Consider the following 57,671-nt stretch of genomic DNA (forward strand, 5'->3'; position numbering starts at 1 on the left):
GGCACTTTGAACACTCACGCCCGACCCCCCTTGACCCGAGGATCCACGACCCGCTGAACGACATCCGCGAGCAGTGTCCCCACCACCGTGGCGACGGAAATGACGAGCACGCACCCGAGGAGCACCGGGTAGTCCGAGGACTGAGCCGCACTCCAGAACAACAGCCCCATCCCGGGGTAGTTGAAGAGCTGCTCGACAACCAGCGCGCCCCCGAACAGCACCGGCACGTAGTACCCCAACATCGCGATCACCGGCGTAAGCGAGTTCCGGAACACGTGTTTGAAGAGAATCGCCCGTTGCCGTGAACCCCCCGCCCGAGCAGTCCGCACGTAGTCCTCGGAGAGGTTCTCCAATGTCGAGGCCCGCATGTACCGACTGAACACGGCAACCATGGAAGCCGCCCCTGTCACCACAGGCAGCACCAACGCCACGGGATCCGCGAAGACCTGAGCCACCGTGTCCCCCTGCGGCGCCTGCGAGGGGAACCACCGCAGCATCTGCGTGAAGACCAGCACCAGCACAAGTCCCAGGAAATACACGGGAGTCGAATACGCGACGAAGCTCAACGTGGTGATCACATAGTCGGCCGGCTTGTTCCGCCGCACCGCCTGCCACATGCCCAGCGGAAGGGCGAGCACCAGCCCGAGAACCGCGGACAACACGGTCAACACCAGGGTCTTCGGCAGGCGTTGCTCGATGAGCCGGGACACCGCCTCGTTGAGGGTGTACGACGTGCCGAGGTCACCGTGGAGCAACTGCCGCAGGTAGTACAGGTATTGGACGGGCAGCGGCCGGTCGAGACCCTGGTCGTGGTTGAACAGCGTGATCTGCTGCGGTGTGGCCTGCGGGCCGAGGATCCCGCGTGCGGGACCCCCGGGCAGCGCGTGCAGCAGGCCGAACACCACGACCGTCACGATGAGGATCACGACCAGCGCCTGCGCGATCCGCCGGGTCAGATACAGGAGGGTGTCCATGCCTCAGCTGGTCCACTTCCACTGTGCCGGGTGGAAGTTGGCGAGCGGGTCCTGGGTGAAGCCGCCGAGGCCGTTCTTGACGACGGAGATCTGGTAGTCCGGCTCGGGCAGCCAGATCACCGGCAGGTCCTTGGCGAGGGCCGTGCTGTAGTCCTGGATCTCCTGGGTCGAACTCGACGTCGTGGACGCGGAGATGAGCTTGTCGACAGCGGCGTTGGAGTAGTTGCCGAAGTTCGCGCCGCCCTTGGACTGGAACAGGGAGTCGCCGGTCGGGAAGGCCGGGAAGTACCAGCTGCCGGCCGTACCGAAGAAGGACAGCTGCCACTTGCAGATCGACTGTGAGGCCGTGCACTGCGGGGTCTGCGACAGCACGGAGTTGACGGGCGCGGTCTTGATGGAGAACTTGATGCCGGTCTTCGCGAGCGAGGACTGGATCGCGCTCATCATGTTGTCGGTCACCGTCGAACCGGACTGCGACAGCACCTGCATCTGGAACTTCGTCCCCTTGGCGACCCCATCACCGCACTGCGCGGCACCGGTGCCGGGGCTGGTGCAGGTCATGACCCCGCCCTGCTCGCTCCAGCCATGGCCGCTGAGCAGTGACTTGGCGGCCGAGGTCGAGAACGGGTACGGGTCGCTCTTCTGCGTGGCCGAGAGGAACGACGAACTCTGCGCCTGCGGGATGGGCCCGTACCCGGGCACCGCCGTGCCGTTGAAGATGACCTTCGCCAGCGCGCTCTGGTCGATGGACTTCTGCACGGCCTGCCGGGCGTAGAGCTGCTTGAACACGGCACCCATGGAAGGGTTGTTGAAGTTGTACGGCATGTAGGTGATCGCCCAGCCCGACCACGGCTTCACCGTGTAGCCCTGTGCGGTGAAGCTCGCCTTCTGGTCGAGGTCGGTCGCCTCGATGTAGCCGTAGTCGACGCTCCCGGACCGCAGCGCGTTCTTCTCGGCGTCCGCCGTCGTGAACGGGAGGAGGTTCACGGTGGGGATGCCGGGCTTCTCGCCGCCGTCGTACTTCGAGTTGGCGGCCAGGACGACCTTGCCGGCCGTGGAGAAGGACTTCACGGCGTAGGGGCCGCTGGTCGTCTTCCACAGGGCGTTCGTCGCGTAACCGCTGATGTTCTTGGCCGCGTTGTTGAGGTACGTCCAGTCCTTCTTGGCGTCCCCGGCCTTGTCCCACACGTGCTGGGGGAGCGGGTTGATCTGGCTCAACTCGTTGGCCAGCATCCACTGCGGGTTGTAGGCCTTGTCGAACGTGATCGTGAAGTGACTGGCGTCCACGGTCTTGAAGGACGTCCAGTTGTCCGGCGCCTTGCCCGGGTTGTAGCCCGCCCACTGCGCCTTGTTCGCCTTGATGAGGTCGAACCAGAACTTCACGTCGGCGGAGGTGATCGGCTTCCCGTCGCTCCAGTGCCGGTCGCCGAGGGTGATCGTGACGCTCTTGTTGTCGGCCGCGAAGGCGGCGGCGGTCGCCACCGAGCCCTTCTTGTTCCAGCCCATGGTCCCGGTCGAGCCGTCGTAGGCGATGAGCGGCTCCCACAGCGAGTTCGCTATGGAGATGTTGTTGGTGTTGAGGTGGGCCGCCGTGCCGATCGGCAGGATCCAGTTCGGGGTGAAGTTCGCGGGCAGCGCGTAGTTGATCGAGTCGTGCGACCCGGACGACGACGTGCCGCTCGACCCGGAACAGCCCGTGAGCAGCAGCGAGGCCGTGGTCAGGGAGGCACCGGTGAGGAGTCTCAGGCGAACAGGGGACATGGTTCTCCTCGGAAAAAGAGGGGCGGAGGCGGGAGTGAGGACAGTCAACGACCCCTGGTGTCGAAGAAACAGGCGTCCCGCTGTAAAAAGTCTGTTTCTGCTGTTCTGAAAAAAGCCGGGAGCCCGTTCGAGTGCCTTACGCTCATCGCCTCGATCACCCGATCCGGAAGTAACTTCCTTCATGCCTGAAAAAAGTGCGCACCGCCGGAAGAGCACCTCGGGCGTCTCCTCACTGGCCGAGCACGTCCTCGAACTCCTCGCCTCCGGGCAGGCCGCCACCCGCACCGAACTCGCCGAACTGCTCGGCGCCGCGCCCTCGACGATCTCCCTCGCGGTGGGCCAGCTGGTGTCCCTGGGCCTGGTCGCCGAGCACGGCACGCGCTCCTCCACCGGCGGCCGCCCGCGCAAGGTGCTCCGGCTGGGCGGTAGCGACGGCTTCGCGGTCGCGGCCGAGCTCGGTGGCAAGCACGCGCACGTGGGGGTCGTACTGCCCGGCGGCGGTCTCACCGACGTGTCGACCGTGCCGTTCCCCACGGCGGACGGCCCCGAGGCCGCGCTGCCCGGCCTCGCCGAGACGCTCACCGCGCTCGCCGAACGGCACGGACGGGACCGGCTGCGGGGCGTGGGCCTGTCCCTGCCCGGCCCGGTCGACATCGCCTCCGGGATCGTCACGCTCCCGGCCCGGATGCCCGGCTGGAACAGGTTCCCCATCCGCGACTGGCTCGCCGAACGCTTCGAGGTACCGGCCGCCGTCGAGAACGACGCCAACTGCATGGCCGTGGGCGAACACACCGTCCAGCCCGCCGAGCGCCGCCAGTCGATCATGGTCAAGGTGGGCACCGGGATCGGCGCGGGCGTCATCGCCGACGGCCGCCTCTACCGTGGCGGCACCGGTGCGGCGGGCGAGATCACCCACGTCCGCGTCGAGGCCGCCCAGGACACCCCCTGCTCCTGCGGCAACACCGGCTGCCTGGAGACCGTCGCCTCCGGCGCCGCCCTGGTCCGCATCCTGCACGGCCACGGCCTCGCCGTGACATCCACCGAGGACGTCGTGCAACTCGCCACCGACGCCCACCCCGAGGCCACCCGAGCGGTCCGCCAGGCCGGCCGCTACCTGGGCCAGGTCCTGGCCGCCAACGTCAACTTCTTCAACCCCGACGCCGTGTATCTGGGCGGCATCCTCTCCACCCTGGAACCCTTCGTCGCGGCAGTCCGCAGCCAGCTCTACGAGGGCTGCCACCCCCTGGTCACGGAGCACCTGGCGATCGAGCGCGCGAGCCTGGGCGCGGACGCGGGGCTCGTGGGCGCGGGCCAGTTCGCGCTACAACGGGCCCTGGCGCAGGCATTGCAGACGGTCACGGACAAACCGGGGACGCGCTAGGTCTTTCAGGGGCGCGGAGCTGTATCGATATGCGGCTCCGCCGCGTGAGCGCGACCAGCCACGACGAAGCCGCACCCACCACACAACCTGGAGCCCCCATTGCCTCCTTCTCGTCCCGTCATCGCCATCGCAGGCCTGGGCATCGAGTCCTCGACCTTCTCCCCGGCCCGCACCGAAGCCCCCGCCTTCCACCCCCAACGAGGCCCCGAAGTCCTCACCCGCTACCCCTTCCTGGCCCCCGGCACCCCGCTCAGGGAAGCCGCAGACTGGCAAGGCGCCCTGGTCGGCAAGGCCCTCCCCGGTGGCACCGTAACAGCAGCCGCGTTCACCGAACTCTCCGACGAACTCATCGCCCGGCTAAGGGAGTTGGGCCCCCTGGACGGCCTCTGGTACGACATCCACGGCGCGATGACAGTAGAGGGCATAGACGACGCCGAGGCCCAACTGCTCGCCCGCATCCGGGAAACCATCGGCCCGCACGCCCTCGTGTCCACCTCCATGGACCTGCACGGCAACGTCTCCCGCGAACTCGTCCACGCCAGCGACCTGATCACCTGCTACCGCATGGCCCCGCACGAGGATGCCATGGACACCAAGGAGCGCGCCGCCCGCAACCTCGTGGACCTCCTGCAGAGCCGCGCTCCCCGCCCGGTCAAGGCCTGGATCCCGGTCCCCGTACTGCTCGCGGGCGAACAGACCTCCACCCGTATCGAACCGGCGAAGAGCGTGTACGCGGCCGTAGAAGAGGTCGAGGCAAAAACAGGAGTCACCGACGCGGCGATCTGGGTCGGCTACGCCTGGGCGGACGAGCCCCGCAACCGCGCCGCCATCGTCGTAACCGGCCCGTCAGAACCCCAAGTCACCGCAGGCGCCGAACAGTTGGCCCGCGGCTTCTGGGAAGCAAGGCACGACTTCGAGTTCGTCGCCCCGACCGGCACCCTGGCCGACTGCCTGGACGAGGCACTGTCCTCCACCGCCCGCCCGTACTTCATCAGCGACACCGGCGACAACCCGACCGCGGGCGGCGCGGGCGACGTCACCTGGGGACTCCAACAGGTCCTGGAACGCCCGGAGTTCAAGGACGAGACTGGCCCCACGGTCATCTACGCGTCGTTGCCCGGACCGGCCGCCGTAGCGACAGCGGAGGGTGCCGGTGTCGGCGCGACCGTCACCGTCACGGCGGGTGCGGAGGTCGACGACCGGCACGCGGGCCCGCTCACCCTCAGCGGTGTCGTGCACTCGATCCGGCACGGCGACCGGGACGCGGAGACCGAGGTCGTCCTCAGAGTCGGCAGCGTGTACGTGATCCTGACCCGGCTCCGGAAGCCGTACCACCACGAACACGACTTCACCGACCTGGAGTTGGACCCGCGCTCCGCCGATCTCGTGCTCGTCAAGATCGGCTATCTCGAACCCGAACTCTTCGCCATGGCCGCCGACTGGAAGATGGCCCTCACCCCGGGCGGAGTCGACCAGGACCTCGCGCGGCTCGGTCATCACCGCATCCGGCGGCCGCTGTTCCCCTTCGACCGGGACATGCCCGACCCGGACCTCACGGCCCGGGTCATCGCCCCCTCGGACGAGCCGCTCAGCGGGGCGGACGAGTGAGCTTGCCGCCTCCGCCGTCCTCGATGGCGGCGGCGATCAACTGGTCGAGCAGCGCGATCAGTACGTTCCGGCACGAGTCGCGCTCCCGCGCGTCGCACAGCAGCACCCGGACGTCCTCCGGGAGGGCCAGCGCCTCGCGCACGGCTTCAGCGGGATACGGGTGTTCGCCGTAGAAGCCGTTCACGCCCACCACGAACGGGATGCCACGGCGTTCGAAGAAGTCGACGGCCGCGAAGCTGGACTTCGGGCGGCGGACGTCGATGAGGACCACCGCGCCGAGCGCTCCGAGGGCCAGGTCGTTCCACATGAACCAGAAGCGCTGCTGGCCCGGGGTGCCGAACAGGTAGAGCACCAGGTCCTGGCCGATGGTGATGCGGCCGAAGTCCAGGGCCACGGTGGTGGCCCGTTTCTCCTCGATGCCGTCGAGGTCGTCGACGGCGAGGCCCGCCACGGTCAGCGGTTCCTCGGTGCGCAGCGGCGCGATCTCGCTCACCGAACCGACCATGGTGGTCTTGCCGACGCCGAAGCCCCCCGCGATCAGGATCTTGACCGTCTCGGGCGGCGCGGGTGCCGGAGCGATGGTGTCAGAGCCGGTCAAGACCCTCCCTCACTTTCTGCAGCAGGTCCATGTCCGGGCTGGTACGGGAGACCGGGTGCGGCGGCCGGGCCGTGATCAGGCCGGCCTCCAGCAGATCGCAGAGCATGATCACTACCACGCTCACCGGAAGGTCGACAAGAGCGGCGACCTCCGCCACCGCCAGCGGCTCGGCGCACAGCCGCAGGATGCGGGACTGCTCCGGCTGCGGCCGGGGTGCCCGCGCGGGCGCCGGATCGACCGCGGTCACCGTGGTGATGAGGGTGAAATCGGCGCGGCTGGGCCGGGTTCTGCCACCGGTCAGCGTGAACGGCCGTACGAGCCGCCCCGCCGCGTCGCCACCGCTCACCTCACTCGCCGGAGCCGGCCGCGGGGCCGACGTTGGCCCGCGGCGCGGCGCTGAGATGCTCGCCTATCTTCTTCACCAGCATGTTCATCTGGTACGCCACGACCCCGACGTCCGCGCCCGGACCGGTCAGGACGACCAGATGGGCGCCGGGGCCCGCCGAGGTGAGGATGAGATAGCTGTTCGCCATCTCGATCAGCGCCTGGCGCACCGGACCGCCCCGGAAGTCCATGCTGACCCCCTTGCTGAGGCTCATCAGCCCGGACGCGGTGGCCGCGAGCCGCTCGGCGTCGTCCCGCAGGAACCCGGTGGACTTGCTGACGACCAGGCCGTCCTCGGACAGCACGACGGCCTGGTTCACCTCGGCCACCCGGTCCACGAGTCCGGTGAGCAACTGGTCGAGCTGGGTGTGCGTGGCGGGGACGGGTCGTGTCATGGCGGAGTCCTTCATGAGCGGTCGGCGGGCGGATTGGGGGAGGCTGCTGCTTCCTCCCGGTCGTACTGCGACGGCGCGTCGTCGTCGATGGAGTCTCGCGCCTGGAACGTGCCACGCTGGAACCCGGCCAGCGAGGAGGCCGCACGCTCCGCGGTGAAGTCTTCCAGCTCCAGGTCCTCCTCGACCGCCACGGCCTCCTCCCGCAACTCACTGGCCAGACTGGTCTGCGGCACCCGCCGCGGCAATGGGGTGAGCCCACCGGGATCGGCGCCGACGGAGGGCTCGGACGAGCGCGCCGGGGGAATGACGGGCCGACCCTTGGGAGCGGGACCCGACACCTCAACCGCCCCATCGGCCAAGGTCGTTGACGCGAGGACGGCCGCCTTCTCCGCCCTCTCCGCCTTTTCCGCCACGACGGCCTCCGCGTCGGCGGCTCGTGCGGCGCCCCGGGGGGACTCCTCGGGTGCCTCGGGTACGACGATCTCGTGCGGGATGAGCACGATCGCGGTCGTGCCGCCGTACGGCGAGGAGCGCAGGGTCACCGCGATGCCGTGCCGGGTGGCGAGCCGGGCGATCACGAACATGCCGAGCCGGAGGTCGTCGGCGAGGGCGACGACGTCGAACTGCGGTGCCACCGCCAGCTGTTCGTTGAGCGAGGCGTAGTCCTCCTCCGACATGCCGAGCCCGCGGTCCTCGACCTCGATGACGAGTCCCTTGGCGACCATCGCGGCCCGCACCCCGACCGGGCTCGGCGCGGGGGAGTACACGGTCGCGTTGTCGATCAGCTCGGCCAGCAGGTGGATCACGTCCGCGACGGCGGGCGGCGCGAGGCACACCTCCTCCTCGGTGTGCACCTCCACCCGCTGGTACTGGGCGACTTCACCGACGGCGCTGCGCAGGATGTCGATCAGGGCGACCGGCTCGGTCCAGCTGCGGCGGGGCTGCTCGCCGCTGATGACGACGAGGTTCTCCTCGTAGCGGCGCAACTGGCTGGCGGTGGAGTCCAGTTCGTACAGGCCGCGCAGGACCTCGGGGTCGTCGTGCCGGCGCTCCAGCTGGTCGAGCTTGGTGAGCTGGAGGTTGACCAGGTTCTGGCTCTGCCGGGCGATGCCGAGGATGACCTTCTGGAAACCCCTCCGGGTGTCGGCGAGTTCGACCGCGGTGTGCACGGCGGTGCGCTGCGCGGTGTTGAACGCCTGGGCCACCTGGCCGAGTTCGTCGTTTCCGTAGTCCAGGGGCGGGGTCGCCGACTCCACGTCGATCTTCTCGCCCCGGTTCAACCGGGCCACCACGTCCGGCAGTCGGTCCTCGGCGAGGCCCAGGGTGGCGATCTTCAGGCCGCGCAGCCGGCGGGACAGGGAGCGGGTGATCCGCCAGGACATGCCGACGCAGAGCAGCAGGGCGGCGAGTCCACCCGCGCTCAGGGAGGCGGCCGTGACGAGCAGGTTGTGCGCCTTGTCGGAGCTGCGGTCGAGGAGTCCGGACGTCTGCTGCCTGATCAACGTCGTGTACTGGTCGGCGACTTCGGACAGTGCCGCGTTCCACTGCTTCTGCTCGTCGGGCAGGGCGATCCGCCCGGCCGTGCCGTCGTCCGGATTCGCCTTGCCCGCCGTACCGGCCCTGAGGACCGCGTCCTCCGTGGACTCCAGGGTGCTCCACTCGACGCTCTGCAGTACGTGCTCGATCTTCGTCTTGGCGGCGCCCTGGAACCCGGTGGCGATCTGGTCCTCGACCAGCCAGCGCCGGGCGTGCACCAGCTCGGCGAACTGCTCCCACGACTGGTCGTCGAGGTGCCCGGAGTGCCAGGCCAGCGTCAGCTGCGCGTCCTCCTGGGAGACCAGCTCCGCGCCGTGCTCCAGCGCGACGAGCGGCTCCGCCTGCGAGGTGAGGTCGCCGTCGTCGACCTGGGACAGCTCCTGGAACGCCTGGATCTGGTCGTCGATGATCGCGGTGTACTGGTCCAGCACCTGCTGGGGCGTGATGTCGGTGGGCTTGTCCACCTGGTCCCGGTAGTACTCCAGGCTGTCGACCGACGCGACGACCGAGTACATCCGGTCCTTGACCCGGGACGGCGCCTTCTTGATCGCCCCCGACTGGCCCACGAGTTGGGCCACCGCCTTGTCCGTCGCCGCGCGCTGGGCCTCCAACGCGGCCTGCGAGCCGTTCGGGTTCGCCATCCACGCCGCCGAGAGACTGCGCTCCTTCTGGAGCGCGAGCGCGGCCTCGGTGCCCATGGCGCCGGTCGACCGGCTCAACTCCGTCTGCGAGCGCAGCCGTAGCCCCTCCGTGAACATCTGGGTCGTCGTCACGCCCCACATGGCGGCCAGCGTGACGCTGGGGACCAGGGCGAGCAGGATCAGGGAAAGACGTATGGAACCGACGCGGCGCCGGGCACCTGTCCGTGGAGACATCGTGGTCGTCCTCGCTACATCCTCGTACGAAGTGTCCGGTCAGCGCGTTCCGTTGGCCGCGAACTTCGCGACCGCGCCGACGTTCGTCTTCGTCACGAACGCCGGGCCGGTGAGCACGGGAGCCGCCCCGCCGCCACTGATGTTGCCGTTGGTCTTGTAGAGCCACAACGAGTCCACTGCCAGATAGCCCTGCAGATAAGGCTGTTGATCGACAGCGAACTGAATGCTCCCGCTCTGCACGGCCTTGACCAGGTCCTGGTTGAGGTCGAAGGTCGCGACCTTGGCCTTGCTGCCCGCCGCCTTCACGGACTTGACCGCTGCCAGCGCGAACTGGGCGCCCAGCATGACCACTTCGTCGATGCTGGGATCCTGCTTCAGCCGGTCCGTGACACCGGCGGACACGGCGTCCATGTCGGCGCCGTCCACATAGAGCATGTCGGACTCGCCGGTGAACGCCTTCTTCACGCCCGCGCAGCGCGCCTCCAGGGCGACATTGCCCCGCTCGTGGATCACGCACAGGGCGTGCTTGGCCTTGAGGGCGTCCAGTTTCTGGCCGACGGCGCGGCCCGCGACGCTCTCGTCCTGCCCGAAGAACTCCAGGACGCCCTCCGACTGCCAGGAGTCGATACCGGAGTTGAGGCCGACCACGGGGATGTCCGAGGCCTTGGCCTCCTTGATGGGCCCCTTCATCGCGTCCGGCTTGGCGAGCGTCAGCGCGATGCCGTCGACGCCGTCCTTGATCGCGTCCCGCACCAGCTCGGCCTGTCCGGCGGCGTCGGGGTCGCTCGCGTACGTCAGGTCGACCCCGTCCTTGGCCGCGGCGGCCTCGGCGCCCTTCTGCACCAGCAGCCAGAAGGCGTCGCCCTTGCTCGCGTGGGTGACCAGCGCGATCTTGAGCCGGCCCGTGTCCGCGGCACCGGCCGTGTCCTTGCCGGAGTCGGAACCGACGCTCAGCGAGCAGCCGGAGAGCAGCAGGGAGCCGGCCACGGCGAGGGTGAGCGCCGTGCCTCGTACGAGACGGAAGGAGGCGTGAGGTGGGGGTGGAGTGGTCATGGGCGGTGCGGCACCTCGCTGTGCGGCCGAGCTGGGGGACGGGGAGGATGCGCCCGGAGCCGTAGGAGGAGCGCCGACCGGGTTACTCCCGTTGGGCCGGAGCCAATCGCGTGTGACCGCTGGTAGTCAAGTGAGCAGCGACATGGAGTGAGTTGTTGGCGCCGCATTGTGATCATCTCGACGTCGTACGGAAGTTGAGCAATCCGAGGAGGAGGTTACGGGCGGGGGGACGAGGGGTTGCGCCGAGGGCCTACGCCAAGGACCGCGGCGGATCCTCCCGAAGGGTGCCCGGCCGTCGAGGGGCGGGGCGTGGATCGGACCGCGGTCCAGGTCGTCAGGTGTGCTCCAACTCCCGCACGAGAAAAGGGAGTCGGCGGCAGGTCAGAGGTCGAACTCGTGCGGCGGCAGGTCGAGGCTGAAGCACGCCTCGCGGACCACGGCCTGCTCGGTCTTGTCGAAGTCGCCGTCCGCGCCGCCGATCACGATGCCGATCTGGATCACGGCACGCGCCTCGGCGGGCTTCTTCTTCGCCTTGGCGATCTCCTGGAGCACGCTGACCTTGCCGAAGGCGAAGTCGGCCGTCAGCTTGTTCAGGTTCTCGTCGAAACGCCGCTGGAGGTCCATCGCGTCGAAGTTCTGCAGCACCTCGTTGCTCGCGATGAGCTGGGCGACGCGCTGCCGCTCCGACGGGTCGACCGTGCCGTCGGCCGCCGCGACGAGCGCGCACATCGCCATGCTCGCGTCGCGGAACGCCCCGCTCTTCAGGTCGTTCTTCTTCGCCACGAGCTGGGTCTGCATCGTCGACGCGGACTCCTTGAAGCGGTCCCACAGGGCCATGCGAACTCCATATGTAGTAAGTCGTGCGTCAGGTGAGCGGTCGTGCGTCTGTGGCACCGTGGAAACTCCCCGGACCGGGGAGAAGTTCCGGCCGCCTAGACTGGGCGATTCACGAACGGGACCGGTCAGGGACGGGAGGCGACGACGGTGGCGGCAGCCGGCAGCGGCTTCGAGGACCCGTCCGCCGACGTGCTCGCGGACGCCGCCGCGGCCTTCGGACTGCTGGCCTCGCCCGCCCGGCTGCACATCGTGTGGGCGCTGGCCCAGGGCGAGAGCGATGTCACCGGGCTCGCGGAGCGGGTCGGCGGCGCGCTGCCCGCGGTCAGCCAGCACCTCACCAAACTGAAGCTCGCCGGCCTGGTCCGCTCCCGCCGCGAGGGCCGCCGCCAGGTGTACTTCGTCGACGACCCCGACGTGGTCGACGTCGTCCGGCTCGCGGTCACCCGCATCGGCGACCGCGCCGGCCGGGCCGATCTCCCCGCCCCCCGACTCCGTGGCCTCTGACACCGCCGCCCACCGGCACACCCCGCTCCAGGTGCTGCGGCACCTCGACACCGGCCCGCGCGGACTGACCGACCCGGAGGCCGCGACCCGGCTCGCGGCGACCGGCGAGAACACGGTTCCCGAGCGCCGTACGGCCTCCTGGCCCCGCCTCTTCCTGCGCAGCCTGCGCGACCCCTTCACCGCCGTCCTGCTCTGCCTCGGCCTGGTCTCGGCGCTCGTCGCCTCCTGGGGCACCGCCGCCGTGATCCTCGCCCTGGTCGCGGTGAGCTGCGCGCTGCGCACGAGCGGGGAGCACCGGGCCGACCGCTCCCTGCACGACCTGCGCGAGCTGGTCGGCGCCACCGCCTGCGTGCTGCGCCGCACGGACGCGGACGCGCCGGTACGGGCCCGGGAGACACCGGTCGCCGAGCTGGTGCCGGGGGATGTGATCCGGCTCGGGCCCGGCGACCTCGTCCCCGCCGACGTACGACTGCTGCGCGCGACCGGGCTGACCGTGCACCAGGCCGCCCTCACCGGCGAGTCCGCGCCGGTCGCCAAGGCCGCCGTGGAACTGCCCGGGGCGGCGGACGAGGGCCCCTTCGCGCAGCCGTATCTCTGCTTCCAGGGGAGCGGTGTCGTCTCGGGGAGTGCCACGGCGGTCGTGCTGGCGACGGGGGCGCGGACCCGGTTCGCCGCCGCGCACGAGGGGCCGGTGCGGCGGGAGGCGAGCGCGTTCGACCGTTCCGTGCACGGGATCTCCTGGGTGCTGATCCGGTTCATGCTGCTGACGCCCCCGCTCGTCCTCATGGCCAACGCGGCGCTGCGCGGGCGGGGCCTGGCGACGCTGCCGTTCGCCGTCGCGGTGGCGGTCGGGCTGACGCCCGAGATGCTCCCGGTGATCGTGACGACCTGCCTCGCGCGCGGGGCCGCGCTGCTCGCCCGTACGCACGGCGTCGTCGTCCGACGGCTCCCCGCGCTGCACGACCTCGGCGCCGTGGACGTCCTCTGCCTCGACAAGACCGGCACGCTCACCCAGGACCGCCCGGTCGTGGAACGCGCCCTCGGCCCCGACGGCGCGCAGGACCCGGACGTCCTGCGCCTGGCCTCCACAGCCGCGTGGTGGACCCTCCAACTCGCCGAGGCGCCCGTGCCGGACGCCCTCGACGAGGCGCTGCTGGAGGCGACGGGACCGGTGGGGGAGGAGGAGTACGACGGGGTCGGGGCCGTGCCCTTCGATCCGGTACGGCGGCTCGCGACGGCGGTGGTGCGGGGCGAGGCCCTCGGCACGCACACGCTGATCGTGAAGGGCGCGGTGGAGGACGTACTGGAGCGGTGTGTGCTCGACGAGGCCGAGCGCGACCGACTGCTGTCCCTGGCCGAGGGGGAGGCGGAGTCCGGCCTGCGGCTTCTCGCGGTCGCCACCGCCGAACGGCCCGCACGCGCGCGTGGCTACGGCCCGGCGGACGAACGGGGTCTGGTCTTCCGGGGGTTGGTGACCTTCCACGACGCCCTGAACCCGGACGCCGGGGAAGCCCTACGGGCCCTCGCCGACCTGGGGATCGGCGTGCGGATCCTCACGGGCGACCATCCGGCGACGGCGGCGCGGGTGTGCCGGGAGCTGGGGCTGGCGCAGGGGGAGGTGCGGATCGAGGCCCGTTGCACGCCTCAGGACAAGGCCCGCGCGGTCGCCGACCTGCGCGCGGCCGGGCACACGGTCGGCTTCCTCGGGGACGGTCTGAACGACGTGCCCGCGCTGCGCGCCGCCGACGTCGGTATCGCGCCGCGCGCCGCCGTGGACGTGGCGCGGGAGGCCGCCGACGTCGTGCTCGCCGGCAAGGACCTCGCCGCGGTCCGGCACGCGGTCACGGCCGGGCGGCACAGCAGCGCGAACATCGCCTCGTATCTGCGGATCACGCTCTCCTCGAACCTCGGCAACGTCATCGCGATGCTCGCGGCGGGCCTGCTGCTGCCGTTCCTGCCGATGCTCCCGGCCCAGGTGCTCGCCCAGAACCTCTGCTTCGACGCGGCCCAACTGGCCTTCGCCCACGACCGCCCCGGCGCGGAGGCGGTGCGCCGCCCGACGGTGCTGCGGCCGCGGGCGTTCCTCCGCTTCATCACCGGGTTCGGGGTGCTGAACGCGGTCGCGGACCTGGCGACCTTCGCGGTGCTGGCGCTCGCGCTGCGCGGCCCGGACGCGGTGGACGACGAGGTGTTGTTCCACTCGGCCTGGTTCACGGAGAACCTGCTCACCCAGGCACTGGTGATGCTGCTCCTGCGAACCGGCGGCGGTACACCGGGCCCGATCGGGCGGGCGGCGGCCGCGCTGGCCGCCGTAGGAGTGCTCCTGCCCCTGAGCCCGCTGGGCGCGCCGCTGGGCATGACGGGCCTGGCGCTCCCTTACTACGTCCTCCTGGCAGCCGTGCTCGGTGTGTATGCCCTGGCCCTGAGGGGTTTGCGGTCGACCCGAGGGTTGTACAGTTGCGCAACATAGCAACTGTCGTGTGAGGGAAGAGGAGGACGAGGTCATGCTCCGCAACGGACTGGAACCTTGGCACCTGCTGGTCGTGGCGATCGTCGTCATCCTGCTGTTCGGCTCGAAGAAGCTCCCGGAGGCCGCCCGCGGACTGGGCAAGTCCATGCGCATCCTCAAGAGCGAGGCGAAGGCGATGAAGGAGGAGAGCAACGTGGTGGAGTCGGTCCCGGTGCAGCCGACCGCTGTCCACACCGTGACGGAGTCTCCGGCCGCCGCTGCCACGGAGCCGCCGGCTACCGCGCACTGATCTCACCTGCCCCAGCGATGCCGGGACACTCCCCGTCACCCACTGCATGGACGACGGGGTCGGTCTCGTCTGTCGCGGTACTCAACTGGTCGAGGAACGCGTCGAGCCCCGGCTGTTGCCGGGGTCGATGTGACGGGTCAGGCCTGCTGCTGGAGTTCCGTCTTCGTGGCCGTCTTCGCCTCACGCTTACGACGCTTGCGTTCCGAGCGCGGCTCCTGGTCCGGCAGCCAGCCGAACGTCATGCAGCTGCCCACGATGCCCAGCAGCAGCCCGATGAAGAAGCCGCCGAGGTTCGAGGTGAGCCAGCTGCCCAGGGTGCAGAGGATGCCGACGATCGAGTAGAAGAGGCGCTGGCCCGGGCTGAAGAGGATCAGCAGTCCGCACAGGAGCATCATCACCGGGAGCAGATAACCGGTCATGCCCTGCATCCCGATGTGCATCGCGACCTTCAGCGACACCTTCTCCGTGAGCAGGATCTCCGCCCCGCCCAGGGCGAGCAACAGCCCGCCCCAGAACGGACGGCGGGCCCGCCACCGCCGGAAGGCGGGCCCTCTCCCCTGCTGTGGCAGGTTCTCCGACATCAGCAACCCGAGTCGCTGAAGCTGAGCTTGAGACCCGGCAGCTTGAACACACCCGCCGTGGTCGCGTAGTTGGTCTGCCGCAGGTTGTCGATGTGCACGGTGTCGGCCTGCTGGCTGAAGACACCCTTCTTGCCCTGCACACCCGCCTTGTTGAGCGTGCTGGCGTCGTTGCCGATCTCGATGTTGTTGAAGGACGCGTCACCCGACAGCTCGGTCGAGTCGGTCGTCAGGTTGTTCGCCGTCACCTTCGTCGAGCCGCTGCCCGCCTTGATCAGCAGGTTGACCCCGCCCAGGTCGACGCTCTGGCACAGGCTGTCCAGCGTCGCGTTCTTGATGGCGGAGGTGATGATCAGGACCTGCCCGCCGGTGTCGCCCTCGTTCGGGCTGTTCGGGATCATGTTGTCCAGGTCGCCGAACTGCTCGAAGCCGGTGCCGTCGAGCGACTTGGCGGTGACCGTGAACGGCATGCCCGAGATGGAGAACTGCACCCCCAGGGCGCCCTGGGCGGTGAGCACCGCGAGGGTCGCGGCGACCAGCGTGGCCGGCACCGCCATGACCGCGGCGCGGCGCAGTCGGACCTGACCGCGTCTCTCGGGCCCCTCGGCGGTCTCGGGTACGGAACCGCTTTCCGGCTGCTCAGGGGTGTTTCCGTTGGACGGGTTGGCGTCCGAGGGTGAAGCCATGTCTGCTCCCATGTGCTGCTCTGGTTCAACGCGAGTCGGTATCGAAGTGGCGCGTTGTCCTGGCGCGGACAGCGAGTGCGGCGCACCCTCCCCCACAACTCCCGGCGGGTGCAAGGGCTTTCAAGGTTACGCAGCAGTAGCCGTCGAGGAAGTTACCGGGGGTTACATTGAAGGGTCAAGGGAGTTGTGAAAAAAGAGTGTCGATGATGCGCCACCTGTGAGGCAAGACCTTCCCGCACCTCCGGCGAGCCCCGGCTTGTACATCAACTTGCCCTGCATCTCTTGACGTTGACGGACACTCAGGTCTACAACTCTCCCTTGTTTGCCGGATCCGTGGCGCCGGATCCGCCGCGCGGCACGAGCCGCGTTCCCGGACTTCCCTTTCCGCAGGGGCACTTCACACCCTCAGAGTCCGAACCCCGCGGCCCGGCACGGCCGCTTCCCCTTGGTCGTGCCGTCCGCCCCACCGCCCGGCCCGGCCGGAGACCCTCAACCCCCGCGGGCCTCCGGCCGGTCACCGGCCGGCCGCCGTCCCGGCCCGTCGCGTACGGAGAAGGCGTCACGGGCCGGCGGCGGCGAACTCGGGCGCCCCGACCCCCAGTTACCCCACCCCCCAAGAACCCCCCGGTTCGACCCTCCACTTCGAAAGAAGAGGTACACCCGCATGCGCACTCGCACCGTCCTCACCCTCGTCGGCTCCGTCGCCGCGCTCACCCTCCCCTTCATCGCCCCGGCGTCGGCGGCCGACACCGTGCTCACCACCGGCAGCCTCGGTGGTACGGCTGTCGCCGTCGGCGACGTGCTGACCGCGCCCCTGGCCACCGGCACCAGCGCCACCCTGTACTCCAGCGCGACCGGCACCAGCGGCATCAAGTGCACCTCGTCGCAGTTCACGGCGACCGTCACCGACAACCCGACCGCGCCGGGCACCGCCACCGAGTCCGTCTCCGGGCAGACCTTCGACAGCAGCAGCTGCACGAGCAACGTCCTCGGCGTCCTCGGTGTCTCCAGCATCACGGTCGACAACCTGCCGTACAGCACCGCGGCCGTCTCGGACGGCACCCTGACCGTCACCCCGGCCAGCGGCTCCACCATCCAGACCACGGTCAAGCTGACCACCCTGCTGGGCAGCATCACCTGCGTCTACCAGGCGCCCAGCCTGAGCGGCACGTCGAGCAACACCGACACCAGCATCAACTTCACCAGCCAGGCCTTCACCAAGACCTCGGGCTCGTCCCTGTGCTTCAGCGCGGGCTACTTCACCGCGAAGTACGCCCCGGTGACGGACGGCGGCGCCGCGGTCTACACCAACTAGAAGGAGGTCGACCGAGAAGCAAGGTCGACGTAGTGAGCAAGTAGGGCCTGTACGCGTCGAGTTGGAGGTCAGCGTCGACGCAGTCGCAGGGCCAGGGCGGCGCCCCCGGTGAGTACGAGCACCGCGGCGGCGCCGCCCGCCACCATGGGCGCCGAAGGACCGCTCGAAGCGGCGTCGGTGTCGGACGCCACCGGGCTGCTGCCCGGCGCCGTGCTCTCCTCGGCCGGGGACGCCTTCTGTGCCGTAGTCGATTCACCGGCCTTCGCCGAAGGGCTCGCGGCCGTAGGTGACTTGGTCGTGGAGGACGACGGACTCGCCGTACCGCCCTTCGAGTTGGCGGTCCCCGTCGACGAGGAAGACGAGGAAGAGGTGCCGCCGCCCGGGAACACCACGTCCGAGCACGAGTAGTACGTGTCCTCGGTACTGCTGTTCTGCCAGATGGTGTAGATGAGTTGGCGTCCTGTCCGGCCCGTCGGCAGCGTCGCCTTGATGCGGTACGCGCCGCCGGTCAGCGGCGGGTCCTTCACCTCGGCGAACGGCGTCGTCGGCAGTTCGGACCAGGTCAACGGCTTCGACGCGTCGTAACCGGCCTTCGTCAGATACAACTTGAACGTGCCGGTGTGCGCGATCGTCGACGCGTAGGTCATCGTCAGCTTCGCCCCCGGAGTCAGCCGCGTAGACGGCCAGTCGGTGCGCGCGAGGTTCAGCCCCTTGTAGTCGGCCAGGCCACCGCTGCACAGCTTCCCGTCGGGGATCAGCTGCCGGTCGCGGCCGTTGATGTCGGGGACCCGGATGTTGTCCCAGAAGGTGAAGGGCCCCCCGTTCGCCGCCACGGCGGCCTTGCAGGCCGTCGACCCGGCCGCGCTGCCGCCCTGGGGCGAGCAGGCGTAGACCCGGCTGACCGGATAGGTCGGCGCCCCGTGCGCCTGCGCCGGACCCGCCGCCCAGACGGTGAGCAGCAGCGGGGCCATGGCGGCGGCCGCCATGGCAGTGCGATGTGCGGTCATCCGGGACATCCGGAACGTCTCCTCGGCCGGGGGCGGCAACGGTCTGTTCGTGCAATACGGGAAGCGGGCCCGGCGCGTTCAGTCCGTCCCCCTTGCCGCGAATCCGGATGTATCCGGTCAACGGCCCGATGTTCAGGGGTGGTTTCCGGCCTGATCGAGGGTTTCCCCCGTATCCGTATGACCTTCTCTTTGCCTATCGTTTGACCACAGCTGACCCACAGGCGACCCCTGTCGAGGTGGCCGCCCGCGCCCGGCGCTCTCTGGTTCGACCCCCCACCGCTTCGACGACGAAGCGCATCGACCGCCGCTCCGCGCTGCTTTGGAGTACGGCCACGAAAGGCAAGCCCTTGCGCACTCCTACGGCATTCCCCACCGGACGGACCCTGATATCCGTCGCCGTGGTCTCCGCGGCCCTCCTCGTCACGGCCGTCAACGCGGTCGCCGTCGCCCAGGTGCCCCCCACCCAGGCCGCCTCACCGGCCCTGCCCGGACAGACCGAGGCCGCCCCCGGCACCCTCGCCGAGCGCCTCATCGTCGGCTACAAGTCCGGTGCCGCAGAAGCGAGTTCGAACCGTGCCGCCGCGGCCGACGCCACCGCCAAGGGCAAGGAGACCGGCGAGAGCGTCGGCTTCCAGCGCCGCCTCGGCACCGGCGCCGCCCTGGTCGGCCTCGGCAACGCCCGCAGCACGACCGAAGTCGCCGACGTCATCGCCGAGTTCAGGTCCGACCCGCAGGTCTCCTACGTCGTACCGGACCGGCTGAACACCCCGCAGGCCGACCCGAACGACACCGGGTACAGCAAGCAGTGGGACCTCTTCGAGTCCACCGCCGGGATGAACGTGCCCGCCGCGTGGCCGACTTCGACCGGCAGCGGTGTCACCGTCGCCGTCATCGACACCGGCTACGTCACGCACTCCGACCTCGCCGCGAACATCGTCGCCGGCTACGACTTCATCAGCGACACCGCCGTCTCGGTCGACGGCGACGGCCGCGACAGCAACCCGGCCGACCCCGGCGATCATTACGCCGCGAACGCGTGCGGTTCGGGCATCGGGGCGAGCAACTCCTCCTGGCACGGCACCCATGTCGCGGGCACCATCGCGGCCGCCACCAACAACGGCAAGGGCATCGCGGGCATCGCCTACGGCGCGAAGATCTCCCCGCTCCGCGTCCTCGGCAAGTGCGGCGGCTACGACTCCGACATCATCGACGCCATCACCTGGGCGTCCGGCGGCAGCGTCTCCGGCGTCCCCGCCAACGGCAACATCGCCAAGGTCATCAACATGAGCCTGGGCGGCGACGGCGCCTGCACCTCGGCCACCCAGAGCGCGATCACCGCCGCCGTGAACCGCGGCACCACGGTCGTCGTGGCCGCGGGCAACGACAACGACAACGTCGCGAACCACTCGCCGGGCAACTGCGCCAACGTCATCTCCGTCGCCGCCACCAACCGCGCCGGCGCCAAGGCGTCCTACTCCAACTACGGCTCCGGCGTGGACATTTCGGCCCCCGGCGGCCAGACCAGCACCGGCACCGCCAACGGCATCTACTCCACGCTGAACTCCGGCACGAAGACACCGTCCACCGAGTCGTACGCCTACTACCAGGGCACCAGCATGGCCACCCCGCACATCGCGGGCCTGGTCGCGCTCATGAAGTCGGCAGACTCCGCGCTCACCCCGGCGCAGATCGAGGCGGCCATCAAGGCCAACGCCCGTGCCCTGCCCGGCAGTTGCTCCGGCGGCTGCGGCGCCGGACTCGCGGACGCGGCCAAGACGGTCCGGGCCGTGAGCACCGGCAGCGGCAACGTGCCCTCCGCCCGGTAGTCCGGCGGCACAGGGGATCCACGGAAACCGACCGACTGACCCGTACGGCGAGGCACTTCTTCGGAGGTGCCTCGCCAGGGCGGTCGGTCTTCTGTTTGGCCGGGAAGCGGCGCTGACACGTGCCACAGCAACCGAAAGTGGTCAAGAGCCGGGGCAGGGGTGACAGAGAGACGCAAGTGATGGGAACGTGAGGGGTGTTGGTGGTCTTCGGGTACAAGGTCGACACCGCCGGACGGTGAGCTACTGTGTACAGGGGGTAACAAAAAACGGCATGGGCCGTTGTTTTTCCTTCATCGGGAGTGTTTCAGTCGATGGCGAGGCAGCTACGGGCCGAACAGACCCGCACAACGATCATCACGGCCGCCGCCGAGCTGTTCGACCGGCAGGGCTATGAATCCACCAGCCTGAGCGACATCGTCGACCAAGCCCAGGTCACCAAGGGCGCCCTGTACTTCCACTTCGCGGCCAAAGAAGACCTGGCCCACACGATCCTGGAGATGCAGGCCAAGGCCTCGCGCCAGATCTCCAAGGAGATGGACAGCAGAGGCTACTCCTCACTGGAGACATTGATACGTGTCACTTTCGGCATGACACGGCTGGCCGTCGACGGCCCCATCCCGCGCGCCGGACTCCGGCTCGCCGCGGGGGAGATCGAGGTACGGCCCCCGATGCCGCACCCCTTCGCCGAGTGGCTGGACATCGCCTCCCGCAAACTCACGGGCGCCGTCGCGGAGGCCGACGCACACCCCGACACCGACGTGGACGCCGTGGCCCGTACGCTCATCGGCCTCTTCGTCGGCATCCGCGTCCTGGGCCGCACCCTCGAACCGGTGGCGTTACAGCCCCGCAGAACAGCGGAGATGTGGCACCTGGTGATCCGCGGCCTGGTCCCCGTCCCCCGCCGCGCCCGCTATCTCAGCCTCGCCGCGCGCCTGGAGCGGGAGATCGAGACCGACTGACCCGCCCGGTACGGTGAGGCGCATGCCCGACACCCCCACCGCGCCCGTGATCCTCGGCAACGAGCCCGGCTCGTTCCCCCGCAGCGTGCTGGCCGAACGGCACCCCGCGATCATCCAGCAGGTCCGCGACGCCTTCCCCTACGGCCCCGAGCAGCACCGCGCCCTCGACGCCCTCCTGAAGAACTGCACCGAGGGCGCGATCGAACCCCTCCCGGCCGACGCCCCCGACCACGACCAGTGGGCGGCGTGGGGCACCGACACCTACGCCGGACAGTCCTGGTACGACGTGCCCTGGCTCTGGTCCGAGAGCTACTTCTACCGCCAACTCCTCGAAGCCGTCGGCTACTTCGGCCCCGGCGCCTGGCAGGGCATCGACCCGTTCCGCCCCGCCAAACGCGCCGAACTCGACGCCCCCGAGACGGACGAGGAACTCGCCGCACTCGACGAGCTGGAGACCAAGTCAACGGAGGAACGCGCCAACTCCCTTCTGCACGGCTCCCTTTGGGGCAACCGCGCGGACCTCGGCTTCCGCCTCTCGGCAGCGGGATCAGGAGTGGGAAGGGGAGCGGGAGCTGAACCGGCCGAGTCGCAGACCCCGGTCCCGGCGCTGGTGGCCGACGACAGCGAACTGTTCTGGTCGCTCCTCTCCGGCACCGGCACCCTCTGCCTCGTCGCCGACAACGCCGGCCGTGAACTCATCCCCGATCTCCTTCTGTTGGCCCATCTCCTCGACCAACGACGCATCGAGCGGGCGGTGTTGCACATCAAGCCGCACCCGTACTACGTCTCCGACGCCACGACCGCCGACGTGGTCGACGCCCTGCACCGGCTCGTCGGCGCGCCGGGCGCGGCGGCGACGTACGGCCGCCGGCTCTGGTCGGCCATGGCGGACGGCCGCCTCACCGTGCGGGCCCACCCCTTCTCCTGCGCCCCGCTGCCGTACGCCGACATGCCCGCCGACCTCAGCGCCGAGTTCGCCGCGGCCACCCTGACGATCGTGAAGGGCGACCTCAACTACCGCCGCCTGGTGGGTGATCGCCGCTGGGCCCCCACCACACCGTTCGCCGACGTCACCGCGTACTTCCCGGGTCCGGTCGCCGCCCTGCGCACCCTCAAGTCCGATGTGATCACCGGCCTGGACGCCTCCACGGAGTCCGCGCTGGTCGAGGCGGAGGGACAGCGCTGGCGTACGGGCGGCACCCATGCGCTGATCCAGGTGCGGGGGGTGTCCCCGGCGCCCGCCGTGTAGTTGGCTCGGTCACCGACGTTCTTGTCGGACGTGTCGTCGCGCGAGGGGAGTACGACCGAGATGCGTATCGGAGTGGCACCGCACCGTCTGTGGCCCGACGCGGAGGGGGAGTTGGACGAGGTCCTCCAAACCGCCGTCAGGGCCGAGGAGTTGGGGCTCGACCATGTCTTCGCGAGCGGTCACGCGGTGGCCGGTGACCTGGGGGTGACCCCGGACCCGCTGGTCCTGCTGGCCGCGATCGCCGGCGCGACCCGGCGGATCGGGCTGGTCACCAGCATCCTGGTCCTGCCCCTGTACAACACGCTCGTCCTGGCCCACCAGACCGCCACCCTCGACCGGCTCTCCGGCGGCCGATTCACGCTCGGCGTCGGCACCGGCTGGGACGCCGAGGAGTTCGCGGCCGTAGGCGTCCCGTTCGCGGGCCGGGGCCACCGAATGGACGAACAGCTCGCTGTAGTACGGCAGTTGTGGCGCGGCGAGGGTTCACAGCGGCTCGGGGTGGTGCCGCGTACCGAAGGCGGTCCGCCGGTGTGGATCGGCGGACAGAGCGACGCGGCACTGCGCCGGGCCCTGCGGTTCGGCGACGCGTGGCACGGGTCCGGGGTCGATGCCGAATCGCTCACCGGGGTGCGGGCGCGGCTGGTCGCGCTCGGCGAAGAGGTGGGACGCGACCCTGGCGAACTGGCCTTGACGGCAGGCCTGTTCCTCGTGCCGCCCGGGTTCGCGCCCTCGGTGAAGGTGCCGGGCCGGCCGCTGGGCGGGGAGGACGCGACAGCCGAGAGCGTGCGGGACGAACTGGGCCGGCTGTCCGACGCCGGGCTCGTCTCCGCTTCGCTGTGGCTGCCGGTGGCCACGGAGGCGTTGCCGGACGCGCTCGCGTGGGTCGCCGGGGAACTCGTGTCGCGCCTTCCCTAGGCGGTGGACGAAGTGCGGGGGAGCGAACGTCACAAGACGGGGGAAAACTCATGGGTTCGCCGCTGATTCACGCGATGGTGTGATCATGTCCCCCGCCCGGGATGGCCGTTGAGAGCCGCGGGTAGGGCCCGGCCATGACCCAGCCGTTCGAACTCCCGCACTTCTACATGCCGTATCCCGCGCGCCTCAACCCGCATCTGGACGAGGCCCGCGCCCACTCCTCCACGTGGGCCCGCGAGATGGGCATGCTGGAGGGCTCCGGGATCTGGGAGCAGGCCGACCTCGACGCGCACGACTACGGCCTGCTCTGCGCCTACACCCACCCCGACTGCGACGGGCCCGCCCTGTCGCTGATCACCGACTGGTACGTGTGGGTGTTCTTCTTCGACGACCACTTCCTGGAGATCTTCAAGCGCAGCCAGGACCGCGCGGGTGGCAAGGCCTACCTGGACCGGCTGCCGCTGTTCATGCCGCTGGATCTCTCGACTCCCGTACCGGAGCCGGAGAATCCGGTCGAGGCGGGGCTCGCCGACCTGTGGGCGCGCACGGTGCCCTCGATGTCCACCGAGTGGCGCCGCCGCTTCGCCGTCTCCACCGAGCATCTGCTCAACGAGTCCCTGTGGGAGCTGTCCAACATCAACGAGGGGCGGGTCGCCAACCCCGTCGAGTACATCGAGATGCGCCGCAAGGTGGGCGGCGCGCCCTGGTCGGCGGGGCTCGTGGAGTACGCGACCGCCGAAGTGCCCGCGTCCGTCGCCGAGGAGCGGCCGCTGCGCGTGCTGATGGAGACGTTCTCCGACGGCGTCCACCTGCGCAACGACCTCTTCTCCTACCAGCGGGAGGTCGAGGACGAGGGCGAGCTGAGCAACGGCGTGCTCGTCCTGGAGACCTTCTTCGGCTGCACCACCCAGGAGGCCGCCGACACCGTCAACGACGTCCTCACCTCCCGGCTCCACCAGTTCGAGCACACCGCGTTCACCGAAGTGCCCGCCGTGGCCCTGGAGAAAGGTCTCACCCCGGACGAGGTCAGGGCCGTCGCCGCCTACGCCCAGGGCCTGCAGGACTGGCAGTCCGGCGGCCACGAGTGGCACCTGCGCTCCAGCCGCTACATGAACGAAGGCGCCCTCGACAACTCGTCGTTGAACGGCCCGACCGGCATCGGCACCTCCGCCGCCGACATCGGCGCCCTGCTCGCCGCGGCCGGCGCCGAACGGCTGCGCGCCTACACGCACGTCCCCTTCCAGAAGGTCGGACCGTCCCAACTCCCCGATTTCTACATGCCGTTCGAGGTCGAACTGAGCCCGCATCTGGACGGTGCCCGCGTCCGCCTCGTCGACTGGATGCACTCCGTGGGCATGCTGGAGGAGGGCGTCTGGGACGAGGAGAAACTCGCCGCGGCCGACCTCCCGCTCTGCTCCGCCGGCATCGACCCGGACGCCACCGAGGCGGCCCTCGACCTCAGCTCCCGCTGGCTCGCCTGGGGGACCTACGGCGACGACTACTACCCCCTCGTCTACGGCATCCGCGGCGACCTCGCCGCCGCCCGCGTCACCACGGCCCGCCTCTCGGACTGCATGCCCGTCGAGGGACCGGCTGTCATCGTGCCGGTCAACGGCATGGAACGCGGGCTCATCGACCTGTGGGCCCTCACGACCGCCGAGATGCCCCTGGACGACCGGCGCACCCTGAAGGCCGCGATCAACACGATGACCGAGAGCTGGGTCTGGGAGCTGGCCAACCAGATCCAGCACCGCGTCCCCGACCCGATCGACTACCTGGAGATGCGCCGCGCCACCTTCGGCTCCGACCTCACCCTCAGCATGTGCCGCATGGGCCACGGCCCGAAGGTCCCGCCCGAGGTCTACCGCACCGGCCCCGTCCGCGCCCTGGAGAACGCGGCCATCGACTACGCCTGCCTCCTCAACGACGTCTTCTCCTACCAGAAGGAGATCGAGTACGAGGGCGAGGTCCACAACGCGATCCTCGTCGTGCAGAACTTCTTCGGCATCGACTACCCGACCGCACTCGGCGTCGTCCACGACCTCATGACCCAGCGCATGCACCAGTTCGAACACGTCGCCGCGAACGAACTGCCCATCGTCTACGACGACTTCGACCTCTCGGACGAGGCACGCGAGATCATGCGGGGCTATGTGACCGACCTCCAGCACTGGATGGCGGGCATCCTGAACTGGCACCGCGAGGTCGACCGCTACAAGTCCGCGTACCTGGCGAGGCGTTCACACGGCTTCGTACCGGACCGGGTACCAGCGCTGCCGTTCGCCTGACAGCCCCTCAGCCGAGATCCCTGGGGTCCTGGACCCGCTCCGCCACGCCCTCGGCGAGCTCTCGTACGGCCGTCGCGGCGGCCCCCGAGAGCTCGCCGCGTATCTCGTCGGCGGCGACCAGGGCGGTGCGGGCCGCCTCAGAGAGGTCCGCGTCGGCCAGGTCGCGCGCCAGGGCGTAGTGCTCCTCGGCGATGAACCGGCCGAGGTTCGTGCCCTCCCAGTGCCGGAGGGAGTCGTCGCCGGGGGCGGACAGGATCTCCCGCAGAACCGCCAACGTCCGTCCTGCCTGGGTGAGTTGGCCGGTCTCGCGCTCCAGGCGGGCCTGTGTCCGCCAGGCCGAGACGCGGTCCCACGCCGTGTCCTGGAGGGCGGCGTAGAGGCGCTGGGCGCGCAACGCCTGGGGGAGATCGTCCAGTTGCTCGAAGTCGCGGGCGAGCGAGGACAGGGGAGACGCGTCCAGCGTCTTCGGCATGCCCGGTCGCCGCAGCACGCCCTGGTCCATGGTGATCTCGTCGAGCCTGCGGATCAGGGTGGCCCGGGCCAGCTCGGTCAGCCCCTGGTCGGCGGCCAGGTCGGTCCACGTGTCCGACGGCTCGTCGGACGGGTCCGTACCGAAGAAGACCTCGTCCAGACCGAGCGCCCACTCCCGCAGCGCCGCCCCGTCCGCGTCCGGCCCCGGCATCTCGCTCAGCCCGCACGCGGTGTCGAAGTCCGTCTTCCGCACCTCGTGCAGCAGCGGCAGATCCTCGGTGTGGCCGTGCAGCCCCACCAGCACGGCGGCGAGCCGCAGTTCGTCCGTCATCGACGACTCTGCTTCGTACCGCAGCAGATACCGCAGCAACTCCAGATCGCCGTCCGCGCGGTCGAACTGCGCGGCCCGCAGGGCGAGTCGGCGCCGTACGGGGTCCTCGGCAGTCGCGTCCCACACCGTGCGGTCGCCCGTCCGCAGCGCCGCGAGATCCGCCCGCCCCCGGGCGAGCACCGGCTCCCACAGAGGGGGACGGGGATGACGGTCCAGGAGGTCGTAGGCGCAGCCCTCCTCGGCGTTGAGGAGCAGGAAGTCGGGCTCGGTGCGCAGCAGGGCGGTGTGCAGCATGGCGATCAGCTCGACCGGGGAACGCTCGGGCAGGCCCAGGGCGGTGCGGAGTTCGGGCCTCGCCTCGTCGATGCCGTAGTCCTCGCGGAACTCCTCCTCCGTCTCCGCGACCCGGGCCAGGATCTTCTCCGGGCCGTCGGCCGGGGAGAGGTCCAGATGGTCGCGCCAGCCCGGCAGACCGATCATGATCTCCAGCGCCTCGTCGACCGTCGAGCCGATGATCCCGGCCGAGCCCTCGGAGTCGGCGTACAGCACGGACCCGTCTACGCACACGAAGTACGTACCGCCCGTGCCGTCGCCCGCGACCGGACGCAGCGGGCCGCCCGAGGCCAGCCGGACCGGCTCGACGTGGTCGGCCCGGTCCAGGTCGAAGTCGAAGGGGAACACGGCCAGTTCGGCCAGGTGGGCGTGCTGTCGGAGCAGCCGCAGAGCGTGATCGGTCATGTCACTGAACGTAACAGCCGCCACTGACAACGGGCCCGGCCCACCGCACACACCCGGTCGGCACGGGCCCTCGCCGCCGTGACGCGTCCCGCTTCCCTCTCCTGACCCTCGGTCAGTCTCACTCGTTCGTGGCACGTCGCGCGCCGGTGCGCCGGGTAGAGCATCTGCCGGAGGCGATCCATGGAACAGACTGCGTTGCGTCCCAAGCCGATGCCCGGTCAGGAACCCGGCGGCGGTACCAAGCCCGGCCCCACCCGGCGCCCGCACGCCGCGCGGCGTCGCGGCCGACGGCTCATGACCCTGCTGTTCGGCCTGTTCGTCGGGACCGTCCTGGTGCTGACGGGCGTCGGGCTCGGCACGGTCGGCGCCACGGTGATCGGCATGAGCAAACTCGCCGAGATGCAGCGCCAGGCGGCCGGGCAACCGGCGCCGACGGCCCGTCCCACCGGCCGGCCCGCGTCCTCCGCGAGCCCGACGCCGTCACCGTCGCCCACGCCCGCCGCGGCGACACTCGGCGTGGAGGCCGTGGACGCCGAGAAGGCGGGCGCCCTGATCGTCGGAGTCCACATCCCCGGCCCCGGCTACACGGCCGGCCTGATCCGCGGCGACGTCCTGCTCACGTTCGGCGGCAACCGGGTCGACTCGGCGGCCGACCTCGCGCGCGCGGTCGCGCGTGCCCACCCCGGGGACGAGGTCACGATCACGGTGCGGCACCACAGCGGAGGCTTCCAGCAGTTCACCGTGGTCCCCGGGTACGTCGTCTGACACCACATCGCGCGTCCCCCTGGAGGTGGCCCACGACGTGACGCCGATCGGCGGCCGGGACAGCACCGAACGCGATGCCCGGACCGGGGAAGTCCCGCCGATCGGCTCGCGTGGCCCTCCGGGTGCGGGCAGGATGCTGACCGTAGCCCCGTTCCGTCCGTCCTCGGAGGCCTGAATGACCGGTAGCACGCCCGTGCCCTTCACCGCCGCCGACTACAGGGCCCGCATGGACCGCGCCGCGCGGGCCGCCGCCGACGCCGGTCTCGCGGGGCTCCTGGTCGCTCCGGGACCGGACCTGGTGTGGCTCACCGGCTACGCGCCCACCGCGGTCACCGAACGGCTCACCGTGCTCGTCCTGGCCCCCGGCCGCTCCCCGGTCCTCGTCGTGCCCATCCTGGAGGCCCCCGACGCGGCCAAGGCGCCCGGCGCCGACGCCCTCACCCTGCGTGACTGGACCGACGGCAAGGACCCCTACGCCGCCACCGCCGCCCTCCTCGACGCGACGGGCCGCTTCGGCATCAGCGACAACGCCTGGTCCATGCACCTGCTCGGACTCCAGAAGACGCTGCCCGACACCACCTACGCCTCCCTCACCGACGCGCTGCCGATGCTGCGCGCGGTGAAGGACGCGGCGGAACTGGACCTCATGGCGGCCGCCGGAGCGGCCGCGGACGCAGCGTACGAGGAGATCCGGAAGGTTCCCTTCGCCGGCCGCCGCGAGTCCGACGTCGGCACCGATCTCGCCGATCTGCTACGGCAGTTCGGGCACTCCCAGGTCGACTTCACGATCGTCGCCTCGGGCCCCAACGGAGCCAACCCGCACCACGAGGTGGGCGACCGCGTCATCCAGCAGGGCGACATGATCGTCCTGGACTTCGGCGGCCTCAAGGACGGCTACGGCTCCGACACCTCGCGCACGGTCCACGTCGGCGAACCCGACGACGAGGAACAGCGCGTCCACGACCTCGTCCGCGAGGCCCAGGAGGCAGGTTTCCGCGCGGTACGCCCCGGAGTCGCCTGCCAGGAGGTCGACCGCGCCGCCCGCGCGGTCATCGACGACGCCGGATACGGCCCCTACTTCATCCACCGCACCGGCCACGGCATCGGCGTCACCACGCACGAGCCGCCGTACATGATCGAGGGCGAGGAACAGCCCCTCGTGCCCGGGATGTGCTTCTCCGTGGAGCCCGGCATCTATCTGCCCGGCCGCTTCGGGGTACGCATCGAGGACATCGTCACCGTCACCCAGGACGGCGGGCGGCGGCTCAACAACACGGCACGCGAGATGGCCCTGGTGGACTGACGACGACCAGGAGCCCCCGACACCCCGAACGGCGACGGCGCGACCATGACCCAGGCACCGACACCCACCGCGGACACCGTCCGCCAGCTGGTCCGTTCCCTGCTCAAGGACGGTACGGCCGACGGTGCCGGACCCGAGATCAGGCCCGTCGCCGAGGGCGGCGAGCACGCCACCTGGTGGGTCGGCTCCCGCCATGTCCTGCGCCTCGCCCCGGACCGTGCGGCCACCCTGCGGCAACGCCGTGAACTGCGCCTGCGCGACCTCGTACGGCCGTATCTCCCCGTCGCGGTTCCGGCGAGCGTGGCGCACGGCGAGTGGGCGCCCGGGCTCACCTACACGCTCGACACCAAGGTGCCCGGCCGCTCCGGCGAGGACCAGGACGTCTCCGCCGTCGGTGAGGCCGACCTGGCCGGGCTGCTCACCGGGCTGCGCGAGGTGCCCGCCCGGCAGGCCGAGTCGCTCGGGATCCCGCGCGCCGCACCGCGCTCCCTGGAGGAGCTGCGCCGCGCCGCCGAGCAGGCCGCCGAACGCCTTGCCGCCGCCGACGAGTTCGACGCCGCACGCCTCCACCAGCTCACCCAGCCCGGCGCGATCCAGCTCGCCGCCCAGCTCGGTACCGCGGTCCTCGTCCACCACGACCTCAAGGGCGAACACCTTGTGGTGAGCACCGACGGCCGGGTGCGCGGGGTCCTGGACTGGACCGACGCGACCCTCGGCGACCCCGCCGAGGACATCGCCGGGCTCGCCCTGGCGGTCGGTTCTCCCGCCGCCGTACGCGCCGCGACCCTCGCCGGCTACGGCGCCCGCCCCTGCCTGCGCGGCCTCTGGCTCGCCCGCTGCGACACCGTCGTCCGCCTCGCCGACCACCTCAAGGGCCGCGACGCCGGACCCGTCCCGCTCCTCAGGACCCAGCTACGACGCACCTGGGAGGCGATCCTGCTGGAACGGGTGACGGAACTGCGGGACGGCGAGGGGGAGTTGTAGCACGTAAACGTTCGCGCAAGCGTTTACGGAGCGCGACGTAAACGCTTGCGCGAACGTTTACGTCAGCCGTCCGCAAACGATTGCGCAAGCGTTTACGCCTGCGCCAGCACCACGCACGACTCCCCGGGCAGCCGCAGCAACCCGTCCGCCCCCGGCGCCTCCACCGGCTCCCACGCGGCCAGGATCTCCGCCGGGCGGGTGCCCAGGGGGATCGCGGCCGGTTCCTTTCCGAGGTTCACGGCGACGCGTACGTCTCCGCGGCGCAGCGCGAGCCAGCGGGCGTCCTCGTCGTAGGCCACCTTCGTGTCGGTGAGGTCGGGGTCCGTGAGGTCGGGCTGTTCATGGCGGAGGGCGATGAGCCGGCGGTACCAGGCCAGTACGCGCGCGTGGGGCTCGTTCTCCGGCTCCGACCAGTCGAGGCAGGAGCGGTCGCGGGTCGCCGGGTCCTGCGGATCGGGTACGTCCTCCGCGGCCCAGCCGTGCGACGTGAACTCCCGCCGCCTGCCCTGCCGTACGGCCTCCGCGAGGTCCGGGTCGGTGTGGTCGGTGAAGAACTGCCAGGGCGTGCCCGCCGCCCACTCCTCGCCCATGAACAGCATCGGCGTGAAGGGTCCGGTCAGGGTCAGCGCGGCGGCGCAGGCCAGCAGCCCGGGGGAGAGGGACGCCGAAAGACGGTCCCCCTGGGCGCGGTTGCCGACCTGGTCGTGGGTCTGGCTGTAGCCGAGGAGACGCTGCGCGGCCACGCGCGTGCGGTCGAGGCGGCGGCCGTGGTGCCGGTCCCGAAAGCTCGAATAGGTGCCGTCGTGGAAGAAGCCACCGGTCAGCGTCTTGGCGACCGCCGCGAGCGGGGCCCGCGCGAAGTCCGCGTAGTAGCCCTGCGATTCACCGGTCACCGCGGTGTGCAGGGCATGGTGGAAGTCGTCGTTCCACTGCGCGTGCAGCCCCAGGCCGCCCTCCGCGCGGGAGGTGACCACACGCGGGTCGTTCAGGTCGGACTCGGCGACCAGGAACAGCGGCCGGCCCGTCTCGGCGGCCAACGTGTCGACGGCGGCCGACAGTTCCTCCAGGAAGTGGCACGCGCGCGTGTCCTGCAGCGCGTGCACCGCGTCCAGCCGCAGCCCGTCGATCCGGTACTCGCGCAGCCACGCCAGCGCGCTGCCCAGCAGGAACGCGCGCACCTCGTCCGAGCCGGGCGCGTCCAGGTTGACCGCGCTGCCCCAGGGGGTCTGGTGCGTGTCCGTGAAGTACGGGCCGAACGCGGGCAGGTAGTTCCCGGACGGGCCGAGGTGGTTGTGCACCACGTCGAGCACGACTCCCAGGCCCAGTTCGTGGGCCCGGTCGACGAACCGCTTGAGTCCCTCGGGGCCGCCGTAGGGCTCGTGCACGGCCCACAGCGAGACGCCCTCGTAGCCCCAGCCGTGCCGGCCGGGGAACGGGCACAGGGGCATCAACTCGACGTGTGTGACGCCCAGTTCGACGAGATGGCCGAGCCGGTCGGCCGCCGCGTCCAGGGTGCCCTCGGGCGTGTACGTGCCGACGTGCAGCTCGTAGAGCACCGCTCCGGGCAGCGGGCGCCCGGACCACGCGGCACGCCACGCGTACCGCTCGTGGTCGACGACCGCGCTCAGCCCGTCCGGGCCGTCCGGCTGCCGGCGGGAGCGCGGGTCGGGCAGCGGCGGGCCGTCGTCCACCGAGAACCCGTACCGCGTGCCGTCCTCCGCCTCCGCCTCGCCGCTCCACCACCCCACGCGCTCGGGATCGCGCTCCAACGCGCGCGTGGCGCCCTCGCAATGGAGCGTCACACGGTCTGCCTCTGGTGCCCACACCTCGAACTGCACGGACGGTTCCCCTTCGTCTGCTCACCGGGATGTAGCCCGTCCATCGTGCGTCAAACGAGATCAATCCGCTTTTGAATCCACCCCTTTGGCGCAGGTGTCGTCATCTTCACGCGCGTGCGTGCCGTTTCCGCGTCTTCTGGACACCCGGGGTTCACTGCCCGACAATCACGAACGTGACGTCGTCCTTCGAGTTCCACACGTACCCCGCGCGGATCTCCGACGCGGAGCGCGACAAGGCGCTCAGGGTTCTCCATGACGGCGTCGCCATGGGGCGGTTGTCCCACGACACGTTCATCCGGCGCATGGAGCTGGCGCTCGCCGCCCGCCGGTCCGAGGACCTCGTGCCGCTCACCGCCGACCTGCCCACCGAAAGCCGCCTCTCCCGCGCGCTGTTCGGCACCGTGGAGGCCGTCTCCGGCTTCACCGTGCGACTCCGGAGGGCCTGGCAGGCCGAGCGGCTCCCCAAGCTGCTGCTGCCCCACCCGGGCAACGGACATCCCCTGCGCATCGGCCGCGACCCCGCCAACGGGCTGCGCCTGACCCACGAGACGGTGTCCCGGGTGCACGCCGAACTGAGCCGCCAGGGCGGCATGTGGGTGCTGCGCGACCTCGGTTCGACCAACGGCACGACGGTCAACGGCCGACGGGTGATCGGCGCGGCCGTCGTCCGCGAGGGCGACCAGATCGGCTTCGGCCGGATGGCGTTCCGGCTCGCCGTCACCTGAGCCCGAACGCAGCCCCACCTCACCTCTGGCCTGGGCATTACCCGATGTGGCAGCCGGGGAGATACGTCAAATCCCTTTCCGTACGGCGGTGTTGACGTACCCCTCGCGTCGTGACTGACTGTGCGTACACCATGCACATCAGGTGAACCGACGGCACCACAATTGTGGAGGTGTGCCCTGCCGCCACTCCTCCGCTACCCGTCCGTGGACGAGTTGGCCGCCCAGGCCGCCGCGCTCGTCGCCCGCCGCCCCCAGGACGCCCGGCTGCGCCGCGTCGGGACCTCCCGTGCCGGCACGCCCCTGTGGCTGCTCTCCGTGGGCCACGGCAGCCGTCAGGCCCTCGTGGTCGCCGGACCGCACGCCAACGAGCCCGTGGGCGGCGCGACGGTGCTGCGGCTGGCCGAACGGGTCCTCGCCGACCCCCGGTTGAGTGAGGGCGCCGACGCCACCTGGAACCTGCTGCTGTGCCTCGACCCCGACGGCTCGCGCCGCAACGAGGGCTGGCTGCCCGGCCCATACAGCCTCGGCCGGTACTTCCGGAACTTCTTCCGGCCCGGTTTCCTGGAACAGCCCGAGTGGCTGCCCGACGGCGCGGCCGGGGCCCGACTCCCGGAAACGCGCGCCCTGTTGGAGATCCAGGACGAACTGCGGCCCTTCCTCCAGTGCTCCCTGCACGGCGTCGACGTGGGCGGAGGCTTCGTGGAGCTGACCCACGACCTCCCGGGCCTCGCCCGCCGCGTCGCCCACACCGCGACCCGCCTCGGCATCCCGCGCGAACTCGGCCCCTACGACACCCTGTACTGGCCGAGCCTCGGCCCCGCCGTCTACCGCATCCCGCCACCGCGGCCGGGGGATCTCGCCGCGGCCATCACCGAGGCCGCCGTCGAGTCCACCTGGTACCACCCGCACCGGCACGGCACGATCACGGCGGTCGTGGAGGCCCCGATGTGGGGCGTGATCGGCGTCGAGAACGGCGCACCGCCCGCCGACGCGGACGCGTTCCTCCGCACCGTGAGCCACACCCTGCGCCACGACAGCCGCATCCTGGAACAACTCCTCGCGCGGATACGGCCGTTCGTGCAGGGCGCGACGGAGGAGGGGACGGGCGTCGGGCTGCGGGACGCCTGGCCGCGGCCCCCCGCCGACCCGGTGGTACCGCCCGCGCGGGACACCGCCGAGACGCGTCCCCGCACCCTCGTCGTGTCCGACGCGGCGCGGCTGCTCGCCCCGGTCGACGACTATTTACTGGTGATCCCCGGGCTCGCCGACGCGTGGGATCCCGATGTCGACACCGGCGCCGCCCGCCCGCTGCCACCGCTCAACACCGCCCACCTGGCCGCCCTGCGCATCGCCGGGCGACGGTTGGCGCTGCGGACGGCGGGGCTGCTGTACCAGCTCGTGATCGCCTCCGGGCGCGATCAGGCCGGTGTGCTCCCGGAGTTGGACCGGCTGATCGACCAGTGGTGCGCCGACTACCGCGACGGCTGCGGCGCGCGCTGGATCTCGGTCGCGCGCCAGGTCGAGTACCAGTCGCGCGTGGTGCTCAGCGCGTTCGAACTGGCCGGGCGGCACGCGCCCGTGCGCTCCCGTTCGGGTGAGCAGGGGTGGGGTACGGAGACCGCGGTGCCGATGCACCGGGAATGACCTACACCTCGAAAGCGACCGTTCTCCGGAGTGCCCTGCTCCCGGCGGCACTTGTGCTCCTCGCCGCCGGACAGGCACCGGCCCAGGCGTCCGCTCCCCGCCACGGCGTCCAGGGCGACTGGCTCTACCTCACCGTCACCCGGGGCGACAGCCGTTCCAGTGACACGCGCGGGACGCTGCTCCTGTGCGACCCGCCCCAGGGGCACGCCCACGCGGCCGAGGCCTGTGCCGAACTGGGCGCTGCGGGCGGCGACATCGACGCCATCCCGGCCGAGGGCGTCATGTGCCCGATGATCTACGCCCCGGTGACCGCCCACGCGCACGGGGAGTGGAAGGGGCGTCCGGTCGACTACAGGAGGACGTTCTCCAACGGGTGCGCCATGGCGGCGCACACGGGAGAGGTCTTCGCGCTGGACACCTGAGGCGCGGGCAGGGCGGGCGGCGTCAGGCCGAGCGTTGGGCACGCACGCGTGGAGCGTCGCCGAATCCGCCCGCCTGCGCTCGCGCGTGCAGCGCCGCCGCCACGACCGTGCGGGACTGATGCTCGACCTGGTGCTCCAGGGGTACCCAGCGGGCCCGGAAGCGTTCCGCGAAGGCGTCGCTCCAGGTCGCCACGAGGTGTTCGAGCAGGGGCGCCGCGCGGTCGTCGGTCTCCCGCAGGACCCGCAGCAGCATCGCCGCGGCCCGCAACGGCAGCCGGCGGCCGAACGCGTCCACGCTGCCGACGTACGCCATCGTCGTGTCGGCGGGCCGTGTGTGCATCCAGTCCGCGGCCAGGCCGGGCACCAGCTCCAGGGCCCACTTCGCGGCCCGCAGCAGCGGTGTGTCGACGCCCTGGAGGCGCGGCAGCGCGTCGGCGAGCACCCACTCCACCTCCCGCGTGTCCCGCAGCAGGCGGCGCGCCAGCCGCCGTATCGCCGCCGCCGGGGCGGGATGCGGTGCCGGGTCGTCGACCAGGTCGCTGGCCCACATCGGCACCTCCACGACCGCGGTGAGGCCGCCGTAGCGGTGCGCGTGGTACCAGGTGCTGTGCCGGGCGTCGTCCGGCATGCTCGGGTACGCCACGTCCGAACCGGGCGCCGGCATCACATGCACCCCGGGCCCCGAGGCGGGCCAGCCCGCCGCGTCCGAGGCGCCCCTCTCCACCGGGATGTGCAGCTCGGCCGCCGACTTGGCGAACGGCTCGGCCAGCCCCGGTATGTCCTTCGTCAGCTGCACCCAGCTGCCGCCCAGATCGGTCCCGTGCAGGGTGACCTGGAGGTAGGGCCGCAGCTCGTCGATCACCCGGGTCAACGCCCGTGTCTCGGGCGGCAGTTGGTCCGGCGGCAGCACGGAGGGCGACCACTCCGGCTGCTCGGGCCCGGCCGGACGGTAGAAGCCCAGGTGGTAGTCGAGCAGGCTGCGCGGCGCCGGCGTGACATGCAGACTCGCCCCGTCCGGGTCGGCGCAGAGCAGGAAGTGCCAGGAGGTGTCCGACCTCAACTCCCTCTCCCGTACGACCCGTTCGGCCAGGGCGAGGAGAGTGGAGCCGCCGGTCGGCTCGTTGGCGTGGGCGCCCGCGACCACCAGGACGGCGCGGTGGGCGTGCCCCACGGACAGCAGCTGGAGTGGCCTGCCCGCGCGGGAGACGCCCACCTGCCGCAGAGCGCACAGGCCCGGCCGATGCGCGGCCAACGCCCTTGCGGACGAGACCAGTTCGGTCACACTGGGGTATCGCAACTCCGGCAGGAGACCCACCCCCGATTAGTCAGCCCCGGCTTCGCAACCGCAGTACTTCACGGGCTCTGTGAACTGTCAAGGAGATCGTGGGGGAGGCTACCGGGGGCGCCCAGGCGCATTTACCGGCAGCCGGTAGGGGCGTTGGTGCCAGCAGGGGGCCGGGGTTCCCCAGGGGGTTTCGCGAGCACTCGTGCCCACTCCCGGTGACGTCCCCGTCATGCACACGCGCGTACCCCCGCACCGGGAACACCGGCGTCGCCGTTCGTCACCGCACGCCCGCCGTCCGGCACGCACCCCGGGGTCGTACGCGGGTGCGAGCCGGTGGCCGGGACGGTCCTACGGCGTGCGGCCGGGCCGTGTACGCCGTAGGACCACGGGGTGCCTGCTTCACCCGTACGGCCGTACGGGGGCTGCGTCCCGCGCGGTGCGGTGGTCGGCTGGGGGCATCCGCGTGTGTGCGCATGGCGCGGAGGACCGGCCTCCGCCCCACGGCGCGGGGCGGAGCGACGACCACGGGAGCGGACGGCGGTGCTGTGTCTCACGGACGTGCTCGTCACGCAGACCGCGGGCACCCCGGCCCGTCCACCGGGCCCACCGAGCCTGCGGACGGCCGTACGGGACCCGTATCCGCTCTACCGCACCCTCCGCACGCACTACCCGCTCGTGTACGACGAGCCCTTCGGCGCCTGGCTCGTCAGCCGCTACGACGACGTCCGCGCCGCGCTCGCCGACCCGCGGCTCGTCACTCTGCCCGGCGATGGGCCGGCCGAAGCGGGCCGGCTCCTCGACCGGGCGCTGCGCGGGCCCGCGCTGGCCGCCCTGACCGCCGCCGTCGAACGCGGCGCCCATGTCCTCGCCCGTCGGCTGGCCGCGCGTGAAGAGGCCGACCTGGTGGCCGAGTTCTGCGACTGGCTGCCCACCGCGACGGTCGTGGCCGCGCTCGGACTGCCGTACGAGGAGACCGCGCGCGTGCACCGCTGGTGCCGTACGGGACTCGGCCGCTCCGGGGGCGGGTATTCCGAACTGGGCGCCTTCTTGCGCCCGTTGACGGCCCGGCGCCGCGCTCACCCGGGCGGTGACCTGCTGTCCGTCCTGTGCGCCGCGCGGACCGACGAGGCCGTCACGAAGCTGGTGGGCGCGCTGCTCGGCGCGGCCGGCGAGACCACCGTGCGGGCGCTCGCGTCGTTCCTCGCCAACCTCCTCGACCATCCGGGCCAGTTGGCGGTGCTCCGTGCCCGCCCCGAGCTCGCGGCCGGGGCCTGGGCGGAGTCCCTGCGCCGCGATCCGCCGCTGCACGTCGTGCTGCGCCGGGCCGTCGAACCCGTCGGCACGATCCCCACCGGGGCCACCGTCGCCTGCCTCCTCGGCGCCGCCGGCCGCGACCCGGAACGCTTCACCGACCCCGACCGCTACGACGCCTTCCGCCCCGACCCCGCCCCGCTCGCCCACGGCACCGGGCGCCACACCTCCTCCGACGCCCTCCTCGCCCGCCTCACGGCCGAACACGGTCTGCGGGCCCTGCTGACCGCCCTGCCGGGCCTCCGCCGCGCAGAGGGCGACCGGACGGCGCCTGAGGACCTGGTCCGGCGCTCGCCCAAGATCCTCAGGGTCCGCACCCGCTAGTGGCTCTCGCCCACCCGCTCCAACAGCACGACCGGCAGCTCCCGGAAAACGTCCTCCACGCGTGCGTGCCCCGTGAACTCCCGCTCCGGAGCCAGCACATCGGCCCACCGGCCCGGCGGCAGCGGCAGCACCGTGTCGCGCCAGCCGCCCGCCGCCGCGAGCCGCGCCGACAGCCGGGTCACCGCAGTGACCACGGCCTCCGAGCGCGTGAACGCCACGCAGTGCGCCGCTGCCGGGCCCTCCGCGGTCAGCGGGGCGTACGTCGCCGCGTCGCCGAAGACCTCGGGGCGGCGGGCGCGCAGCCGTAGCGCGGCGGCCGTCAGCGCGCCCTTGTCGCCGGGGTGCGGGGGCGGGAACGGTACGGGGCGCCGGTTGTCGGGGTCGACCAGGGCCCGGTACTCGGCCTCCGTGCCCTGGTAGAGGTCCGGTACGCCCGGCATCGTCAGCTGGACCAGGGCGGCGCCCAGCATGTTCGCCCGGATGTGCGGCTCCAGTGCCGTGCGCAACGCGGCCACGTGCTCGCCCGGTGCCCCGCACGGGCCCGCAGCGACGAACGCCGCCACCGCCTCCTCGTACGGCGGCTCCTGCTCCGTCCAGCTCGTGTACAGGCCCGCCTCGCGCACATGCTTCAGCAGGGCCTCCTGGACGCGCTCCGCGTCCGCCGGGCCGAGCCCGAACACCGTCTGCCAGGCCGCCCACGCCAGTTGCGCGTCCGGCACGCCCTCCCCGGTACGGGTCACCTCGGCCAGCACGTCCGCCCAGCGCTCCGGCACCTCGGTGAGAACGGCCAGCGCGGCCCGTACGTCGGCGCTGCGCTTGGTGTCGTGGGTGGACAGCACGGTGCCCATGGCGGGCCAGTCGCGCTGTACGCGCGCGCAGTACGCGTGGAAGTCCTCCGGGGACACCGCGGGGCTGCCCGGGTTCCCGCCCACCTCGGTCGCCGACAGCAGCGGCACATAGCGGTAGAACGCCGTGTCCTCCACGGACTTGGCCCGCAGCGCGGACGCGGTCTGCGCGAACCGCGTCCGGAACTCGACCTGGTCGGGCCCGTCCCCGTACCGCCCCAGCAGCAGCTCCCGTACGACGTCGACGGCGCCCGCCTCCTCCGGGACGACGAAGGCCTGCCGGGCCTCGGCGGCCGCCTCCTCGGTGACGACGGCGGCGGTGTCGCCCGAGGTGTACGGCCGGTACACCTCCAGGCGGACCAGCAGCTCCAGCAGCGCGGTCCGCAGCGCCCAGGGGGCCCGGTCGCGCAGCGCCGGTTCCGGGGACGTGGCGCACAGGTGGGCCGCGACCCGGGTCAGCCGGTCCATCTCGGCGACCAGCTCGTGCGTGAGCACCTTGTACGCCGCCCGCCGTACCGTCGCCTCCCACTGCCCGCCGCGGTCGGTCTGCGGGGCCGCGAACCTCCGGTACTGGCCCAGGAGTTCACCGGCGCCCGCCGGGTCCGTGAACAGCCCGTCGACCTGCCTCAGGGCGTCGTAGCCGGTGGTGCCCGCGACGGGCCAGGACGCCGGCAGGTGCTCCCCGTCCGCGAGGATCTTCTCCACGACCGTCCAGCGGCCCCCGGTCGCCTCGTGCAGCCGCGCGAGGTAGTCGTCGGGGTCGGCGAGGCCGTCGGGGTGGTCGACGCGCAGGCCGTCGACGACGCCCTCGCGCAGCAGCTGCAGCATCTTCGCGTGCGTGGCGTCGAAGACCTCCGGGTCCTCGACGCGCACCCCGATCAGCTCCGAGATGCTGAAGAAGCGCCGGTAGTTGAGCTCGGTACGGGCCAGCCGCCACCACACGGGGCGGTACCACTGCGCGTCCAGGAGCCGCGGCAGCGGCAGTTCCGCGGTGCCCTCCCGCAGCGGGAAGACGTGGTCGTAGTAGCGCAGGACGTCACCGTCGACCTCCAGGTGGTCGATCTCCGAACCGACCGGGCCGCCCAGCACCGGCAGCAGCACCTGCCCGCCCTGCGCCTCCCAGTCGATGTCGAACCAGCGCGCGTACGGCGACTTGGGGCCCTCCCGGAGGACCTCCCACAGGGCGTGGTTGTGGCGCGGGGCCATCGCCATGTGGTTAGGGACGATGTCCACCACGAGCCCGAGACCGTGCTCCCGCGCGGTGCGCGCGAGGGCCCGCAGGCCGTCCTCGCCGCCGAGTTCGTCCCGTACGCGCGCGTGGTCGACGACATCGTAGCCGTGCGTCGAACCCGGGACGGACTCCAGGACGGGGGACAGGTGCAGGTGCGAGACGCCGAGCGACGCCAGGTACGGCACGGCCGACGCCGCCGCCGCGAACGGGAACTCGGGCTGCAGCTGCAGCCGGTAGGTGGCCGTGGGCACTGCCGGGGCGGGTCGCTCAGGTGTCATGCAGACCTACGTACCCGCCCGGCCGTCTTTCGTGTCATCGGCTCCCGCATCCGGTCCGCTGATCGGCGGACCGGAGTGTCCGCCTAGGTGGGCCGTTGCAGCACCGTCATGCTGCGGTCCACCAGGGTCAGCCGGTCACCGGCCTTCACCTTGGCGCCCGTGCCCGCCGGTACGCCCTCAGGGCGGCCCGTGTCCACGATCACCTCCCACTGGCGGCCGTGATTGACCGGCACGACGAATTCCAGCGTCTCCGGGGAGGCGTTGAACATCATCAGGAAGGAGTCGTCGGCGATCCGCTCCCCGCGCTGACCGGGCTCCGAGATGGCGTTGCCGTTCAGGAACACCGACAGCGCGGACGCCTGCGCCGAGTCCCAGTCCCGCTGGGTCATCTCCTTGCCCTCCGGGGTGAACCAGGCGATGTCCGACAGCTCGTCGTGGGTGCCCTCCACGGGCCGCCCGTGGAAGAACCGCCGGCGCCGGAACACGGGATGCTCCTTGCGCAGCCACACCAACGCGCGCGTGAAGGCCAGCAGCTCCGACGAATCGGCGTCGTCCTCGGGCCACTTCACCCAGGCCAGCTCGCTGTCCTGGCAGTACGCGTTGTTGTTGCCCTTCTGAGTGCGCGCGAACTCATCCCCGTGGCTGACCATCGGCACACCCTGGGACAGCATCAGCGTGGCGAGGAAGTTGCGCTTCTGCCGCTCGCGCAGCTCCAGGACGGCCGGGTCGTCGGTGTCGCCCTCGGCCCCGCAGTTCCAGGACCGGTTGTGGCTCTCGCCGTCCCGGTTGTCCTCGCCGTTGGCCTGGTTGTACTTGTCGTTGTACGACACCAGGTCGTTCAGGGTGAACCCGTCGTGGCAGGTCACGAAGTTGATGGACGCCAGGGGGCGACGGCCGTCGTCCTGGTAGAGGTCGGACGAGCCGGTCAGCCGGGACGCGAACTCCGCGAGCGCGCGCCCCTCGCCCCGCCACATGTCCCGCACGGTGTCGCGGTACTTGCCGTTCCACTCGGTCCACAGGGGCGGGAAGTTGCCCACCTGGTAGCCGCCCTCGCCGACGTCCCAGGGCTCCGCGATCAGCTTCACCTGGGAGACCACCGGGTCCTGCTGCACCAGGTCGAAGAACGACGACAGCCGGTCCACCTCGTGGAACTGCCGTGCCAGGGTGGCCGCGAGGTCGAAGCGGAAGCCGTCGACGTGCATCTCGGTGACCCAGTAGCGCAGCGAGTCCATGATCAGCTGGAGCACGTGCGGGGACCGCATGAGCAGCGAGTTGCCCGTCCCCGTGGTGTCCATGTAGTAGCGGGGGTCCTCCGCCAGGCGGTAGTAGGAGGGGTTGTCGAGGCCCCTGAAGGACAGCGTCGGCCCCAGGTGGTTGCCCTCGGCGGTGTGGTTGTAGACGACGTCCAGGATGACCTCGATACCGGCCTCGTGCAGCGCCCGCACCGCCGACTTGAACTCCAGGACCTGCTGGCCGCGGTCGCCCCAGGAGGCGTACGCGTTGTGTGGGGCGAAGAAGCCGATCGTGTTGTAGCCCCAGTAGTTGTTCAGCCCCATGTCGACCAGCCGGTGGTCGTTCACGAACTGGTGCACCGGCATCAGCTCCAGGGCGGTCACCCCCAGCTGCACCAGGTGCTCGATGACCGCCGGATGCGCGAGCGCCGCGTACGTGCCGCGCAACTCCTCGGGCAGCCCAGGGTGTTGCATCGTCAGGCCCTTCACATGGGCCTCGTAGAGCACCGTCTCGTGGTATCCGTGCCGGGGCAGCCGGTCGTCGCCCCAGTCGAAGTACGGGTTGACCACGACCGACGTCATGGTGTGCGGCGCCGAGTCCAGGTCGTTGCGCTTGTCGGGTGCGTCGAAGTGGTAGCCGTACACCTCCTCGCCCCAGGCGATCGATCCGCTGACCGCCTTCGCGTACGGGTCGAGCAGCAGCTTCGCGGAGTTGCACCGCTGGCCGCGCTCGGGGGCGTACGGGCCGTGCGCGCGGAAGCCGTAGCGCTGTCCGGGCATGATGCCGGGCACGTACGCGTGCCGCACGAACGCGTCGCTCTCGCGCAGCTCCACCGCCGTCTCCGAGCCGTCGTCGTGCAGCAGACACAGCTCTACTCGGTCCGCGGCCTCCGTGAAGACCGCGAAGTTGGTGCCGGCGCCGTCGTACGTGGCACCGAGTGGATACGCCTCTCCAGGCCAGACCTGCATGGTCACGACTCTTTCAGCCGGGCCCCGCCACCGGGGCGCCTTGGCCATGAGTCTCCCCGAAAGTGAGGGAACCACCTATGACTTACATCCCTCTTACCAAATGACAAGTGGATACGGCGTATGCCGTATGCCGAATCAAGTGAGACAGACACCGCTCCCGACGGTCCGGGGAAGGGCCCAGGGGGAGTAGGGGGAAATGTGCGAAGCACAGTGCACCGCCACCTGGGCAAAGTGGTGGCGGGTACGGCCATAGCGGTGGCCGGGACCGCCGTGATGGTCGCCGTCACCCTGCCGGGCACGGCGGGGGCCGACGAGTCGGGGGGCACCGGAAAGGCTGCCGGGTCCGCGCAGCAGCAGGCTGCGGACGGGCTGGGCGCGGCACCCGGTGTTGTGCAACAGGCCCCGGCCGAGGGCGAGAAGGGCACGGGCCGCGACCCGCTCACCGACGACGAGACCAAGCGCGTCGAGCAGCTCGCGGTGAACCAGCAGTTCCTCAACTCCAGCGAGAACGTGGACGGAAAGCGCGGACCGCAGCGCCTCGACGTGCAACTGGCCGACCCCGAGACCAGCGAGCTGGACAACCCGAACGCACCGCGCCGCGCGGACGTGACGTTCTACGACTACAAGGACGACACGGTCGTCACCAAGACCGTCAACCTCGACAGCGGCAAGGTCGAACAGACCGACACCCAGCACGGAGTGCAGCCGCCGGCGAGCCACGCCGAGAACGTCGAGGCGGCCGAGCTGCTGCTCGCCAGCCCGCAGGGCGCGGGCCTGAAGGCCGACTACAAGGACGCCACCGGCAACGAACTCACCTCGCCCGACCAGCTGTTGCTGATGGCCATGGTCTACAAGGCCACGCCGGGACGGCAGTCCGGCGACCTCGACCAGTGCGGCGAGCACCGCTGCGTACGGCTGTTCCCGAAGGTGAAGAACGGGCCGTGGATCGACGCCCGTGACTTCGTCATCGACCTGAGCGCCCGCAAGGTCGGCAAGCTCACCGGCTGAACCGACCGCGCCCACCGCGCAGTTCCTCGTCCACTGTCCCAACTTGCTTCTCCTGTAAGGGAGTCACTTCTTCATGCGCGTCAACAGAATCAGCCGTGCCCGCAGGCGGGGGGCCGTCGGGCTCGCCCTCGCCACCCTGGCCGCCGGTGCCACGGCCGGCGCGGGACCGGCCGTCGCCCAGCCGAAGGCAGCCCCGGCCGCCGCCGCACCCGGCTGCAGCGCCGCCTACACCATCGAGCAGAAGCTCTCCACCGGCACCACCTGGCGGATGTGCTGGCACTACGAGCGCGAGGCCGGCCTCGTCCTGGAGAACATCTCCTACCAGCCGCCCGGCCAGGCCACGCCCATCAAGGTGCTCGCCGACGCGAAGCTCGCCCAGATCCACGTCCCGTACGACGACGGCTCGAACGAGTACAGCGACCTCACCCAGTACGGCTTCGGCACCGGCCTGATGAACATGGCGCCCGGCGAGTGCCCCGGCGGCACCATCAAGACCGTCAAGGTCCCCGACGCCCAGGACCCGGCCCACCCGAACGTCAAGGGCCTCTGTACGACGACCCGTTCACGCGGTCACGCCTTCCGCATGCAGGGCGACAGCGCCAACAAGGTCTTCCAGACCCAGGGCAAGGACTTCCTCGTCTACACGGTCAACCAGGTCGGCTGGTACGAGTACATCACCGAGTGGCGCTTCCAGGACGACGGCACCATCAACATGAACGTCGGTGCCACCGGCAGCCTTTCGCCCTACGACTACGACGCGGGCGACGGCCGCGGCTGGCCGCTCGGCAAGGGCGCCACGGCGTACGCGACGAGCCACCAGCACGACGTCTTCTGGAAGTTGGACTTCGCCCTCGACGGCTCCTCCAAGGGCCGCGTCGAGCAGTACGACTCCAAGGTCACCACGCACGGCGCCAACACCCCCACGAACAAGACCACGTTGACCAAGGTCACCAAGGAACTCGCAGGCGACGCCAAGAACATGCGCTGGTGGCGCATCGTCAGCGCGACCGGCAAGAACAAGGACAACCACGCCCGGTCCTACGAGATAGTCCCCGGCTCCTCCACCAAGTACCCGGGCCGCAGCTTCACCACGCACGACGTGTACTTCACCGAGTACAACAAGTGCGAGCAGTTCGCCAGCGACAACCTGCCCAACTGCGGTGCGGGGCACCCGAAGCAGGTCGACAAGTGGGTCAACGGACAGACCCTCACACACCCCGTGGTCTGGGTGAACGTCGGCTTCCACCACATCGCCCGTGACGAGGACCAGCAGCCGATGCCGGTCCACTGGCAGGGATTCTCCATCGCCCCGCGCGACGTCACCGCTATGAATCCGCTCACTCCGGCCGCGCTCGCGAACCAGAACGGCAATGTGCTCGGCGGAAGTTGAGAAACGACCCTGTCCATCCGGCTGCACCGCCGACCGGTCCCGGAGTACCCTTCCTTGATCGTTGAGACTGGGGAGAGCTCGGGGGAGCGGAAGGCGGTGCGCGGGTGGGCTCGGGAGGGCTGGAGTTGCCCCCTGGTGACGAGGGTCACGAGGGGAACTCCGCAGAAGTCCCGCCCGGCGCGGTGTCCCTGGCACGTCCGATGGACGCGGCTGGTTCCATCGGTCCGGAGCTGGACTGGGACGCCGACGCCTGGCGCGAGGTGCGTACGCGCGCCCAGCGAGCCGGCCGCGCCTACATCTGGCTGAACCTGGTCGAGCAGCGGCTGCGCGCCGTCGTGGCCGCCGTGCTGCGGCCCATCTACGAACCCGTCCACGGCGACGAGTGGGTGGTCGCCGCGGCCGGTCCGGCCGGCCAGGAGTGGGTGCAGCGCGCGGTCGCCGTACGCGAAGTCAGCCGCCGCAAGGGCTACTTGCTCGACCCGGCCGACGACAACGTCATCAGCTTCCTGACGCTGCCGCAGCTGCGCGAGCTGATGGTGCAGCACTGGCCGTGCTTCGAGCCGTACTTCGACGAGCGCCGCGACGTCGAACTCGCCCTGGACGAGCTGGAAGTGACCCGCAACGTCGTCTCCCGCAACCGGGCCCTGTCCGAGGCCGTCCTCAACCAGGCCGAGCGGGCCTCCGCGAAACTCCTGGAGACCCTCGGCGCCGGCAGCGACGTGCCCTCGGCGCGCAGGCTGCCCGTCGACGCGGTCGAGGAACTCATCGGCGACCGGTTCGCGGACGTGGTCGCCGTCCACCCCGACCGGGTGCGGCTGATGCGGCAGTTCCCGGCCGAGGACATCTTCGGCGGGGCCCGCCGGGTCGACGCCATCGGCATCGGTCTCAACCTGCTCGTGCAGAACTTCTCCGGCCGCCGGCTGGTCCGCCTCGCCGAGTCGGGCTGCCGGGTACGGCTGCTGTTCCTCAACCCCGCCTCCAGCGCGGTGAAGCGGCGCGAGCGTGAACTCGGCATCAAGCGGGGCGAGTTGAGCCGCGCCGTCGAGATGAACATCCTGCACATGCGGCGGGTGCGGTCCCGGCTGCGCGACCCGGCGGCCTTCGAGATCCAGGTCTTCGACGAGACGCCCCGCTTCACGGCGTACCTCGTCGACGGCGACGGCTCGGACGGCATAGCCGTCGTGCAGTCCTATCTGCGCCGCAGCCGCGGCATGGAGGCGCCGGTGCTGGTGCTGCGGAACGGCAGCCGACTGGTCAAGTCGGACGAAATGGATGACAGCGCACTTTTCCCCATCTACCGCGATGAGTTCGAGCAGATGTGGGCGGATTCGCGACCGGTGTCCTGACCTGTCCCAGGACCGGGGTCGGGATCAGGGTCCGCTCCGGCGGTAAGCGGAACGCGGTCATCGGATTGTCAGTGGCTCATGCGATCGTGGAGACCACTGGGGGAAAGCACCACCGAGAAGGGGGGCCGTCATGGCCTGGCACCAGGAGCTGCTCATCGGCTTCGACCTGGAGACGACGGGGACCGAGCCGCGCGAGGCGCGCATCGTCACGGGCGCGGTCATCGAGGTCAGGGGCGGACGGCCGATAGGCCGCCGGGAGTGGCTGGCCGATCCGGGCGTGGAGATCCCGGCGGACGCCGTCGCCGTGCACGGCATCACGAACGAGCGGGCCACCGCCGAGGGCCGCCCCGCCGACCAGGTCGCCGAGTCGATCGCGGACGTCCTCGTGACGTACTGGAAGACGGGCGTCCCCGTCGTCGCCTACAACGCGGCCTTCGACCTGACCCTGCTCTCCGCCGAGCTGCGCCGGCACGGACTGCCGTCCCTGCGCGACCGGTTGGGCGGCACCGACCCCGCCCCGGTCATCGACCCGTACACGATCGACCGCTCCGTCGACCGCTACCGCCGCGGCAAGCGCAACCTCGAAGCGGTCTGCCAGGAGTACGGCGTGGTCCTCGACGCCGCGCACGACGCCTCGGCCGACGCCCTCGCCGCCGCCCGCCTGGCCGGCGCGATAGCCGACCGCCACCCCAAGGTCGCCGCCCTCGGCCCGGCCGAGCTGCACCGCAGCCAGATCGAGTGGTACGCGGAATGGGCCGCCGACTTCCAGAGCTTCCTACGCCGCAAGGGCGACCAGGCCGCGGTGATCGACGGCACGTGGCCGCTGCGCGAGCTGGAGGACGAGACGGTCTGACCGGCGGCTTCTAAAGCGCTCCGCAAGGGGCGCGGGGCTGTGTCGATTTGCGGCTCCGCCGCGTGGGCGCGACCAGCCACAGCGGACCCGCAGTCGCCCAGAGACCGATCGGCCCCGATCAATAGGCGCTCAGAACGGATACCACCGCACCGTCTCGTCCCCGTCCCGCAGAGACGCCACCCGCCGCCGGAACTCGACAAGCGCCTCAGGGTTGCTCGGCGCATGCTGGGCGACCCAGGCGCAGCTGGCCGTCTCCCGGGCACCGCGGAGCACCCCGCAGCCGTCCCACTCGCGCACGTCCCAGCCGTAGGCCTCGGTGAACGAGTCGTAGGCGCGGGCCGGGAAGGCATACCGGTCGCGGGAAAGGGCCATCACCACCAGGTCGTGCTCGCGCAGATCGGCGGAGAAGGTCTCCAGGTCGACCAGGACCGGACCGTCCGGGCCGACATGCACATTGCGGGGCAGCGCGTCGCCGTGGATCGGCCCCCGCGGCAGATGCGGCGTGAGCGATGCCGCTGCTGCTGCGAAACCGTCCCGGCGCTCGCGCAGATACGCCGCGTCCGCCGGGTCGATCGCGTCACCGGCGAGACGCAGCCAGCGCTCCACACCGCCCAGCAGCTCGCGGGGCGGGAGGTCGAAGGAGGGGGAGGGGAGGGCGTGGACCACCCGTAGCAGTTCGGCCAAATCCCGGGGTTCGGCCGGGCGGACGGAATCGGCCAGCCGGTGCCACACGGTCACCGGGTGCCCCTCGACCAGGCGCGCCTTCGGCTCGGCGGCGCGCACCGCGGGGACGCCCGACTCGGCCAGCCACAGCGCGACATCCAGCTCGCGCCGGGCCCGGTCGAGGAGTTCGGCGGCACGGCCCACCTTGACGACCAGGTCACCGGCGGCGAACACCGCGTTCTCGCCGAGGGCGAGGAGCCGCGCGTCCCGCGCCGGGCCGGGCAGTACGTCCGCCGCGGCCAGTACGTCCCGGGCCCGTACCTCGTCCATCGTCCGCCTCCGAGTGGTCCCTGTGCGTGTGCGTACGGCGTCGGGTTCCCGCCATCCGACGGCCAGTGTCGCATTCGCACAGGTGGGACGGCATGCGAGGTGCCTTGACGAGACACGACGTGTTCACGACCATGACGGGGCCCGACCGGGCCGCGCAAAGGGGCTGATTCCATGACATCGGTGACGGGGGTATCGGTGACGGAGGTGCGGAGGCCGCCGGGCCGCGCGCGCAGCCGGGACCGGCAAGGGCGCGGCTCCGACCACGCGGCCTGGTTCCTGGTGTTACCCGCCCTGATCCCGATCCTCGTGCTCAGCGTCGGCCCCCTCCTCTACGGAATCCTGCTGGCCTTCACCGACTCCCAGTCGGGCCGCACCGCGCCCACCCAGTGGATCGGCGGGCTCAACTTCCGGGACCTGCTGCACGACACGCTGTTCTGGGAGTCGTTCCGGATCGGGCTGGTGTGGGCGGTCGGCGTGACCGTGCCGCAGTTCCTGCTCGCCCTCGGCCTCGCCCTGCTCCTCAACCAGGACCTACGGATGCGCTGGCTCGCCCGGGCGCTCGCGATCGTCCCGTGGGCGATGCCCGAGGTCGTCGTCGGCATCATGTGGCGGATCGTCTACAACCCGGACGCGGGCATCCTCAACGAGACCCTGCACGACCTCGGCATCGGCAACGGCCGCGACTGGCTCAGCAGCCTGACGACCGCGCTGCCCGCCGTGATCGTCGTAGGCGTCTGGGCCGGCATGCCCCAGACGACGGTCGCCCTGCTCGCCGGGCTGCAGAACACCCCGCGCGAACTCCACGAGGCGGCGGCCGTCGACGGCGCCGGAGCCTGGCGCCGCTTCCGCACGGTCACCTGGCCCGCCCTCAGACCGGTGGCGCTGGCGATCACGGCGCTCAACCTGATCTGGAACTTCAACTCGTTCGCCCTGGTCTACGTCCTGACCAACGGCGGACCCGGCGGCCGCACCCGGCTGCCCATGCTCTTCGCCTACGAAGAGGCCTTCCGCTACGGCCAGTTCGGCTACGCGGCGGCGATGGGATGCGTGATGGTCGCGGTGATCTCGGTGCTCCTCGCCGTCTTCCTCGTAGGCCGGTTGAGGGGAGGAGACGACTCATGAGGACCCGCGGCACTTCAGGGATGAGGACGAGTACCGGAGCCCGCGCCGGACAGTACACAGCCCTGCTCGCGTATCTCGTCTTCCTCGCCTTCCCCCTGCTCTGGCTGATCTCCACCGCCTTCAAGTCCCCGCGAGAGCTGGGCAGTCTGCACCCCACCTGGATCCCGAGGCACCCCACCCTCGCCAACTTCCGCCAGGCCTTCGACGAACAGCCGCTGCTGCACGCCGCGTTGAACTCCCTGCTCGCGGCGCTCGGGGCCGCGCTGATCGCCGTGGTGATCGCGACGCCGATGGCCTGGGTCATGGCCCGGCGCCGGACACTGCTCGCGCGGGCCGCGACCGGGTGGGTGGTGGTCAGCCAGGCGTTCCCGTTCGTGCTGGTGATCATCCCGCTGTTCCTGGTGCTGAAGAACCTGCGGCTGATCGACTCCCTGGCCGGGCTGGTGCTGGTCTACGTCGTGTGGTCGCTGCCGTTCGCGCTGTGGATGCTCGTCGGGTATGTACGAGCGGTGCCACCGGAGTTGGAGGAGGCGGCGGCGGTCGACGGCGCCGGGAAGCTCCGCACACTCGTGTCGGTGACAGCACCCCTCCTCGCGCCCGGGATCGTGGCGACCGCGCTGTTCGCGTTCGTCACCGCGTGGAACGAGTTCTTCTTCGCGCTGGTGCTCCTCAAGACCCCGGAGAAACAGACCCTGCCGGTCGTCCTCACCCACTTCATCGGCGCGGAGGGCGTCGCGGACCTCGGCCCGCTGGCCGCCGCCGCGTTCCTCGCGACCCTGCCCTCGCTGATCGTCTTCTCGCTGATCCAACGGCGGCTCACCGGCGGCATGTTGACCGGGGCGGTGAAGAGCTGATGCGAACGCGCTGGATCCTCGCCCTCGCCCTGACCCTGCTCCTCGCCGGCTGCACAGGCAGCGGAAGCAACTCCGCGGACGGCCGGATCACCCTCCGCTTCCAGTCCCTGGCCTGGCAGGACGAGTCCGTCACCGCCAACAAGGAACTGGTGAAGGAGTGGAACGCCACCCACCCGGACGTCAAGGTCGAGTACGTCCAGGGCAGTTGGGACAGCGTCCACGACCAACTGCTCACCTCCTTCGAGGGCGGTGAGGCACCGGACATCATCCACGACGCCTCCGACGACCTCGCGGACTTCGCCTACGGCGGCTACCTCGCCGACCTCCGGAACCTGCTGCCCGCCCGGCTCAAGTCCGAGATCCCGCAACGCAGTTGGGACACGACGACCTTCGGGGACGGCATCTACGGCGTGCCCTTCCTCCAGGAGCCACGGGTACTCATCGCCAACGCCACCTGGCTGAAGAAAGCGCGCGTACGCATCCCCACCCCCGAACACCCCTGGAGCTGGACCGAGTTCAGGGACATCACCCGACGGCTCAGCGGCGACGGCAAGTACGGCGTGGCCTGGCCGCTCAAGGAGCCGGTGTCCGCCACGCTCAACCTCTCGCTGTCTGCGGGCGGCGAACTCTTCCACCGGGGTAAGGACGGCAAGGTGACCGTCCGCTTCGACAAGGCCGACCAGGTCGTCCCCCGCACGATCCACGACCAGGCGAACGTGGACCACAGCGCCTCACCCACCACCCTCGGCAGCGGCGGCTCGGACACGCTCCCCGGCTTCTTCGGCGGCAAGTACGCGATGATCCCGCTCGGCTTCTCCTACCGCCAGCAGATCGTGCAGCAGGCACCCAAGGGCTTCGACTGGCAGGTCCTGCCCGCCCCGGCAGGCGCCGACGGCCTCACCCAGGGCGTCAGCCCACAGACCCTGTCCATCGCCGAGGACAGCCCGCACAAGAAGCAGGCCGCCGAGTTCATCGACTTCCTCCTCCAGCCCAAGAACATGGTCCGCCTGGCCCTCGGCGACTGGATGCTCCCCACCGGCACCCAGGCTCTGAAGGACCCCGCCCTGCACACCACCAAGGACGACTGGTCCACCGGGACCGCACTCGCCACCGACCTGGTCTCGGCACCCGCACAGTCCGTACGCGGCTACCCCGAGTGGAAGGACAAGGTGGCAACCCCGGCGTTCCAGGAGTACTACAGCGGAGCGATCACCCTCGCCGAACTACGCCAACGCCTGGAGAGGGACGGCAACTTGGTCCTGGCGAGATACCAACGCTGATCATGGTGACCCCCTTCTTTCCAAGAAAACTCCGTTGCCCCACCCCACCCGAGCCACCTAGCGTGCCTCACATGTCAGCCGCGAACGCGATCACGAACTCCGGTCTCGGCCGGAGCTGCACGTATGCGATCCGTATCCGCCGCAGCCCCGGTGCCTTGACCGGCCCGGGCGCACACGCCCGCTGACACTCCAGCCGACCCGCCACGCGCGTCCGCTCTTCCGGTCAAGGCCTTCGTCTGCCCGTATGCCCTTCACGGAAGACAAGGACCGCAGGCCATGGCCCGCCCCACCCACGTTTCCCGCGCGCTCTCGCAGAACTTCCTCGCCGACCGCGCCACCGCCGAATACGTCGCCCGCCTCGCCGTCCCGCAGGGACGACAGGCACCGCTCCTCCTCGAAGTAGGCGCGGGGAAAGGCGCGTTGACCGCGAAACTCGCACCCCGCTGCCACGAACTCCACGCCCACGAGATCGACCCCCGCCTCGTGCCGAAACTCCGCACCCGCTTCTCCACGACACCCCAAGTGCACGTGGTCGCCGGGGACTTCATGGACACCCGGCCCCCACGCACCCCGTTCGCCGTCGCCGGCAACGTGCCGTTCTCCCGCACCGCCGACATCGTCGACTGGTGCCTGCGTGCCCCCGCCCTCACCGACGCCACCCTGCTCACAACAACTCGAATACGCCCGCAAACGCACCGGGGACTACGGCAGTTGGACCCTGCTGACGGTCCGCACCTGGCCCCGGTACGAATGGCGGCTGGTCGGGCGGGTCGACCGGCGCCGGTTCAGCCCCGTGCCACGCGTCGACGCCGGGATCGTACGGATCGAGCGACGCCGGACCCCGCTGCTCGAACCGGCCGCGCTGCGCGACTGGCGGCACCTGGTCGAGCTGGGCTTCTCCGGGGTGGGCGGCTCGCTGCACGCCTCGCTGCGCCGGGCCCACCCGAGACGCCGCGTGGACGCCGCGTTCCGTGCGGCGAGCCTCGATCCACGCGTCCTGGTGGGGGAGGTGTCCCCGGACCACTGGCTACGGCTGCACGCGGCGCTGAAGATGTCGTAGGACATGGGTGAGGGCCTGTTGGTTCCCCCGGGATACCAACAGGCCCTCGATCAGGGGGAGTTACACGCGCACAGGCTCACCCTCGCCCGCCACCGTGGACGGAACCGGCTCCGGCGACTCGTCGTGCGTGAGGTCGGGGAGGCGGTGGAGCCACTTCGGGAAGTACCAGTTGCGCTCGCCGAGCAGGGCCATCACCGCGGGGAGCAGGACGCCCCGGATGACCGTGGCGTCGATGAGGACCGCGGCCGCGAGGCCGACGCCCATCTGCTTCATGGACTGCATGGACAGGGTGCCGAAGATCGCGAAGACGGCGACCATGATGACGGCGGCGCTGGTGACGACGCCCGCCGTGGTGACCACGCCGTGCTGGATCGCGTCCTGGGTCGAACGGCCGCGCAGCCGCGCCTCGCGGATACGGGAGACGACGAACACGTGGTAGTCCATCGACAGGCCGAACAGGATGACGAAGAGGAACAGCGGCAGCCAGGTGACGATCGCGCCGACGCCCTCCGCGCCCACCAGTGAGGCGCCCCAGCCGTGCTGGAAGACGGCGACGAGGATGCCGTAAGCGGCGCCCACGGAAAGGAGGTTGAGGACGATCGAGGTGATCGCGACCGTCAGTGAGCGGAACGAGAGCAGCATCAGCAGGAAGGCGAAGACCACGACGAACGCGAAGACCGGGACGACCGATCCGAGGAGCTGGTCGTTGAAGTCCTTCGATCCCGCGACGTTTCCGGTGATCGGGGCCTGGACGCCGTCGACCTTGCCGAGGGTGGCGGGCCGTACGACGTCGCGCAGTTTCTCCAGGCTCTTCGAGGCCTTGTCCTGGTCGGAGCCGCCGACGAGCGGGACGTAGACGAAGGCGACGTTCTGCGCGTCGTGCAGCTTGATGTCGACCGGGCCGCGCGAGGCACCCGAACTGACCGCCTGCGCCTTGAAGTCGGCCAACGCCTGCTTGACCTCAGGCGCGTTGATGTCCTTCGCCTTGACGATCACCTCGGCCGGGTCGGAGCCGCCCGGGAAGGCGTCGTTGACGCGGTTGTAAGTCCCCACGATCGGGAGGGAGTTGCCGAACTCCTGGTCCAGGGTGAGGTTCTCGGTCTTCATGCCGACCGCGGGTGCGGCGATCGCGAGCAGCGCGCCGGCCGCGACGAGGACCGAGACCAGAGGCTTGGCGAGGACGCCCTTGAGGACGGCGGTCCAGAACCGGCTCTCGCCGTTGCCCCGGCGGCCGCGCCGGCGCAGGAACGGGATGCGGCCCTTCTCGACCCGCTCGCCCAACAGCGAGAGCAGCGCGGGCAGTACGGTCACCGAGCCGACCATGGCGACCGCGACGACCATCAGCGAGGCCAGGCCCATCGCCTCGAACTCGGCGAGCCCGGTGAACAGCATGCCCGCCATCGCCACGCACACCGTGACACCGGAGACGATGATGGCGCGGCCACTGGTCGCGGCGGCGATCCGCAGCGCGGCCCCGGCGTCCCGGCCGGCCTCGCGCTCCTCGCGTTCACGGCGCAGATAGAACAGGCAGTAGTCGACGCCGACGGCCAACCCCACCAGCAGCATTACGGAGTTGGCGGTGTCGCTCATCGGCTGGACATGGCTGACGAGGCCCATCAGGCCCATCGTCGCCACGATCGCGGTGATGGCCAGCGCCACCGGCAGCAGCGCCGCCACCAGCGCGCCGAAGGCGATCAGCAGGATGCCGAAGGCGACGGGCACGGCGGAGTACTCGGCCTTCTTGAAGTCGTTGCCGAAGGCGTCCTTGTACTGCTTCGCCATGCTGGCGCTGCCGATCTCCTCGATCCGCAGCGAGCCGTGGTCCTTCTGCACCCCGGCGACGGCCTTCAGCACCGGCTCCACCCGGTCGCCGGCGGTGTCCGCGTCGCCGCGCATGTCGAACTGGACGAGCGCGCTCCGGCCGTCCTTCGAGATCGTCTTCGTGTCGTACGGCGAGGTCACGTCCGTGACCCGGCCGGTCCCCTCGACGGCCTTGACGACGGCGGTGACCGTGGAGCGGAACTCGCTGTCGGTGGACGTGACCGACGTGTCCTTCGACTGGATCAGGATGGTCTCGCCGGCCGGTTCCTTGATCCCGGCGTCGTCGATGATCGTGGCGGCGGTGTGCGTTTCGCCCTTCAGCTGGTCGCTCTCGTCGACGTCGACACGGCCCGCCGCCGAACCGATACCCATCGCCAGCACCACGAACAGCATCCAGATGCCGACCGCGGCCCATCGGTGCCGGGCGCTCCAGCCGCCGGCTCGGGCGGCGAGCCCCCGTACCCGCGAATCTCCGTTCCCCATGACGGGCTTGCCCCCTTGTGCACGGTGCCAGCCCCCTGCCGCCACCTCATGGTTCGAAGGTATGCGCGGAATAAGAACGTCCCCTCGTGCTGACCGGTGAGGTATGGGACGACCGGCTCCTCCGCACGGACAGCGCGCCCTCCGCACTGGGGAGGACGGCAGCCCCTTACATCTATCGGGGCGGCTCGGGGGTGATGATCAGGGTGTCCGATGCGTCGGCCGGGGTCCGCTTTGTTATTACGAAACCTTGTTGAACAAGTCACAGGTGTCGGTAGGTGTGCCTGTAGGTGTTGATCCGGAGCCACCTCATCCGCCAGAGTTTCCGCACACCCGCGCACCCGCACACCACATGGAGCGGCCGTCGTGCCCACCCCCACGGGGCACGAAGGCCGCTCTATGGTGTGCGGATGACGACGACCTATGCGGCGCTCCTGCGCGGAATCAACGTGGGCGGCAACAAGAAGCTCCCGATGGCCGAGCTGCGCACGCTCCTCGAAGGCCTCGGACACGCCGACGTCCGCACCTACTTGCAGAGCGGCCAGGCCGTGTTCGTGAGCGGGCACGGCAACGGGGAGTCCCTCGCGGCGGAACTCGCGCAGGCGATCGAGAAGCGGTTCGGCTTCACGGTCGACGTCATCGTCCGCGACCACGCCTACCTCAAGGCGATCGCCGACAACTGCCCTTTCCCGGCGGCCGAGTTGGAGGGCAAGCAACTCCACGTCACGTACTTCTCGGCGCCGGTCACCGAGGACCGCTTCGCGGAAATCGACCGATCCGCGTACCTCCCTGAGGAGTTCCGGCTCGGCGACCGCGCCCTGTACCTCTACGCCCCCGACGGCCTCGGCCGCTCCAAGCTGGCCGCGGAACTCTCCCGGCCGCGGCTGAACAAGGGGCTGATCGCGACGTCCCGCAACTGGAACACCGTGGTCAAACTCGTGGAGATGACCGCCGGTTGACCTGATGCCGTACCCGCTGACCCGGCCCGCACGCGCTGTGCGAGGCTCGTCCCATGCGCTACATCATCATCGGAGCAGGGGCGGTCGGCGGGGCCATCGGTGGCCGGCTGGCCGGGGCGGGATGCGAGGTCGTACTGGTCGCGCGGGGCGCGCAGCGGGCGGCGCTGGCCGAGCGCGGGCTGCGGCTCAAGGTGCCGGACGGAGAGTCGACGTACCGGCTGCCGGTCGTCGAAGGGCCGGCCGAACTGGGCGAGTTGAAGCCCGACGACGTACTCGTGCTCGCCGTCAAGACACAGGACAGCGAGTCCGCGCTCGCGCTCTGGGGCCCGGCACCGGTCGCAGGTGGTGGTACGGCCGCCGAGCGGCTCCCCGTCGTCTGCGCGCAGAACGGGGTGGAGAGCCAACGGCTCGCGCTGCGCCGCTTCCGGCGGGTCTACGGCGTCTGCGTCTGGCTGCCCGCGACCTTCGTCGAGCCGGGTGTGGTTGCCGCCGAGGGCACCCCGCTCACCGGCATCCTGCACCTCGGGCGCTACCCGCACGGCACGGACGAGACCGCCCGGGCGATCGCCGTGGACCTGGAGAAGTCGAGGTTCGAGGCGCCGGTCGTGCCGGACGTGACGCGCTGGCAGTACGCCAAGCTGCTCGGCAATCTCGGCAACGCGATCGAGGCCGTCGTCGAGGTGCGCGGCACCGAGGAGCACCTGGCGTTCTACCGGCGGGTGCGGGCCGAGGGCGCGGCCGTGCTGGATGCGGCCGGTATCGCGTACGCGGGCGCCGAGGAGGAGAAGGAGGCGCGCGGCGACAAGATCCAGCTCGTGGAGATCGACGGCGCCCCGCGCGGCGGCGGCTCCTCCTGGCAGTCGCTGAACCGGGGCACCGGCACCATCGAGGCCGACTACCTCAACGGCGAGATCGCGCTGCTGGGGCGGCTGCACGGCGTACCGACACCGCTCAACGACCTGCTGCAACGGCTCGCGAACAGCTTCGCGCGCGAGCACAGGGCGCCCGGTTCGCTGCCGTTCGACGAGCTGGTCCGCCTCGCCGACGACGCTGTCGCGTTTGTTCAAGAGTCCTGACGGCGCCCTCCCTAGCGTGGAGGGCATGAGCAACCACGACCTGCACCCGTACATGATCGAATGCGCCGCCGAGGCCGCCCGTGTCGCGCGCGGTGTCCGTGCGACCCAGCTCGACGACCCCACGCACTGCCCCGACTGGGACGTCCGCGCGATGGTCAACCACTGGGTCCTCTACACCTCGCACGGCCTGGAGCACCGTGCCCTGCGCGAGCAGCTCTCCGAGGAGCTCACCGGGCGCGACTTCACCGCCGACCCGGACTGGGCACAGGCGTACGCCGCCCAGCTGGACCGGGCCGTCGCCGCCTGGGCCGACCCGGCGGTGTGGGAGGGCGAGGTCGACCTCGGCATGGCTAAGATGCCGGCCGACGAGATCGCCTCGATGATCATCAAGGAGCTGGCGGTCCACGGCTGGGACGTGGCCACGGCCACCGGCCAGCGGTATACCGTCTCGGACGACGCGGCCGGCTTCGTCCTCGCCGTGGTCGAGAAGCATGGCGACCTCTACCGCCAGTACGACGGCTTCGCCGACCCGGTACCCGTACCGGACGACGCCCCCGTCTTCGAACGCGCCCTCGCGTCCAGCGGACGGAACCCGCGGCAGCGGGCCATGAGCAAAGTGGACCAGTGAGGGAGTGCTGTATTGGGCCGAGCGCTCGGCCCGATCGGCGGTTAGCGTTGCCCGTATGAGTCACGACAACCCGGTCCGCGTCGACTTCTACTTCGACCCCGCCTGCCCCTTCGCGTGGATCACCTCCCGCTGGCTGCTGGAGGTCGAGCGCGAGCGCCCGCTCGACCTCCGCTTCCACGCGATGAGCCTCTACCTCCACAACATCGGCAACGAACTCCCCGACTGGTACCGGGAGTTGGTCGACAAGTCCATCGGCCCGGTCCGCGTCGCCGTGGCCGCAGCCGAACAGCGGGGCGACAAGGTCCTGCGGGACCTGTACACGGCCTTCGGTACCCGCATCCACGAGCGGCGCTATGACGACTTCGACGCCGTCGTCGCCGAATCCCTCGCCGAGCTCGGACTCCCGGCCGAACTGGCCGACGCGGCGCTTGACGTGTCGTACGACGACGCCGTGCGCCGCAGCCATGAGGCGGGCGTGGAGGCGGAGTCGGGCGGTTATGTGGGGACGCCGACCCTGCATGTGGACGGCACGGTGTGGTTCGGGCCCGTGCTGCGGGCGATTCCGCGCGGCGCGAAGGCGGCCGAACTCTTCGACAGCTTCCGGGTGTTGGCCACGT

At 70.7% G+C, this 57,671-nt stretch carries 46 protein-coding genes and 3 pseudogenes (1 of these 49 only partly in view); 31 read left to right on the forward strand and 18 right to left on the reverse strand.

Annotation, left to right across the window (positions count from 1 at the left end; all coding sequences use genetic code 11):
* Positions 1-14: 14 nt before the first annotated feature.
* Positions 15-974, reverse strand: a complete 960-nt coding sequence (locus OG496_RS41965; protein ID WP_366493115.1) for an ABC transporter permease — start codon at positions 972-974, stop codon at positions 15-17.
* A gap of 3 nt (positions 975-977) precedes the next feature.
* On the reverse strand, positions 978-2,735 hold the full coding sequence (locus tag OG496_RS41970) for a peptide ABC transporter substrate-binding protein (RefSeq protein WP_405974584.1): 1,758 nt from the start codon (positions 2,733-2,735) through the stop codon (positions 978-980).
* Between the two features lie 181 nt (positions 2,736-2,916).
* On the opposite strand from OG496_RS41970, the gene OG496_RS41975 reads away from it, so the two are divergent.
* Both OG496_RS41975 and OG496_RS41980 read left to right on the forward strand, forming a co-directional pair.
* On the forward strand, positions 2,917-4,116 hold the full coding sequence (locus tag OG496_RS41975) for an ROK family protein (RefSeq protein WP_399393415.1): 1,200 nt from the start codon (positions 2,917-2,919) through the stop codon (positions 4,114-4,116).
* A gap of 99 nt (positions 4,117-4,215) precedes the next feature.
* Positions 4,216-5,724, forward strand: coding sequence for a M81 family metallopeptidase (locus OG496_RS41980; protein ID WP_405974585.1), 1,509 nt, complete (start codon positions 4,216-4,218; stop codon positions 5,722-5,724).
* Here OG496_RS41980 and OG496_RS41985 read toward each other — a convergent pair.
* The 6 genes from OG496_RS41985 to OG496_RS42010 form a co-directional block, all read right to left on the reverse strand.
* The gene (locus OG496_RS41985) at positions 5,705-6,322 is read right to left on the reverse strand and encodes an ATP/GTP-binding protein (protein ID WP_366493111.1); all 618 of its coding nucleotides are present in this window, start codon (positions 6,320-6,322) and stop codon (positions 5,705-5,707) included. The two genes, OG496_RS41980 and OG496_RS41985, sit on opposite strands and share 20 nt — an antisense overlap.
* On the reverse strand, positions 6,309-6,668 hold the full coding sequence (locus tag OG496_RS41990) for a DUF742 domain-containing protein (protein WP_405974586.1): 360 nt from the start codon (positions 6,666-6,668) through the stop codon (positions 6,309-6,311). The genes OG496_RS41985 and OG496_RS41990 overlap by 14 nt, the downstream gene beginning before the upstream one ends.
* A gap of 1 nt (position 6,669) precedes the next feature.
* Positions 6,670-7,101: a roadblock/LC7 domain-containing protein gene (locus tag OG496_RS41995; protein WP_019071426.1), complete on the reverse strand. Its 432-nt coding sequence runs from the start codon at positions 7,099-7,101 to the stop codon at positions 6,670-6,672.
* Between the two features lie 11 nt (positions 7,102-7,112).
* Complete coding sequence (locus tag OG496_RS42000) at positions 7,113-9,512, reverse strand: nitrate- and nitrite sensing domain-containing protein (RefSeq protein ID WP_405974587.1); 2,400 nt, start codon at positions 9,510-9,512, stop codon at positions 7,113-7,115.
* Between the two features lie 39 nt (positions 9,513-9,551).
* On the reverse strand, positions 9,552-10,565 hold the full coding sequence (locus OG496_RS42005; protein ID WP_399393408.1) for a substrate-binding domain-containing protein: 1,014 nt from the start codon (positions 10,563-10,565) through the stop codon (positions 9,552-9,554).
* Positions 10,566-10,946: 381 nt separating this feature from the next.
* Positions 10,947-11,402: a tellurite resistance TerB family protein gene (locus OG496_RS42010; protein WP_019062789.1), complete on the reverse strand. Its 456-nt coding sequence runs from the start codon at positions 11,400-11,402 to the stop codon at positions 10,947-10,949.
* 147 nt (positions 11,403-11,549) lie between these two features.
* Between OG496_RS42010 and OG496_RS42015 the strand changes: the two genes are divergently transcribed.
* The 4 genes and pseudogenes from OG496_RS42015 to OG496_RS42030 form a co-directional block, all read left to right on the forward strand.
* Entirely contained in the window at positions 11,550-11,906 is a 357-nt protein-coding gene (locus OG496_RS42015) for a metalloregulator ArsR/SmtB family transcription factor (protein ID WP_366493107.1), read from the forward strand.
* Positions 11,896-14,376 carry an HAD-IC family P-type ATPase gene (locus tag OG496_RS42020; protein ID WP_405974588.1) on the forward strand — a complete coding sequence of 827 codons (2,481 nt, stop codon included), beginning with the start codon at positions 11,896-11,898 and terminating at the stop codon, positions 14,374-14,376. The genes OG496_RS42015 and OG496_RS42020 overlap by 11 nt, the downstream gene beginning before the upstream one ends.
* Before the next feature lie 34 nt (positions 14,377-14,410).
* Entirely contained in the window at positions 14,411-14,665 is a 255-nt protein-coding gene (tatA, locus tag OG496_RS42025) for a Sec-independent protein translocase subunit TatA (protein WP_405976815.1), read from the forward strand.
* Positions 14,666-14,687: 22 nt separating this feature from the next.
* A pseudogene (locus tag OG496_RS42030) lies at positions 14,688-14,798 on the forward strand (peptidase E); the annotation flags it as partial.
* Positions 14,799-14,802: 4 nt separating this feature from the next.
* Here OG496_RS42030 and OG496_RS42035 read toward each other — a convergent pair.
* Both OG496_RS42035 and OG496_RS42040 read right to left on the reverse strand, forming a co-directional pair.
* On the reverse strand, positions 14,803-15,246 hold the full coding sequence (locus tag OG496_RS42035) for a DUF6114 domain-containing protein (protein ID WP_405974589.1): 444 nt from the start codon (positions 15,244-15,246) through the stop codon (positions 14,803-14,805).
* On the reverse strand, positions 15,246-15,929 hold the full coding sequence (locus OG496_RS42040; RefSeq protein ID WP_405974590.1) for a DUF6230 family protein: 684 nt from the start codon (positions 15,927-15,929) through the stop codon (positions 15,246-15,248). The genes OG496_RS42035 and OG496_RS42040 overlap by 1 nt, the downstream gene beginning before the upstream one ends.
* 664 nt (positions 15,930-16,593) lie before the next feature.
* Between OG496_RS42040 and OG496_RS42045 the strand changes: the two genes are divergently transcribed.
* Entirely contained in the window at positions 16,594-17,244 is a 651-nt protein-coding gene (locus tag OG496_RS42045; RefSeq protein WP_366493103.1) for a Tat pathway signal sequence domain protein, read from the forward strand.
* 68 nt (positions 17,245-17,312) lie between these two features.
* On the opposite strand, the gene OG496_RS42050 is transcribed toward OG496_RS42045, so the two are convergent.
* On the reverse strand, positions 17,313-18,260 hold the full coding sequence (locus tag OG496_RS42050; RefSeq protein WP_405974591.1) for a lytic polysaccharide monooxygenase: 948 nt from the start codon (positions 18,258-18,260) through the stop codon (positions 17,313-17,315).
* A 338-nt stretch (positions 18,261-18,598) separates the two neighbouring features.
* On the opposite strand from OG496_RS42050, the pseudogene OG496_RS42055 reads away from it, so the two are divergent.
* From OG496_RS42055 to cyc2, 5 genes and pseudogenes are all read left to right on the forward strand, one after another.
* Positions 18,599-20,056 (forward strand): annotated as a pseudogene (locus OG496_RS42055) (S8 family peptidase); the annotation flags it as partial.
* Positions 20,057-20,388: 332 nt separating this feature from the next.
* Entirely contained in the window at positions 20,389-21,036 is a 648-nt protein-coding gene (locus tag OG496_RS42060) for a ScbR family autoregulator-binding transcription factor (RefSeq protein ID WP_366493101.1), read from the forward strand.
* A 22-nt stretch (positions 21,037-21,058) separates the two neighbouring features.
* A complete protein-coding gene (locus OG496_RS42065; protein ID WP_405974592.1) occupies positions 21,059-22,285 on the forward strand; it encodes a damage-control phosphatase ARMT1 family protein in 1,227 nt (408 codons plus the stop codon).
* Between the two features lie 60 nt (positions 22,286-22,345).
* A complete protein-coding gene (locus OG496_RS42070; RefSeq protein ID WP_405974593.1) occupies positions 22,346-23,200 on the forward strand; it encodes a TIGR03619 family F420-dependent LLM class oxidoreductase in 855 nt (284 codons plus the stop codon).
* Between the two features lie 134 nt (positions 23,201-23,334).
* Positions 23,335-25,488: a germacradienol/geosmin synthase Cyc2 gene (gene cyc2 / locus OG496_RS42075; RefSeq protein WP_405974594.1), complete on the forward strand. Its 2,154-nt coding sequence runs from the start codon at positions 23,335-23,337 to the stop codon at positions 25,486-25,488.
* A 7-nt stretch (positions 25,489-25,495) separates the two neighbouring features.
* Here the strand turns inward: cyc2 and OG496_RS42080 are convergent, their stop codons facing one another.
* Complete coding sequence (locus OG496_RS42080) at positions 25,496-27,028, reverse strand: hypothetical protein (protein WP_405974595.1); 1,533 nt, start codon at positions 27,026-27,028, stop codon at positions 25,496-25,498.
* 180 nt (positions 27,029-27,208) lie between these two features.
* Between OG496_RS42080 and OG496_RS42085 the strand changes: the two genes are divergently transcribed.
* From OG496_RS42085 to OG496_RS42095, 3 genes are all read left to right on the forward strand, one after another.
* On the forward strand, positions 27,209-27,793 hold the full coding sequence (locus tag OG496_RS42085; RefSeq protein ID WP_405974596.1) for a PDZ domain-containing protein: 585 nt from the start codon (positions 27,209-27,211) through the stop codon (positions 27,791-27,793).
* A gap of 175 nt (positions 27,794-27,968) precedes the next feature.
* Positions 27,969-29,096 carry a M24 family metallopeptidase gene (locus tag OG496_RS42090; protein ID WP_405974597.1) on the forward strand — a complete coding sequence of 376 codons (1,128 nt, stop codon included), beginning with the start codon at positions 27,969-27,971 and terminating at the stop codon, positions 29,094-29,096.
* Positions 29,097-29,141: 45 nt separating this feature from the next.
* A complete protein-coding gene (locus OG496_RS42095) occupies positions 29,142-30,080 on the forward strand; it encodes a phosphotransferase family protein (protein WP_405974598.1) in 939 nt (312 codons plus the stop codon).
* Positions 30,081-30,172: 92 nt separating this feature from the next.
* Here the strand turns inward: OG496_RS42095 and treZ are convergent, their stop codons facing one another.
* Positions 30,173-31,918, reverse strand: a complete 1,746-nt coding sequence (gene treZ / locus OG496_RS42100) for a malto-oligosyltrehalose trehalohydrolase (protein WP_405974599.1) — start codon at positions 31,916-31,918, stop codon at positions 30,173-30,175.
* A 173-nt stretch (positions 31,919-32,091) separates the two neighbouring features.
* Between treZ and OG496_RS42105 the strand changes: the two genes are divergently transcribed.
* From OG496_RS42105 to OG496_RS42115, 3 genes are all read left to right on the forward strand, one after another.
* Entirely contained in the window at positions 32,092-32,643 is a 552-nt protein-coding gene (locus OG496_RS42105) for an FHA domain-containing protein (protein WP_405974600.1), read from the forward strand.
* Positions 32,644-32,805: 162 nt separating this feature from the next.
* Positions 32,806-34,287 (forward strand): M14 family zinc carboxypeptidase, encoded by a 1,482-nt coding sequence (locus OG496_RS42110; protein ID WP_405974601.1) that lies wholly within the window; start codon positions 32,806-32,808, stop codon positions 34,285-34,287.
* Positions 34,284-34,709 (forward strand): SSI family serine proteinase inhibitor, encoded by a 426-nt coding sequence (locus OG496_RS42115; protein WP_405974602.1) that lies wholly within the window; start codon positions 34,284-34,286, stop codon positions 34,707-34,709. The genes OG496_RS42110 and OG496_RS42115 overlap by 4 nt, the downstream gene beginning before the upstream one ends.
* Before the next feature lie 22 nt (positions 34,710-34,731).
* Here OG496_RS42115 and OG496_RS42120 read toward each other — a convergent pair whose 3' ends face one another.
* On the reverse strand, positions 34,732-36,024 hold the full coding sequence (locus OG496_RS42120) for a M14 family zinc carboxypeptidase (protein ID WP_405974603.1): 1,293 nt from the start codon (positions 36,022-36,024) through the stop codon (positions 34,732-34,734).
* A gap of 510 nt (positions 36,025-36,534) precedes the next feature.
* Here OG496_RS42120 and OG496_RS42125 point away from each other — a divergent pair.
* Entirely contained in the window at positions 36,535-37,629 is a 1,095-nt protein-coding gene (locus tag OG496_RS42125) for a cytochrome P450 (protein WP_405974604.1), read from the forward strand.
* On the opposite strand, the gene treY is transcribed toward OG496_RS42125, so the two are convergent.
* Both treY and glgX read right to left on the reverse strand, forming a co-directional pair.
* Complete coding sequence (gene treY, locus OG496_RS42130) at positions 37,626-39,983, reverse strand: malto-oligosyltrehalose synthase (RefSeq protein WP_405974605.1); 2,358 nt, start codon at positions 39,981-39,983, stop codon at positions 37,626-37,628. The two genes, OG496_RS42125 and treY, sit on opposite strands and share 4 nt — an antisense overlap.
* Before the next feature lie 83 nt (positions 39,984-40,066).
* On the reverse strand, positions 40,067-42,184 hold the full coding sequence (glgX, locus tag OG496_RS42135) for a glycogen debranching protein GlgX (protein WP_366493087.1): 2,118 nt from the start codon (positions 42,182-42,184) through the stop codon (positions 40,067-40,069).
* 198 nt (positions 42,185-42,382) lie between these two features.
* Here glgX and OG496_RS42140 point away from each other — a divergent pair, with 198 nt between their 5' ends.
* From OG496_RS42140 to OG496_RS42155, 4 genes are all read left to right on the forward strand, one after another.
* Entirely contained in the window at positions 42,383-43,192 is an 810-nt protein-coding gene (locus tag OG496_RS42140; protein ID WP_399393379.1) for a Tat pathway signal sequence domain protein, read from the forward strand.
* A gap of 73 nt (positions 43,193-43,265) precedes the next feature.
* A complete protein-coding gene (locus OG496_RS42145; RefSeq protein WP_405974606.1) occupies positions 43,266-44,582 on the forward strand; it encodes a copper amine oxidase in 1,317 nt (438 codons plus the stop codon).
* A 104-nt stretch (positions 44,583-44,686) separates the two neighbouring features.
* Entirely contained in the window at positions 44,687-45,928 is a 1,242-nt protein-coding gene (locus OG496_RS42150; protein WP_366493084.1) for an SAV2148 family HEPN domain-containing protein, read from the forward strand.
* A 130-nt stretch (positions 45,929-46,058) separates the two neighbouring features.
* Positions 46,059-46,781 (forward strand): 3'-5' exonuclease, encoded by a 723-nt coding sequence (locus OG496_RS42155; protein ID WP_366493083.1) that lies wholly within the window; start codon positions 46,059-46,061, stop codon positions 46,779-46,781.
* 129 nt (positions 46,782-46,910) lie between these two features.
* On the opposite strand, the gene OG496_RS42160 is transcribed toward OG496_RS42155, so the two are convergent.
* A complete protein-coding gene (locus OG496_RS42160; protein ID WP_405974607.1) occupies positions 46,911-47,774 on the reverse strand; it encodes a phosphotransferase enzyme family protein in 864 nt (287 codons plus the stop codon).
* A gap of 171 nt (positions 47,775-47,945) precedes the next feature.
* On the opposite strand from OG496_RS42160, the gene OG496_RS42165 reads away from it, so the two are divergent.
* The 4 genes and pseudogenes from OG496_RS42165 to erm all read left to right on the forward strand — a co-directional run bounded on the left by OG496_RS42165 (position 47,946) and on the right by erm (position 52,090).
* A complete protein-coding gene (locus tag OG496_RS42165; RefSeq protein ID WP_405974608.1) occupies positions 47,946-48,896 on the forward strand; it encodes a carbohydrate ABC transporter permease in 951 nt (316 codons plus the stop codon).
* 20 nt (positions 48,897-48,916) lie between these two features.
* On the forward strand, positions 48,917-49,750 hold the full coding sequence (locus OG496_RS42170; protein WP_405974609.1) for a carbohydrate ABC transporter permease: 834 nt from the start codon (positions 48,917-48,919) through the stop codon (positions 49,748-49,750).
* Positions 49,750-51,030 carry an ABC transporter substrate-binding protein gene (locus OG496_RS42175; protein ID WP_405974610.1) on the forward strand — a complete coding sequence of 427 codons (1,281 nt, stop codon included), beginning with the start codon at positions 49,750-49,752 and terminating at the stop codon, positions 51,028-51,030. Before OG496_RS42170 ends, OG496_RS42175 begins: the two co-directional genes overlap by 1 nt.
* Positions 51,031-51,306: 276 nt before the next feature.
* Positions 51,307-52,090, forward strand: a pseudogene (gene erm / locus OG496_RS42180) (ErmE/ErmH/ErmO/ErmR family 23S rRNA (adenine(2058)-N(6))-methyltransferase).
* 60 nt (positions 52,091-52,150) lie between these two features.
* On the opposite strand, the gene OG496_RS42185 reads toward erm, so the two are convergent.
* Positions 52,151-54,394 carry an MMPL family transporter gene (locus OG496_RS42185; RefSeq protein WP_405974611.1) on the reverse strand — a complete coding sequence of 748 codons (2,244 nt, stop codon included), beginning with the start codon at positions 54,392-54,394 and terminating at the stop codon, positions 52,151-52,153.
* A gap of 407 nt (positions 54,395-54,801) precedes the next feature.
* Between OG496_RS42185 and OG496_RS42190 the strand changes: the two genes are divergently transcribed.
* The 4 genes in view from OG496_RS42190 to OG496_RS42205 are tightly spaced (at most 55 nt apart) and all read left to right on the forward strand, a layout consistent with a single transcriptional unit that may run on beyond the window.
* Complete coding sequence (locus OG496_RS42190; RefSeq protein WP_405974612.1) at positions 54,802-55,350, forward strand: DUF1697 domain-containing protein; 549 nt, start codon at positions 54,802-54,804, stop codon at positions 55,348-55,350.
* A gap of 53 nt (positions 55,351-55,403) precedes the next feature.
* Positions 55,404-56,426 (forward strand): ketopantoate reductase family protein, encoded by a 1,023-nt coding sequence (locus tag OG496_RS42195; protein WP_405974613.1) that lies wholly within the window; start codon positions 55,404-55,406, stop codon positions 56,424-56,426.
* 25 nt (positions 56,427-56,451) lie between these two features.
* Positions 56,452-57,054 carry a TIGR03086 family metal-binding protein gene (locus OG496_RS42200; RefSeq protein ID WP_405974614.1) on the forward strand — a complete coding sequence of 201 codons (603 nt, stop codon included), beginning with the start codon at positions 56,452-56,454 and terminating at the stop codon, positions 57,052-57,054.
* A 55-nt stretch (positions 57,055-57,109) separates the two neighbouring features.
* A protein-coding gene (locus OG496_RS42205) for a DsbA family protein (RefSeq protein WP_405974615.1) crosses the window boundary here: on the forward strand, positions 57,110-57,671 show its 5' portion. 56 nt of this gene lie beyond the right edge of the window; the window shows 562 of its 618 coding nt (coding positions 1-562); the start codon lies at positions 57,110-57,112; its stop codon lies off the right edge, out of view.

Source organism: Streptomyces sp. NBC_00988, from assembly GCF_045162645.1.
Classification (GTDB): Bacteria; Actinomycetota; Actinomycetes; order Streptomycetales; family Streptomycetaceae; genus Streptomyces.

Excerpts from the sequence above, each read along its gene's own strand:
- OG496_RS41965 (WP_366493115.1), bottom strand. The coding sequence starts at position 974 with ATGGACACCCTCCTGTATCTGACCCGGCGGATCGCGCAGGCGCTGGTC.
- OG496_RS41970 (WP_405974584.1), bottom strand. The coding sequence starts at position 2,735 with ATGTCCCCTGTTCGCCTGAGACTCCTCACCGGTGCCTCCCTGACCACG.
- OG496_RS41975 (WP_399393415.1), top strand. The coding sequence starts at position 2,917 with ATGCCTGAAAAAAGTGCGCACCGCCGGAAGAGCACCTCGGGCGTCTCC.
- OG496_RS41995 (WP_019071426.1), bottom strand. The coding sequence starts at position 7,101 with ATGACACGACCCGTCCCCGCCACGCACACCCAGCTCGACCAGTTGCTC.
- OG496_RS42000 (WP_405974587.1), bottom strand. The coding sequence starts at position 9,512 with ATGTCTCCACGGACAGGTGCCCGGCGCCGCGTCGGTTCCATACGTCTT.
- OG496_RS42005 (WP_399393408.1), bottom strand. The coding sequence starts at position 10,565 with ATGACCACTCCACCCCCACCTCACGCCTCCTTCCGTCTCGTACGAGGC.
- OG496_RS42010 (WP_019062789.1), bottom strand. The coding sequence starts at position 11,402 with ATGGCCCTGTGGGACCGCTTCAAGGAGTCCGCGTCGACGATGCAGACC.
- tatA (WP_405976815.1), top strand. The coding sequence starts at position 14,411 with ATGCTCCGCAACGGACTGGAACCTTGGCACCTGCTGGTCGTGGCGATC.
- OG496_RS42035 (WP_405974589.1), bottom strand. The coding sequence starts at position 15,246 with ATGTCGGAGAACCTGCCACAGCAGGGGAGAGGGCCCGCCTTCCGGCGG.
- OG496_RS42040 (WP_405974590.1), bottom strand. The coding sequence starts at position 15,929 with ATGGCTTCACCCTCGGACGCCAACCCGTCCAACGGAAACACCCCTGAG.
- OG496_RS42045 (WP_366493103.1), top strand. The coding sequence starts at position 16,594 with ATGCGCACTCGCACCGTCCTCACCCTCGTCGGCTCCGTCGCCGCGCTC.
- OG496_RS42050 (WP_405974591.1), bottom strand. The coding sequence starts at position 18,260 with ATGTCCCGGATGACCGCACATCGCACTGCCATGGCGGCCGCCGCCATG.
- OG496_RS42060 (WP_366493101.1), top strand. The coding sequence starts at position 20,389 with ATGGCGAGGCAGCTACGGGCCGAACAGACCCGCACAACGATCATCACG.
- OG496_RS42065 (WP_405974592.1), top strand. The coding sequence starts at position 21,059 with ATGCCCGACACCCCCACCGCGCCCGTGATCCTCGGCAACGAGCCCGGC.
- OG496_RS42070 (WP_405974593.1), top strand. The coding sequence starts at position 22,346 with ATGCGTATCGGAGTGGCACCGCACCGTCTGTGGCCCGACGCGGAGGGG.
- cyc2 (WP_405974594.1), top strand. The coding sequence starts at position 23,335 with ATGACCCAGCCGTTCGAACTCCCGCACTTCTACATGCCGTATCCCGCG.
- OG496_RS42080 (WP_405974595.1), bottom strand. The coding sequence starts at position 27,028 with ATGACCGATCACGCTCTGCGGCTGCTCCGACAGCACGCCCACCTGGCC.
- OG496_RS42085 (WP_405974596.1), top strand. The coding sequence starts at position 27,209 with ATGGAACAGACTGCGTTGCGTCCCAAGCCGATGCCCGGTCAGGAACCC.
- OG496_RS42090 (WP_405974597.1), top strand. The coding sequence starts at position 27,969 with ATGACCGGTAGCACGCCCGTGCCCTTCACCGCCGCCGACTACAGGGCC.
- OG496_RS42095 (WP_405974598.1), top strand. The coding sequence starts at position 29,142 with ATGACCCAGGCACCGACACCCACCGCGGACACCGTCCGCCAGCTGGTC.
- OG496_RS42115 (WP_405974602.1), top strand. The coding sequence starts at position 34,284 with ATGACCTACACCTCGAAAGCGACCGTTCTCCGGAGTGCCCTGCTCCCG.
- treY (WP_405974605.1), bottom strand. The coding sequence starts at position 39,983 with ATGACACCTGAGCGACCCGCCCCGGCAGTGCCCACGGCCACCTACCGG.
- glgX (WP_366493087.1), bottom strand. The coding sequence starts at position 42,184 with ATGCAGGTCTGGCCTGGAGAGGCGTATCCACTCGGTGCCACGTACGAC.
- OG496_RS42145 (WP_405974606.1), top strand. The coding sequence starts at position 43,266 with ATGCGCGTCAACAGAATCAGCCGTGCCCGCAGGCGGGGGGCCGTCGGG.
- OG496_RS42155 (WP_366493083.1), top strand. The coding sequence starts at position 46,059 with ATGGCCTGGCACCAGGAGCTGCTCATCGGCTTCGACCTGGAGACGACG.
- OG496_RS42160 (WP_405974607.1), bottom strand. The coding sequence starts at position 47,774 with ATGGACGAGGTACGGGCCCGGGACGTACTGGCCGCGGCGGACGTACTG.
- OG496_RS42165 (WP_405974608.1), top strand. The coding sequence starts at position 47,946 with ATGACATCGGTGACGGGGGTATCGGTGACGGAGGTGCGGAGGCCGCCG.
- OG496_RS42170 (WP_405974609.1), top strand. The coding sequence starts at position 48,917 with ATGAGGACGAGTACCGGAGCCCGCGCCGGACAGTACACAGCCCTGCTC.
- OG496_RS42175 (WP_405974610.1), top strand. The coding sequence starts at position 49,750 with ATGCGAACGCGCTGGATCCTCGCCCTCGCCCTGACCCTGCTCCTCGCC.
- OG496_RS42185 (WP_405974611.1), bottom strand. The coding sequence starts at position 54,394 with ATGGGGAACGGAGATTCGCGGGTACGGGGGCTCGCCGCCCGAGCCGGC.
- OG496_RS42190 (WP_405974612.1), top strand. The coding sequence starts at position 54,802 with ATGACGACGACCTATGCGGCGCTCCTGCGCGGAATCAACGTGGGCGGC.
- OG496_RS42195 (WP_405974613.1), top strand. The coding sequence starts at position 55,404 with ATGCGCTACATCATCATCGGAGCAGGGGCGGTCGGCGGGGCCATCGGT.
- OG496_RS42200 (WP_405974614.1), top strand. The coding sequence starts at position 56,452 with ATGAGCAACCACGACCTGCACCCGTACATGATCGAATGCGCCGCCGAG.